General features: G+C 56.6%; 53 protein-coding genes and 1 other annotated feature (1 of these 54 running past the window's edge). Of the genes, 38 read left to right on the forward strand and 15 right to left on the reverse strand.

The window, feature by feature from the left end; translation table 11 throughout:
* Window positions 1-71 precede the first annotated feature (71 nt).
* Window positions 72-1,016, reverse strand: a complete 945-nt coding sequence (locus tag SPL01S_RS07340) for a LysR family transcriptional regulator (protein ID WP_063198605.1) — start codon at window positions 1,014-1,016, stop codon at window positions 72-74.
* A 129-nt stretch (window positions 1,017-1,145) separates the two neighbouring features.
* On the opposite strand from SPL01S_RS07340, the gene SPL01S_RS07345 reads away from it, so the two are divergent.
* Entirely contained in the window at window positions 1,146-2,138 is a 993-nt protein-coding gene (locus SPL01S_RS07345) for an aldo/keto reductase (RefSeq protein WP_062869563.1), read from the forward strand.
* A 57-nt stretch (window positions 2,139-2,195) separates the two neighbouring features.
* Here SPL01S_RS07345 and rsmC read toward each other — a convergent pair whose 3' ends face one another.
* Window positions 2,196-3,239, reverse strand: a complete 1,044-nt coding sequence (gene rsmC, locus SPL01S_RS07350; protein WP_004949908.1) for a 16S rRNA (guanine(1207)-N(2))-methyltransferase RsmC — start codon at window positions 3,237-3,239, stop codon at window positions 2,196-2,198.
* Between the two features lie 156 nt (window positions 3,240-3,395).
* On the opposite strand from rsmC, the gene SPL01S_RS07355 reads away from it, so the two are divergent.
* The 15 genes from SPL01S_RS07355 to deoD all read left to right on the forward strand — a co-directional run bounded on the left by SPL01S_RS07355 (window position 3,396) and on the right by deoD (window position 17,426).
* Window positions 3,396-3,833 carry a DNA polymerase III subunit psi gene (locus tag SPL01S_RS07355; protein WP_063198607.1) on the forward strand — a complete coding sequence of 146 codons (438 nt, stop codon included), beginning with the start codon at window positions 3,396-3,398 and terminating at the stop codon, window positions 3,831-3,833.
* Window positions 3,778-4,221: a ribosomal protein S18-alanine N-acetyltransferase gene (gene rimI / locus SPL01S_RS07360; protein WP_063198610.1), complete on the forward strand. Its 444-nt coding sequence runs from the start codon at window positions 3,778-3,780 to the stop codon at window positions 4,219-4,221. Before SPL01S_RS07355 ends, rimI begins: the two co-directional genes overlap by 56 nt.
* A 162-nt stretch (window positions 4,222-4,383) precedes the next feature.
* Window positions 4,384-4,689 (forward strand): helix-turn-helix domain-containing protein, encoded by a 306-nt coding sequence (locus tag SPL01S_RS07365; RefSeq protein ID WP_062869569.1) that lies wholly within the window; start codon window positions 4,384-4,386, stop codon window positions 4,687-4,689.
* Between the two features lie 3 nt (window positions 4,690-4,692).
* Complete coding sequence (locus SPL01S_RS07370) at window positions 4,693-5,955, forward strand: type II toxin-antitoxin system HipA family toxin (RefSeq protein ID WP_063198613.1); 1,263 nt, start codon at window positions 4,693-4,695, stop codon at window positions 5,953-5,955.
* Between the two features lie 165 nt (window positions 5,956-6,120).
* Window positions 6,121-7,710 carry a peptide chain release factor 3 gene (prfC, locus tag SPL01S_RS07375; RefSeq protein WP_063198615.1) on the forward strand — a complete coding sequence of 530 codons (1,590 nt, stop codon included), beginning with the start codon at window positions 6,121-6,123 and terminating at the stop codon, window positions 7,708-7,710.
* 532 nt (window positions 7,711-8,242) lie between these two features.
* Window positions 8,243-8,857, forward strand: a complete 615-nt coding sequence (gene osmY / locus SPL01S_RS07380; RefSeq protein WP_004949915.1) for a molecular chaperone OsmY — start codon at window positions 8,243-8,245, stop codon at window positions 8,855-8,857.
* 113 nt (window positions 8,858-8,970) lie between these two features.
* Window positions 8,971-9,132, forward strand: coding sequence for a DUF1328 domain-containing protein (locus SPL01S_RS24450; protein WP_004949916.1), 162 nt, complete (start codon window positions 8,971-8,973; stop codon window positions 9,130-9,132).
* 56 nt (window positions 9,133-9,188) lie between these two features.
* Window positions 9,189-9,374, forward strand: coding sequence for a CsbD family protein (locus SPL01S_RS07385; protein WP_020438417.1), 186 nt, complete (start codon window positions 9,189-9,191; stop codon window positions 9,372-9,374).
* 10 nt (window positions 9,375-9,384) lie between these two features.
* Window positions 9,385-10,506 carry a patatin-like phospholipase family protein gene (locus SPL01S_RS07390; protein ID WP_062869575.1) on the forward strand — a complete coding sequence of 374 codons (1,122 nt, stop codon included), beginning with the start codon at window positions 9,385-9,387 and terminating at the stop codon, window positions 10,504-10,506.
* Window positions 10,503-11,279: a TatD family hydrolase gene (locus SPL01S_RS07395; protein ID WP_063198618.1), complete on the forward strand. Its 777-nt coding sequence runs from the start codon at window positions 10,503-10,505 to the stop codon at window positions 11,277-11,279. The genes SPL01S_RS07390 and SPL01S_RS07395 overlap by 4 nt, the downstream gene beginning before the upstream one ends.
* 197 nt (window positions 11,280-11,476) lie before the next feature.
* Window positions 11,477-12,754 (forward strand): NupC/NupG family nucleoside CNT transporter, encoded by a 1,278-nt coding sequence (locus SPL01S_RS07400; RefSeq protein ID WP_063198620.1) that lies wholly within the window; start codon window positions 11,477-11,479, stop codon window positions 12,752-12,754.
* Window positions 12,755-13,127: 373 nt separating this feature from the next.
* Window positions 13,128-13,907 carry a deoxyribose-phosphate aldolase gene (deoC, locus tag SPL01S_RS07405; RefSeq protein ID WP_063198623.1) on the forward strand — a complete coding sequence of 260 codons (780 nt, stop codon included), beginning with the start codon at window positions 13,128-13,130 and terminating at the stop codon, window positions 13,905-13,907.
* Window positions 13,908-13,976: 69 nt separating this feature from the next.
* Window positions 13,977-15,299: a thymidine phosphorylase gene (gene deoA, locus SPL01S_RS07410; protein WP_006323498.1), complete on the forward strand. Its 1,323-nt coding sequence runs from the start codon at window positions 13,977-13,979 to the stop codon at window positions 15,297-15,299.
* A 70-nt stretch (window positions 15,300-15,369) separates the two neighbouring features.
* Window positions 15,370-16,593, forward strand: a complete 1,224-nt coding sequence (gene deoB, locus SPL01S_RS07415; RefSeq protein ID WP_063198626.1) for a phosphopentomutase — start codon at window positions 15,370-15,372, stop codon at window positions 16,591-16,593.
* A gap of 101 nt (window positions 16,594-16,694) precedes the next feature.
* Window positions 16,695-17,426, forward strand: a complete 732-nt coding sequence (deoD, locus tag SPL01S_RS07420; protein ID WP_063198629.1) for a purine-nucleoside phosphorylase — start codon at window positions 16,695-16,697, stop codon at window positions 17,424-17,426.
* 160 nt (window positions 17,427-17,586) lie between these two features.
* Here deoD and SPL01S_RS07425 read toward each other — a convergent pair whose 3' ends face one another.
* Window positions 17,587-18,273 carry a YtjB family periplasmic protein gene (locus SPL01S_RS07425; protein ID WP_062869583.1) on the reverse strand — a complete coding sequence of 229 codons (687 nt, stop codon included), beginning with the start codon at window positions 18,271-18,273 and terminating at the stop codon, window positions 17,587-17,589.
* A 104-nt stretch (window positions 18,274-18,377) separates the two neighbouring features.
* Between SPL01S_RS07425 and serB the strand changes: the two genes are divergently transcribed.
* From serB to nadR, 3 genes are all read left to right on the forward strand, one after another.
* A complete protein-coding gene (gene serB / locus SPL01S_RS07430) occupies window positions 18,378-19,355 on the forward strand; it encodes a phosphoserine phosphatase (protein ID WP_013811426.1) in 978 nt (325 codons plus the stop codon).
* Between the two features lie 145 nt (window positions 19,356-19,500).
* Complete coding sequence (gene radA, locus SPL01S_RS07435; protein WP_004949941.1) at window positions 19,501-20,886, forward strand: DNA repair protein RadA; 1,386 nt, start codon at window positions 19,501-19,503, stop codon at window positions 20,884-20,886.
* 257 nt (window positions 20,887-21,143) lie between these two features.
* A complete protein-coding gene (gene nadR / locus SPL01S_RS07440) occupies window positions 21,144-22,403 on the forward strand; it encodes a multifunctional transcriptional regulator/nicotinamide-nucleotide adenylyltransferase/ribosylnicotinamide kinase NadR (RefSeq protein WP_004949943.1) in 1,260 nt (419 codons plus the stop codon).
* 33 nt (window positions 22,404-22,436) lie between these two features.
* On the opposite strand, the gene SPL01S_RS07445 is transcribed toward nadR, so the two are convergent.
* A complete protein-coding gene (locus SPL01S_RS07445; protein ID WP_063198631.1) occupies window positions 22,437-23,438 on the reverse strand; it encodes a zinc-binding alcohol dehydrogenase family protein in 1,002 nt (333 codons plus the stop codon).
* Between the two features lie 98 nt (window positions 23,439-23,536).
* Between SPL01S_RS07445 and SPL01S_RS07450 the strand changes: the two genes are divergently transcribed.
* A complete protein-coding gene (locus SPL01S_RS07450) occupies window positions 23,537-24,448 on the forward strand; it encodes a LysR family transcriptional regulator (protein ID WP_063198633.1) in 912 nt (303 codons plus the stop codon).
* Between the two features lie 50 nt (window positions 24,449-24,498).
* Here the strand turns inward: SPL01S_RS07450 and ettA are convergent, their stop codons facing one another.
* From ettA to yfiR, 4 genes are all read right to left on the reverse strand, one after another.
* Window positions 24,499-26,166, reverse strand: coding sequence for an energy-dependent translational throttle protein EttA (gene ettA, locus SPL01S_RS07455; protein ID WP_063198636.1), 1,668 nt, complete (start codon window positions 26,164-26,166; stop codon window positions 24,499-24,501).
* A 141-nt stretch (window positions 26,167-26,307) separates the two neighbouring features.
* Window positions 26,308-26,805: an outer membrane lipoprotein YfiB gene (gene yfiB / locus SPL01S_RS07460; RefSeq protein WP_004949970.1), complete on the reverse strand. Its 498-nt coding sequence runs from the start codon at window positions 26,803-26,805 to the stop codon at window positions 26,308-26,310.
* A gap of 36 nt (window positions 26,806-26,841) precedes the next feature.
* A complete protein-coding gene (gene dgcN, locus SPL01S_RS07465; RefSeq protein WP_063198639.1) occupies window positions 26,842-28,089 on the reverse strand; it encodes a diguanylate cyclase DgcN/YfiN in 1,248 nt (415 codons plus the stop codon).
* Window positions 28,086-28,700: a regulatory sequestration protein YfiR gene (gene yfiR, locus SPL01S_RS07470; RefSeq protein ID WP_063198642.1), complete on the reverse strand. Its 615-nt coding sequence runs from the start codon at window positions 28,698-28,700 to the stop codon at window positions 28,086-28,088. Before yfiR ends, dgcN begins: the two co-directional genes overlap by 4 nt.
* Before the next feature lie 571 nt (window positions 28,701-29,271).
* Between yfiR and sltY the strand changes: the two genes are divergently transcribed.
* Complete coding sequence (sltY, locus tag SPL01S_RS07475) at window positions 29,272-31,200, forward strand: murein transglycosylase (protein WP_063198645.1); 1,929 nt, start codon at window positions 29,272-29,274, stop codon at window positions 31,198-31,200.
* Between the two features lie 55 nt (window positions 31,201-31,255).
* The gene (gene trpR, locus SPL01S_RS07480; RefSeq protein ID WP_004949979.1) at window positions 31,256-31,585 is read left to right on the forward strand and encodes a trp operon repressor; all 330 of its coding nucleotides are present in this window, start codon (window positions 31,256-31,258) and stop codon (window positions 31,583-31,585) included.
* Between the two features lie 18 nt (window positions 31,586-31,603).
* On the opposite strand, the gene yjjX is transcribed toward trpR, so the two are convergent.
* A complete protein-coding gene (yjjX, locus tag SPL01S_RS07485; RefSeq protein ID WP_063198647.1) occupies window positions 31,604-32,143 on the reverse strand; it encodes an inosine/xanthosine triphosphatase in 540 nt (179 codons plus the stop codon).
* A gap of 111 nt (window positions 32,144-32,254) precedes the next feature.
* Between yjjX and gpmB the strand changes: the two genes are divergently transcribed.
* Entirely contained in the window at window positions 32,255-32,902 is a 648-nt protein-coding gene (gene gpmB, locus SPL01S_RS07490) for a 2,3-diphosphoglycerate-dependent phosphoglycerate mutase GpmB (RefSeq protein WP_013811434.1), read from the forward strand.
* Here gpmB and robA read toward each other — a convergent pair.
* Window positions 32,899-33,768: an MDR efflux pump AcrAB transcriptional activator RobA gene (gene robA / locus SPL01S_RS07495; protein WP_004949984.1), complete on the reverse strand. Its 870-nt coding sequence runs from the start codon at window positions 33,766-33,768 to the stop codon at window positions 32,899-32,901. The genes gpmB and robA overlap by 4 nt on opposite strands.
* A gap of 343 nt (window positions 33,769-34,111) precedes the next feature.
* Between robA and creA the strand changes: the two genes are divergently transcribed.
* Window positions 34,112-34,591: a protein CreA gene (creA, locus tag SPL01S_RS07500; RefSeq protein WP_004949986.1), complete on the forward strand. Its 480-nt coding sequence runs from the start codon at window positions 34,112-34,114 to the stop codon at window positions 34,589-34,591.
* 46 nt (window positions 34,592-34,637) lie between these two features.
* On the opposite strand, the gene arcA is transcribed toward creA, so the two are convergent.
* Window positions 34,638-35,354: a two-component system response regulator ArcA gene (gene arcA, locus SPL01S_RS07505; RefSeq protein WP_004949989.1), complete on the reverse strand. Its 717-nt coding sequence runs from the start codon at window positions 35,352-35,354 to the stop codon at window positions 34,638-34,640.
* A 631-nt stretch (window positions 35,355-35,985) separates the two neighbouring features.
* Between arcA and SPL01S_RS07510 the strand changes: the two genes are divergently transcribed.
* From SPL01S_RS07510 to thrC, 5 genes are all read left to right on the forward strand, one after another.
* A complete protein-coding gene (locus tag SPL01S_RS07510) occupies window positions 35,986-36,672 on the forward strand; it encodes a tRNA/rRNA methyltransferase (RefSeq protein ID WP_063198650.1) in 687 nt (228 codons plus the stop codon).
* Window positions 36,673-36,884: 212 nt separating this feature from the next.
* The gene (thrL, locus tag SPL01S_RS24455; RefSeq protein ID WP_100220745.1) at window positions 36,885-36,953 is read left to right on the forward strand and encodes a thr operon leader peptide; all 69 of its coding nucleotides are present in this window, start codon (window positions 36,885-36,887) and stop codon (window positions 36,951-36,953) included.
* Window positions 36,892-37,010, forward strand: a sequence feature (Thr leader region). It overlaps the preceding gene by 62 nt.
* A gap of 25 nt (window positions 37,011-37,035) precedes the next feature.
* The gene (gene thrA / locus SPL01S_RS07515; protein WP_006323533.1) at window positions 37,036-39,495 is read left to right on the forward strand and encodes a bifunctional aspartate kinase/homoserine dehydrogenase I; all 2,460 of its coding nucleotides are present in this window, start codon (window positions 37,036-37,038) and stop codon (window positions 39,493-39,495) included.
* Window position 39,496: 1 nt separating this feature from the next.
* Complete coding sequence (gene thrB / locus SPL01S_RS07520; RefSeq protein ID WP_004949998.1) at window positions 39,497-40,426, forward strand: homoserine kinase; 930 nt, start codon at window positions 39,497-39,499, stop codon at window positions 40,424-40,426.
* Window positions 40,427-40,429: 3 nt separating this feature from the next.
* On the forward strand, window positions 40,430-41,719 hold the full coding sequence (gene thrC, locus SPL01S_RS07525; protein WP_004949999.1) for a threonine synthase: 1,290 nt from the start codon (window positions 40,430-40,432) through the stop codon (window positions 41,717-41,719).
* Between the two features lie 58 nt (window positions 41,720-41,777).
* Here thrC and yaaA read toward each other — a convergent pair whose 3' ends face one another.
* Window positions 41,778-42,551: a peroxide stress protein YaaA gene (yaaA, locus tag SPL01S_RS07530; RefSeq protein ID WP_063198652.1), complete on the reverse strand. Its 774-nt coding sequence runs from the start codon at window positions 42,549-42,551 to the stop codon at window positions 41,778-41,780.
* Between the two features lie 93 nt (window positions 42,552-42,644).
* A complete protein-coding gene (locus SPL01S_RS07535; protein WP_063198655.1) occupies window positions 42,645-44,069 on the reverse strand; it encodes an alanine/glycine:cation symporter family protein in 1,425 nt (474 codons plus the stop codon).
* 381 nt (window positions 44,070-44,450) lie between these two features.
* On the opposite strand from SPL01S_RS07535, the gene tal reads away from it, so the two are divergent.
* The 3 genes from tal (at window position 44,451) to SPL01S_RS07550 (ending at window position 47,563) form a co-directional block, all read left to right on the forward strand.
* On the forward strand, window positions 44,451-45,404 hold the full coding sequence (tal, locus tag SPL01S_RS07540) for a transaldolase (protein ID WP_013811442.1): 954 nt from the start codon (window positions 44,451-44,453) through the stop codon (window positions 45,402-45,404).
* Window positions 45,405-45,543: 139 nt separating this feature from the next.
* Complete coding sequence (mog, locus tag SPL01S_RS07545) at window positions 45,544-46,131, forward strand: molybdopterin adenylyltransferase (RefSeq protein ID WP_004950007.1); 588 nt, start codon at window positions 45,544-45,546, stop codon at window positions 46,129-46,131.
* 124 nt (window positions 46,132-46,255) lie between these two features.
* Complete coding sequence (locus SPL01S_RS07550) at window positions 46,256-47,563, forward strand: MFS transporter (RefSeq protein ID WP_004950009.1); 1,308 nt, start codon at window positions 46,256-46,258, stop codon at window positions 47,561-47,563.
* 46 nt (window positions 47,564-47,609) lie between these two features.
* On the opposite strand, the gene satP is transcribed toward SPL01S_RS07550, so the two are convergent.
* On the reverse strand, window positions 47,610-48,209 hold the full coding sequence (gene satP, locus SPL01S_RS07555) for an acetate uptake transporter (RefSeq protein ID WP_063198657.1): 600 nt from the start codon (window positions 48,207-48,209) through the stop codon (window positions 47,610-47,612).
* Between the two features lie 324 nt (window positions 48,210-48,533).
* On the opposite strand from satP, the gene dnaK reads away from it, so the two are divergent.
* The 4 genes from dnaK (at window position 48,534) to nhaR (ending at window position 54,188) form a co-directional block, all read left to right on the forward strand.
* Window positions 48,534-50,447, forward strand: a complete 1,914-nt coding sequence (dnaK, locus tag SPL01S_RS07560; RefSeq protein WP_004950026.1) for a molecular chaperone DnaK — start codon at window positions 48,534-48,536, stop codon at window positions 50,445-50,447.
* A gap of 106 nt (window positions 50,448-50,553) precedes the next feature.
* Window positions 50,554-51,684: a molecular chaperone DnaJ gene (gene dnaJ, locus SPL01S_RS07565; protein ID WP_006323543.1), complete on the forward strand. Its 1,131-nt coding sequence runs from the start codon at window positions 50,554-50,556 to the stop codon at window positions 51,682-51,684.
* Between the two features lie 243 nt (window positions 51,685-51,927).
* Window positions 51,928-53,094, forward strand: a complete 1,167-nt coding sequence (gene nhaA / locus SPL01S_RS07570; RefSeq protein WP_062869594.1) for a Na+/H+ antiporter NhaA — start codon at window positions 51,928-51,930, stop codon at window positions 53,092-53,094.
* A gap of 194 nt (window positions 53,095-53,288) precedes the next feature.
* Window positions 53,289-54,188, forward strand: coding sequence for a transcriptional activator NhaR (nhaR, locus tag SPL01S_RS07575; RefSeq protein WP_004950031.1), 900 nt, complete (start codon window positions 53,289-53,291; stop codon window positions 54,186-54,188).
* Window positions 54,189-54,261: 73 nt separating this feature from the next.
* On the opposite strand, the gene rpsT is transcribed toward nhaR, so the two are convergent.
* The gene (gene rpsT / locus SPL01S_RS07580) at window positions 54,262-54,525 is read right to left on the reverse strand and encodes a 30S ribosomal protein S20 (protein WP_006317535.1); all 264 of its coding nucleotides are present in this window, start codon (window positions 54,523-54,525) and stop codon (window positions 54,262-54,264) included.
* 390 nt (window positions 54,526-54,915) lie between these two features.
* Between rpsT and ribF the strand changes: the two genes are divergently transcribed.
* On the forward strand, window positions 54,916-55,854 hold the full coding sequence (gene ribF, locus SPL01S_RS07585) for a bifunctional riboflavin kinase/FAD synthetase (protein WP_004950032.1): 939 nt from the start codon (window positions 54,916-54,918) through the stop codon (window positions 55,852-55,854).
* Between the two features lie 32 nt (window positions 55,855-55,886).
* Window positions 55,887-57,671 carry the 5' portion of an isoleucine--tRNA ligase gene (gene ileS, locus SPL01S_RS07590; protein WP_063198660.1) on the forward strand. The gene runs 1,032 nt beyond the window's last position, so 1,785 of the gene's 2,817 nt are visible here — the first part of the coding sequence; its start codon is at window positions 55,887-55,889; its stop codon lies off the right edge, out of view.

Below are 57,671 nucleotides of genomic sequence, written 5' to 3' on the forward strand. Positions count from 1 at the left end.
TACCAGAAACATTACCGGAGTAACGTTACCACGGAGGCGAATTCTAGAGATTTTGGCGGGTACGTCAATAGTTATTTCCCCTGTTTGCGGGCGTTTGCTGGAAAAACAGCCATATCGCTGCTTTTAGGGTTTTCAAACAGCCAAATCAGCCAGTCAATCAATACTCTGACCCGTGGCGCGAGAAATCGGCCGGGCGGATACATGATGTAAATCGGCATCGGCGGTGGTGGCGTTTCCGCCAGCACTTCCACCAACTCCCCGTTTTCCAGCCACGGCGCCAACGAATAGTGCGCCGCCTGTATCAACCCCATGCCGGCGCGACAGCCGCTGGTGTAAGCATCGGCGCCGCTGACGCTCAGCCTGGCGGGCAGTTCGCGCCGTTCCACTTTCCCGTTGCGGCAAAATTCCAGCGGGTAATCACGGTTGTTGGCGAGGGAAAAATACCCCACCGCGCGGTGTTGCCGCAGCTCGTCAATGGACTGCGGAACGCCGAACGCCGCCAGGTAACCGGGAGAGGCGCAGGTTAACTGCGGCAGCATGGCGATGCGTCGCGCCACCAGGCTGTCGTCTTCGGTTTCCCAGGCGCGCAGCACGCAGTCCACGCCTTCACGCAGCAGATCCACGTGAGTGTCATTGGCGCCTAACGCCAGCGTAATATCCGGATAGCGCTGATAAAAATCGTCCAGCGCCGGGATAACGATTTCACGCGCCAGCGAATGCGGCATATCGATACGCACCTTGCCGGAAGGTTGCAGCTTATGGCGGCTGAACAGCGTATCCGCTTCTTCCAGCGCGCCCAGCAGCTGTACGCAACGCTGATAATAGAGCGTGCCTTCGCTGGTCACCTGCACCTGACGGGTGGTACGGATCAGCAGCCGTACGCCGAGGCGCTGCTCCAGCCGCTTCAGCACGTTGCTGACCGTGGCGCGCGGCAGTTGCAAGCGCTCGGCCGCCCGGCTGAAACTGCCCAGCTCGACGATACGGGTGAAAATACGCATGGCCTGAACCTGATCCATTTTACCGTCCGTGATTGTTAGCGATTTTTGAACAGTGATGAGTAATCTGCATTATTTATCTTTACAGGGTAAACAACCAGACTTTGTTGCGACACCACTACGGTTAAAAAACAGCAAGAGGGCAGCACAATGCAACAGCGCACATTAGGGTTTAACGGGCCGGTCGTTTCCGCTCTGGGTTTGGGATGCATGGGCATGAGCGACTTTTACTCAACCGATTCCGATGAAAAAGAAGCCATTGCCACTTTGCATCGGGCACTGGAGCTGGGGGTAACCCTGCTGGATACCGCCGATATGTACGGGCCGCATACCAATGAGCAACTGATTGGCAAAGCGATCAAGGGCAAACGGGATCAGGTCTTTCTGGCCACTAAATTCGGCATTTTGCGCGATCCTACCGATCCCGCAGCACGGGGCGTCAGCAGCCGGCCGGAATATATCCGTCGTTCGGTGGAGGGCAGCCTGCAGCGGCTTGGGGTGGATGTGATCGATCTTTACTACCAGCACCGCGTGGATCCCGAAGTGCCGATTGAAGAGGTGGTGGGCACCATGGCGGACCTGATTAGCGAAGGTAAAATTCGTTATATCGGGCTGAGTGAGGCTTCGGTCGCCACGCTGGAGCGTGCGCACAAGGTGCACCCGATTACCGCATTGCAAACCGAATATTCGCTGTGGACGCGCGATGCCGAGCAGGGAACGTTGGCGGCCTGCTCGCGGCTGGGCATCGGCTTTGTGCCTTATAGCCCGCTGGGACGCGGTTTCCTGACCGGGGCGATCCAGCGGCCGGAGGATCTGGACGCCGACGATTTCCGCCGCAGTAATCCGCGCTTCCAGGGCGAGAACTTTGCCCGCAATCTGGCGCTGGTGGAAAAGGTCGCTGAGCTGGCGAAACGCAAAGGTGTCGCACCGTCACAGCTGGCGCTGGCCTGGGTATTGGCGCAGGGCGAACACATTGTGCCGATCCCGGGCACCAAGCGTCGCCGTTATCTGGAGGAGAATATCGCGGCGGCTGAGCTGACGCTGAGCGAGGCTGAGCTGGCGGCGATTGAGGCGGTATTCCCGTTCCAGGCTGCAGCGGGCCCGCGTTATGGCGCCGAGTCGATGACCTATATCAACGGCTAAAAAAAAGCGCAGCGTGAAAACGCTGCGCTCTTGGTCATGATATTCGGCGGGTAACCGTTACTTCTTTTTCTTCGCATCGCGCGGCGCACGGGCGACGGTGGCTTGATACACCTTGAAGCGGCCGTTTTGCGCCAGCACTTCGTGGCTGCCGAAGGTGGCGTCCAGAATGTCCGGGTACGGCAGGAAGGCGTTGGCCACGATGCGCAGACGGCCGCCTATCGGCAGGTGTTTCAACGCACCGCGGATCAGGGTTTCGGCTGCGGTCAGGCTGGTTTGCAGGCCATCGTGGAACGGCGGGTTGGAGATGATCATGTCAAAGCGGCCGGTAATGTCGGAATAGACGTTACTGACGATCACTTCGCCCTCGATACCGTTGGCGGCCAGCGTAGCGCGGCTGGATTCCACCGCGGCGGCGTTGACGTCGCTGAGCGTCAGCTTCACCTTAGGCGACAGCTTAGACAGCACCGAGGCCATGACGCCGGCGCCACAGCCCAGATCCAACACTTTGCCCTTCATGTGTTTTTCCAGGGTCGACAGCAGCAGTGAGCTGCCTACGTCCAACCCATCGCGGCTGAACACGCCCGGCAGGGTTTTCACTTCCAGATCGTGCAGCGGGTAGCTTTCCCACCAGTCGTCCAAATCAAATTCGGTTTGGGTATCCAGGCGACCGTGATACAGGCCACAGCGACGGGCGCTGTCGATTTTTACCAAGGTGGCGTAGTCTTCCATTATCTGTTCCGCACTGCGCACGCCGCTGCGGTTCTCGCCGACCACGAACACTTCTGCGCCTACCGGCAGCAACGCCAGAATGTTGCACAGCTGGAACTGCGCTTCCTGTTTGCTCTTCGGCCAGTAGTAGATCAGCGTATCGCATTCGGCGACAAACTCGGCATCTACGGTCAGACCGAACTGCACGTTGTCACCCATCGCCCGGTTCAGTAACTGCCAGTGATGGTATTGTTGGGTATGGACACGTACATCCGCGGCTTCGAATTGGGCCGGCAGGCTGTCCTGCAGGTCACCGGCGAACAGAACGCGGCGTTCAATAAACTCATCACTGTGGCGCAGCATGACTTCACTGGCGGGGGTTAATGCAGACATCGGTTTTTTGCTCCTGGAAATTAAGCTGGGGATTATAGAGCTTTGTGGCGATATGTTCGACGGGTTTGTTGGCGCAGGCCGCGCGGGTTTGTTAGCATAGCGCGGCGCATGGCAGGCATGGCGCACCACAACGGGTAGCTCCTGACAGGAATCGGCATGGCATCAAAACGCGACTGGCTGTTACAACAACTGGGTATTACGCAGTGGACATTGCGCCGCCCGGGCGTGTTGCAGGGCGAAGTAGCGGTCAGCCTGCCGCCCGATGTGCGTTTGCTGGTGGTGGCGCAGCCACTGCCTGAGCATAACGATCCGCTGTTTTGCGACGTGTTGCGCAGCCTGGGGCTGACCCCGGCGCAAACCTACGGCCTGACGCCGGACCAGGTAGCGATGCTGCCTGAGGATACCGAATGCAACAGTTGGCGGCTGGGCGTCGCGGAGCCGTTCGCGGTGGCCGGCGCACAACTACACAGCCCGGCACTGGCCGAGCTTTCCCTCGACGCGAGTGCCAAGCGCGCACTCTGGCAGCAGATTTGTCATCATGAACACTATTTCTACCCTGACGGCGGCCGATCTGGCCACGGCCTTCAAGATTGAGCAGGCCAGCCACGCCTTTCCCTGGACGCAAGCCACTTTTACCAGCAATCAGGGCGATCGTTACCTTAACCTGAAACTGGATGCCGAAGGGCAGATGGCGGGCTTCGCCATTACCCAGATCGTGCTCGACGAAGCGACGTTGTTCAATATCGCGATTCATCCTGACTGGCAGCGTCGCGGTTTCGGCCGTTTTCTGCTGGAAGCGCTGATTGCGCAGTTGGAAGCCCGTGGCGTCGTCACGCTGTGGCTTGAAGTGCGCGCCTCTAACCGTGCGGCTATTGCGCTGTACGAAGATCTCGGTTTTAACGAAGTGACTCTCCGCCGTAATTACTATCCGAGCGCCAACGGGCGTGAAGATGCGATAGTGATGGCGCTGCCGCTGGCTTGAGCTCGAACAAAAAACAGCTTATTTATTGTTCTGTTGTTTATTTACAACTAATGAGTTGTTTTTAGATGCAGGTACAGCAAATGAGTTGTTTTTGCCTAATTTAACAACTAATGTGTTGTTTATTGCGGTAGGTACAATCAATAAGTTGTTTTGAGGTGAAAGATGCGGAAATCATCAGAGATAGCAAAATTTTTGAAAGAGAAACGCACCGAGCTGGGCTGGAACCAAAAAGACTTTTTGATGAAAATCGGTATGACCCAACAGCAATATCAGCGTATTGAATCCGGCAGTGATATGCGAGTGAGCACCCTGCTACGCATATTGGCGGCGATGGATTTGGAATACCTTATCGTGCCGAAAAACGATGTGCGTGATGTGGAGCGCTTGCTGCAAAAAGAGGTGAACAAGGTTTCTGCAGCCGATGAATTGCAGAGCTTCGAAAAAAAACTGAAAGATCTCGAGGACTAGCTGATGAATGGGCAACGGCAGGTTGAATCGGTACAGGCATTGGCACTGATGCTGCACCAGGTGCGCATTGGTGTGTTGGCGCATTATAGCGGTGGCAAAAATATCCTGACCTTTGATCCGCAATATCTTGCTTTGCCGGAGGCCAGTCGTCCGTTGTTCACCCTAAGACAGCGGGCCCACCCGGGTTATCTTGAACAGGTTTTGATGTCATCACAGCGTCTTCCTCCCGTTTTATCCAATTTACTGCCTGAAGGGGCATTGCGTAGCTGGTTGGCCCAATCTCTGAAAACGCATGTTGATGAAGAGTTTTTTTTGATGGCCTGGGCTGGTGCCAACCTGCCCGGGGCGCTTGAGGCACAAGCGCTTGCTGCAAATGAGATCCCCGCTTGGGCATTAACCTCGCGCGGCGAGCTGGAAGCGGTGCAAATCGACGTCGGGCTGGATACGCAGAAGTTTTCTCTGGCAGGCGTGCAGATGAAGTTTTCCTCTCTGCGTAAAGATGGGCGCTTCAACATCTCTTCTCAGGTGGGAGCTGATAGCTGGATTATCAAAACGCCATCGACGGTTCATCGTAACGTGCCTGCAAATGAATATACGGCGATGCGATTGGCGCAAGCTATCGGTGTGGATATTCCTGATATTGAGCTGGTTGCGTTGGGGCAACTGGATAACTTACCGGATATTCGCTTAGTCGATGAACCTTATGCTTACGCCATTCGTCGTTTTGATCGTAGCGAAAGCGGGCGCGTGCATACGGAAGATTTTGCCCAACTATTTGAACTCTATGCACACGATAAATATCGTGGCAAAAACTATGAGCAAATAGCGGCATACCTTTATGACTGGGGCAGTGACCCTTTGGCCGATGTGCAACAGATGGCCCGCCGCTTATTGGCCAATATTTTGTTGGCGAATGGCGATGCCCATGTAAAAAACTGGTCCATGATCTACCCCAACCAAACCGGTGTTCGGCTTTCTCCCGCTTATGACATTGTTACTACACGGGTTTATATCCCGGGTGAATCAGAAGTGGCGCTGAATATGGCGAGAGAAAAGCGTTGGGCAATGATTTCCATGCAGACTTTTGAGCGTTGGGCGGAGCGCGTCGGCATTCCCTGGCCGGCTATTCGGGTACATTTATTGGATGCCATCGACAAGGCACGCACCTTATGGCCAGGTTTGTTGGAAAACTTACCTATGGTGGCAGAGCACCAATCCGTATTGCGGCAGCACTGGGCTTCGCTCTCATCCGACTTCCGTTTGTAATGACAAACAAAGTTATTCCCCCGCCGGGAAAAGCATTGATTGTCACCGGTTGACAAATCAGCGAAAATGCCCGGCTATTATCTTTTATTTACCGCTTTGCCTGGCGCCGTGCGCGGCGCGTTCTGATGATGTCGCAGGGCGGACTAACCGTAGAATCTGAAAAACATGTCTCCTAGTGAATTTGCCCGCGAAGTCTCGAAAAGAAGAACTTTCGCCATCATCTCGCACCCCGATGCCGGTAAAACCACCATTACCGAAAAGGTATTGCTGTTCGGACAGGCTATCCAGACCGCCGGTACGGTAAAAGGCCGTGGCTCGAACCAGCACGCCAAATCCGACTGGATGGAGATGGAAAAGCAGCGTGGTATCTCGATCACCACCTCGGTGATGCAGTTCCCGTACCGTGAATGTCTGGTTAACCTGCTGGACACCCCGGGGCACGAGGACTTCTCCGAAGATACTTACCGTACCCTGACCGCCGTAGACTGCTGTCTGATGGTGATTGATGCCGCGAAAGGCGTTGAAGATCGTACCCGCAAGCTGATGGAAGTCACCCGTCTGCGTGATACGCCGATTCTGACCTTTATGAACAAATTGGACCGTGATATCCGCGATCCGATGGAAGTGATGGATGAGGTTGAGCGTGAGCTGAAAATCGCTTGCTCGCCAATCACCTGGCCTATCGGCTGCGGCAAGCTGTTTAAAGGGGTTTATCATCTGTACAAGGATGAAACCTACCTTTACCAGAGCGGCAAAGGCCACACCATTCAGGAAGTGCGCATCGTCAAAGGGTTGGACAACCCGGAACTGGACGTCGCGGTAGGCGAAGATCTGGCCGCGCAGTTGCGTGAAGAGCTGGAGCTGGTGAAAGGGGCCTCCCACGAGTTCGATCACGACGCTTTCATGAGCGGTGATTTGACGCCGGTATTCTTCGGTACCGCTTTGGGCAACTTCGGTGTGGACCACATGCTCGACGGCCTGGTGGCCTGGGCACCGGCGCCGATGTCGCGTCAAAGCAGCACCCGTGAAGTGGTGGCGGCGGAAGATAAATTCACCGGCTTCGTGTTCAAGATCCAGGCCAACATGGACCCTAAACACCGTGACCGCGTGGCCTTTATGCGTGTGGTTTCCGGCCGCTACGAGAAAGGCATGAAGCTGCGTCAGGTGCGCACCGGTAAAGACGTGGTGATCTCCGATGCCCTGACCTTTATGGCGGGTGACCGTTCGCACGTGGAAGAAGCCTATCCGGGCGATATCATTGGTTTGCACAACCACGGCACCATTCAGATCGGCGATACCTTCACTCAGGGTGAAGACATGAAGTTCACCGGTATTCCGAACTTCGCGCCGGAGCTGTTCCGCCGCATTCGTCTGCGCGATCCGCTGAAGCAAAAGCAGCTGCTGAAAGGCCTGGTGCAACTGTCCGAAGAAGGGGCGGTGCAGGTGTTCCGACCGATAGCCAACAACGATCTGATCGTTGGCGCGGTCGGTGTGCTGCAGTTCGAGGTGGTCGTTGCGCGCTTGAAAAGCGAATACAACGTGGAAGCCTTGTACGAGTCGGTCAACGTCTCGACTGCCCGTTGGGTTGAATGCAGTGACGTGAAAAAATTCGAAGAGTTCAAGCGCAAGTGTGAGCTTAACCTGGCATTGGACGGCGGCGACAATCTGTCGTACATCGCGCCAACCATGGTTAACCTGAATATCACACAGGAACGCTACCCGGAAGTGGTGTTCCGCAAAACGCGCGAACATTAATAGAATAGCAGGGCGCCTTAGGGCGCCCTGTGTTATGTTGCCCGACCCTACTTCTGCTAATTAATAAATCTCCCTAATAATTTCCCTTTCCCCCGCTGCCGCCAGGATTTCATCGGTATTCCCTACGTTTTTCGCCCTATAGTCTATATTTAACAGGGGAGGGCGTATCCAATAAGCGTAATTCACTGCTTTTTGCTTTTTAGGTAGAGAGTTGTTCGGTGCTGTTGCCAATTGGAGACAGCTCGATCTGTTAAAGATCAGTGAGATAGCTAAAGTGTTGTTTTTACAGGTTGTCATTGTCGCTGATTGGCGACAGATTTTAGGTTAAACAATGAGCTATTTTTTATTTATAATTGATTTTTAACGATATTTTAAGGTTGGCACAGGTGTTGCAATAATCCTTGTGTGACAGCAATCGTTTTAGCGTGAACGTTTGATCGTATAGAAGTCGTGAAGTATTTACTGAGTGGGCCGCATCATGGCGGCTGAAGGATCCGCAATCATTTGGATCCGCAACCAAAGGAAGAGATCGATGAAAAATACCAAATTTGCACAATCACTGATGGCTGTTGTTTTGGGTTCCGTACTGGTTAGTGGCAGCGCGCTGGCTGAAGATACGCTGCTCAATAAAGCGTCAAGTGCCGCCGACAGCGCGGGTGCCAAAATCGATAGCTCCATGAAAAAAGTCGACGGCTACATGGATGACAGCGCAACAACGGCTAAAGTTAAAAGTGCGCTGGTCGACGATAAAACTATCAAAAGCACCGACATCTCCGTGAAAACGGAAAAAGGCACCGTGACCCTGAGCGGTTTTGTCGGCAGCCAGGCGCAGGCCGAGCACGCGGTTGAAGTGGCCGGCAAAGTAGAAGGCGTCAAATCCGTCAGCGACAAGCTGCACGTGAAAGATGAAGCCAAACAGTCGGTGAAGGCTTACGCCGGTGACACCGCAACCACCAGCGAACTGAAAGCCAAACTGCTGGCTGATGACATCGTGCCTTCGCGCAACGTGAAAGTAGAGACCACCGACGGCGTGGTGCAGCTTTCCGGCGAAGTGAAAACCCAGGCGCAGGCTGAACGCGCAGAGAGCATCGCCAAGGCTATCGACGGCGTGAAAAGCGTCAAGAACGACCTGGTCGTGAAGCCTTAATTGAAGCAACGGTAGAACCAAGCTCTACAGGTAGGGGTTCAGCATGCTGAACCCATTGATTCTTTGGGTCATCACGGGCGCAACCTATTGCGCCCCTACGTAAGGAGAGGCTTATGTTTCGTTGGGGCATTATCTTTTTAGTCATTGCATTGATTGCTGCGGCGTTAGGTTTCGGGACGCTGGCGGGTACCGCAGCATGGGCCGCGAAAATCGTTTTCGTCGTGGGGATTATCCTGTTCCTGGTCAGCCTGTTTACCGGCCGCCGGCGTCTTTAGTTTTTCTCAAAGTGTAACAAAGCTTCATTCCTTTTCTTGCAGTAGGGAGGTGCGTCATGAACAGCGACATCATCCTCGGACGCTGGAAACAGCTGAAGGGTCAGGTATGTCAGACCGTGGCGGAATGGTCCGGTAGTGACTGCATTTGGCTGATGGGAAGCAATGACTGCCTCTCTGGCGTACTGCAAGAGGATTACGGAAGAGAGCAAGACGAGGTATCCTCGGAAAAAACGTCTCACTGAGGATACAGGGTTGGGATACAGAATACCCATCACGCTCGGCAATATAGAACCGCTGGCGTATAAACCGTACCGGCCCGGTAAAATGGCGTTGGTATGTGAAGGGGGCGGGCAGCGCGGCATCTTTACCGCCGGCGTGCTGGACGAGTTTCAGCGTGCCCGCTTTAACCCTTTTGAGCTGATGATCGGCACTTCTGCCGGCGCGCAGAATCTCTCGGCCTTTATTTGCGGCCAGATGGGCTATGCACGGCGGGTCATCACCCGCTACACCACCACCGCTGACTTCTTTAATCCGCTGCGCTTTGTGCGCGGCGGGCACCTGATTGACCTCGACTGGCTGATCGACACGACTTCGCAGCAATTACCGCTGGCGATGGACGTGGCGGAAAAGCACCTGGTCGATGGCCGTGAATTCCTGATGTGCGCCTGCCGCAGCGATGACTTCGAACCGACTTACCTGCCGGCGCTGCGCGACAGTTGGCTACCGGCGATCAAAGCCTCCAGCGCCATCCCCGGCTTTTACCGCATGGGCGTAGAGTTGGACGGCGTCAGCTATCAGGACGGTGGCATTAGCGACGCTATCCCGGTCGAAGAGGCCTACCGCCGCGGTGCCGATACCATTGTGGTGATCCGCACCGTGCCTTCTCAGATGTATTACACGCCGCAGTGGATGAAGCGCATGGAGCACTGGCTGAGCGAAAGCAGCCTGCAGCAGATGGTGCGCATCCTGCAACACCATGAGCAAAGCTATCACCGCATCCAGCAGTTTATTGAGAAACCGCCGGGCAAGCTGCGCATCTTTGAGATTTTCCCGCCCAAACCGCTGGCCAGCAATGCGTTGGGCAGTCGCTTGACGTCGCTGAATCAGGATTATCATCTGGGCCGCCGCTGCGGGCGCTACTTCCTGGCGACAGTCGGCCATTGGCTGATGCAACAGGAAGAGCGGGACGGCGTCAAAGTGAAAAAGGCGCTGTCGCGGCGTCTGCTCCAGCCGGAAAATGTCAGAATGCCATCGCCGATCATTACTGATGTCAATCATCCGCATGGCCTTACTGCGCAACCGGAGGCCAACCTGGCCGCACCGAAAATTATCCTGCCGGGCGACGTGCCGCCAGGTGAAGGAGGCGCGCTGTGAGTCACGATTTTACCGACACCCACTGCCATTTCGATTTTCCGCCCTTCAGCGGCCAGGAGAGCGAGAGCCTGGCGCTGGCGGAACAGGCGGGGGTGCAGCGAATTATCGTGCCGACGGTGACTGCCGATCGTTTTGCGCGGGTGTTGAAGCTGGCGCGCGAGCATCAGCCGCTGTATGCCGCGCTGGGGTTGCACCCGCTGTATATTGCCCAGCATCAGGAGCCGCAGCTTGAGCAGTTGGCCGGGTTCCTGGCCAGTCGGCCGCCGAAGCTGGTGGCGGTTGGGGAGATAGGCCTCGATCTGTACATGGAAAATCCGCAGTTTGAGCGGCAGCAGCGGCTGTTGATTGCCCAGTTGAAGCTGGCGAAACAGCATGATCTGCCGGTGATCCTGCATTCCCGCCGCACGCACGATCAGCTGGCCGCCGCGCTGCGCCGAGTGCCGTTGCCGCGCCGTGGCGTGGTCCACGGTTTTGCCGGCAGCCTGTCTCAGGCGCAGGCGTTTATTCGTCTGGGCTATTACATTGGCGTCGGCGGCACCATCAGCTATGAGCGGGCGCAGAAAACCCGCAGCGTGATGGCCCAGTTGCCGCTGACCTCCCTGTTGCTGGAAACCGATGCGCCGGATATGCCGCTTTCCGGTTACCAGGGGCAACCTAACCGCCCTGAACGTGCCGCAGAGGTGTTCCGGATATTGTGCCAACTGCGCCCGGAATCCCCTGATGATATAGCCGCCCACCTGCAACACAACACCCGCGCCCTGTTTCGCTTCTGAACGATAAATGAGTTAAAAAACGTGACTATGATCACATTATAAGATTTTCATTTGCTTCCTGTTGTATGCATTTGTGACATAAATCGGTGCGGGGGTTGCCCCGCTCCGTATAATCGCACCCCGAAATCACTTTCCAGCGGCCCTCTCGTATCGACCGGGTAGGGATGCATTTCTTTTTCGCAACAGGGATACTTTGCATGCAACTCATCATGAGCCTGGTAGGAATGGCGGCACTGATCGCCATAGCCGTGCTGCTCTCCAGCAACCGTCGCGCCATCAAATTGCGCACCGTTGTCTGGGCATTCATCATTCAGGTGGCCATTGGCGCGTTGGTGCTGTACGTGCCGGTGGGCCGCAGCATTCTCGGCGGCATGTCGGCCGGCGTGGCTAACGTGATCGCCTACGGCAACCAAGGGATATCCTTTATCTTCGGCGGGCTGGTGTCCGACAAGATGTTCGAGGTGTTCGGTGGCGGCGGTTTCGTCTTCGCTCTGCGCGTGTTGCCGGTGATCGTGTTCTTCTCCTCGTTGATTGCCGTGCTGTATTACCTTGGCATCATGCAACTGGTGATCCGTGTATTGGGTGGCGGCTTGCACAAACTGCTGGGCACCTCACGCACCGAATCGCTGTCGGCGACCGCCAATATCTTCGTCGGCCAGACCGAAGCCCCGCTGGTGGTGCGTCCGTATATTGCCACCATGACCCAGTCAGAACTTTTCGCCGTCATGTGCGGTGGCCTGGCCTCGGTGGCCGGTTCGGTGCTGGCCGGCTATGCCCAGATGGGCGTACCGCTGGAATACCTGATTGCCGCGTCGTTTATGGCCGCGCCGGGCGGGTTGTTGTTCGCCAAGCTGATGGTGCCGGAAACCGAAAAAACCCACGATAAAGACGATGCGACGAAACTGATCGACGAAAATGACCGCCCGGCCAACGTGATCGATGCGGCGGCGTCCGGCGCGGCATCCGGCATGCAGTTGGCGTTGAACGTCGGCGCCATGTTGCTGGCGTTTATCGCGCTGATCGCCTTGCTGAACGGCATTCTCGGCGGTATCGGTGGTTGGTTCGACTACCCGCAGCTGTCGCTGGAGTTGATGCTCGGTTGGGTCTTCTCGCCGATCGCCTTCCTGATTGGCGTACCCTGGCATGAGGCGATGACCGCCGGTTCGTTTATCGGCCAGAAGATTATCGTCAACGAATTTGTCGCTTACATGAACTTCGGCGCCTATTTGCGTCCGGACGACGTGGTGGCGGCGGAAGGCTTGCAGGTGCTGTCGACGCATACCAAGGCGATCATCTCCTTTGCGCTGTGCGGCTTTGCCAACCTGTCATCGGTGGCGATCCTGCTCGGCGGCCTGGGCAGCATGGCACCGAACCGTCGTCACGATATCGCGCGCTTCGGCCTGAAGGCGGTCGCGGCCGGCACGCTCTCCAACCTGATGAGCGCCACCATCGCCGGGTTCTTTTTGGCGCTGTAAGCCAGGCAAGGTTCCGCAATGGCGCGCCAAGCCCTATTGCGGGACACCGCCTATACTCTAAGACGGGCACGCGATGTCGTGCTCGTCGTCTGCATCCGTTTCTTTAGCGAATTTGTGAACGATATCGCGTTATTTTGTGATGTTCTTCACATATAATTCCGTCCTGTTACAGTGTTATTTCATATAGTGTGACTCTGAGCGCGAATTGCCCCGGGCGATCGTGTTCAAATAGCTATTACTGACCCTGCACGATATGCAGGGCCAAGTGCGGTGAGAAGGATCTCAGTTGCCGCCGTGGGAACCCGTTCCCCAGCGCTATCTTCAAGGAACCAAGTCCGCTCGCCAACACCCAGATTCGCAGTTGGAGAGTTTTATGACCGAATTAACCGCAGCAGCGCAACGTGCGCTGGCCCTGATGGATTTAACCACGCTGAACGATGACGACACCGATGAGAAAGTGATCGCGCTGTGTCGTCAGGCCAACAGCCCGGCTGGCCATACGGCGGCCATCTGCATTTATCCGCGCTTTATTCCGGTGGCGCGCAAGACTCTGCGTGAGCAAGGGACGCCGGACATCCGCATCGCAACCGTCACCAACTTTCCGCATGGCAACGACGATATCGACATCGCGCTGGCGGAAACCCGTGCGGCTATCGCCTATGGCGCCGATGAAGTTGACGTGGTGTTCCCGTACCGCGCGTTGATCGCCGGTAATGAGCAGGTCGGTTTTGAACTGGTGAAGCAGTGCAAACAAGCCTGCCAGGCGGCCAATGTGCTGCTGAAAGTGATCATTGAAACCGGCGAGTTGAAGCAGGCTCATCTGATCCGCAAGGCATCGGAAATTGCCATCGACGCCGGTGCCGATTTTATCAAAACCTCTACCGGTAAAGTGCCGGTCAACGCCACGCTGGAAAGCGCAGAGCTGATGATGTCGGCGATCCGCGATCTGGGCGTCGCCAAAACGGTGGGGTTCAAACCGGCCGGCGGCGTGCGCACGGCAGAAGATGCGCTGCATTATCTGCAACTTGCCGATCGTATTCTGGGTGAAGGCTGGGCCGATGCGCGTCATTTCCGTTTCGGTGCTTCCAGTCTGTTAGCCAGCCTGCTGCTGACGCTGGGCCACAGCACCGCAGCGCCTGGCAGCGGTTACTGATCGATAACGTCGGCAAGGCGCGATGCAGCGCCTGCCTGCACCCTACATTCGCTCAATCAGGGGGATGCTTTGTTCCTGGCACAAGAAATTATTCGTAAAAAACGTGACGGTCAGCCGTTGAACGAGGCGGAAATCCGCTTTTTCATCAATGGGATCCGTGACAATGTGGTTTCCGAAGGTCAGATCGCCGCGCTGGCGATGACCATTTATTTCCACGATATGACCATGCCGGAGCGCGTGGCGCTCACCATGGCGATGCGTGATTCCGGCACCGTGCTGGATTGGAAAAGCCTGTCGTTGAACGGGCCCTTGGTCGACAAGCACTCCACCGGCGGCGTGGGCGATGTCACTTCGCTGATGCTCGGCCCGATGGTGGCCGCCTGCGGCGGCTATGTGCCGATGATTTCCGGCCGCGGTCTGGGCCATACCGGCGGTACGCTGGACAAGCTTGAGGCGATCCCTGGTTTTAACATTTTCCCGGACGATAACGCCTTCCGCAAAATTATTCAGGACGTTGGCGTGGCGATTATCGGCCAGACCAGCTCGTTGGCACCGGCGGACAAGCGTTTCTACGCCACCCGCGACATCACCGCCACCGTGGATTCGATCCCGCTGATTACCGCTTCTATTCTGGCGAAGAAGCTGGCGGAAGGGCTGGATGCGCTGGTGATGGACGTTAAAGTCGGCTCCGGCGCCTTTATGCCGACCTATGCGCTGTCGGCCGATCTGGCGCAGGCGATCGTCGGCGTGGCCAACGGCGCAGGATGCAAAACGACTGCGCTGCTGACCGACATGAATCAGGTGCTGGCCTCCAGTGCCGGCAATGCGGTGGAAGTGCGCGAAGCGGTGCGTTTCCTGACCGGCGAATACCGCAATCCGCGCCTGCTGGAAGTGACGATGGCGCTGTGCGTGGAAATGCTGCTTTCCGGCGGTCTGGCGAAAGATGACGCCGACGCGCGCGCCAAGCTGCAGGCGGTGCTGGACAATGGCAAAGCGGCTGAGGTGTTTGGCCGCATGGTGGCGGCGCAGCAGGGCCCGACCGATTTCGTTGAGCGCTACGACAGCTATCTGCCGGCCGCGACCCTGAGCAAGCCGGTTTACGCCGAAAAACAGGGCATTATCAGCGCGATGGACACCCGTGCGCTGGGCATGGCGGTGGTATCGCTGGGCGGCGGTCGTCGCCGCGCGACCGACAGTATCGATTACAGCGTCGGCCTGACCGGCATGGCGCGCCTGGGCGATAAAGTGGATACCCAGCAGCCGCTGGCGGTGATCCACGCCAACGACGAAGAGAGTTGGCAACAGGCGGCCGAAGCGGTACGCAGCGCTATGGTGCTGAGCGACAAAGCGCCGGAAGAAACGCCAGTGGTGTATAAGCGCATCACGGAATAATTAACGAATCAGGAGCGGCAGCGGCCTTTTCGCTGTCGCCCACAGCGTGAGAACACGCAGGAGAGCACAGATGAAACGCACATTTATTATGGTTCTAGACTCATTCGGCATTGGCGCAAGCGAAGACGCCGAGCGTTTTGGCGACAAGGGTTCCGATACTCTGGGCCACATTGCCGAGGTTTGCGCGCGCGGTGAAGCCAACGTTGGCCGTCAGGGCCCGCTGACTCTGCCTAACCTGAGCCGTCTGGGTCTGGGGAAAGCGGCGGAAGAATCCACCGGTACTTTTCCGCAGGGGCTGGACAGCAATGCGGATATCATCGGTGCCTACGCTTATGCGAGCGAACTGTCTTCCGGTAAAGATACGCCGTCAGGCCACTGGGAAATCGCCGGCGTGCCGGTCTTGTTCGATTGGGGGTATTTCAGCGACGAACACAACAGCTTCCCGCAGGAACTGCTGGACAAGCTGGTCGAGCGCGCCAATCTGCCGGGTTACCTCGGTAACTGTCACTCCTCCGGCACCGTGATCCTCGATCAACTCGGCGAAGAGCACATGAAAACCGGCAAACCGATTTTCTATACCTCCGCCGACTCGGTGTTCCAGATTGCCTGTCACGAAGAGACCTTCGGCCTGGACCGTCTGTATGAGCTGTGTGAAATCGCCCGTGAAGAATTGACCGAAGGCGGTTACAACATCGGCCGCGTGATCGCGCGCCCGTTCCTCGGCAACAAGCCGGGTGAGTTCCAGCGTACCGGCAACCGTCACGATTTGGCGGTAGAGCCGCCGGCACCTACCGTGCTGAAAAAACTGGTGGACGAGAAGGGCGGCGAAGTGGTGTCGATCGGTAAAATCGCCGATATCTACGCTAACGTCGGCATCACCAAAAAGGTGAAAGCCACCGGCATCGACGCACTGTTTGACGCGACCCTGATCGAAATGGAAAAAGCCGGTGACAACACCATCGTGTTCACCAACTTTGTTGATTTTGACTCCTCTTACGGCCACCGCCGCGACGTGGCGGGTTATGCCGCCGCGCTGGAGCTGTTCGACCGCCGCCTGCCGGAGCTGCTGAAATTGGTGAAAGACGAAGACATCATTATCTTCACCGCCGACCACGGCTGCGACCCGACCTGGCCGGGCACCGACCACACCCGTGAGCACATTCCGGTATTGGTTTACGGCCCGAAAGTGAAACCGGGCTCGCTGGGCCACCGTGAAACCTTTGCCGACATCGGCCAGACCGTTGCCAGCTACTTTGGCCTGTCACCGATGGATTACGGTAAGTCCATGTTCTAAGCCTTGTCTTTCGAGCCGCAGCCTTGTTGGCTGCGACTCGACATCCAAAGGCTTATACGTTTAACGTTTCTATTAAATAAGATTTCTAAAGGAAGATAATTATGGCTACGCCGCACATTAATGCTGAAATGGGTGATTTCGCTAACGTAGTACTGATGCCGGGCGATCCGCTGCGTGCAAAATACATCGCGGAAACCTTCCTGGAAAACGCGGTGGAAGTGAACAACGTGCGTGGCATGCTGGGCTTCACCGGGACCTACAAAGGCCGCAAAATCTCCGTAATGGGCCACGGTATGGGTATCCCGTCCTGTTCCATTTACGCGCGTGAACTGATTGCCGAGTTCGGCGTGAAGAAAATCATCCGCGTGGGTTCTTGCGGCGCAGTGCGCGACGATATCAAACTGCGCGACGTAGTGATCGGCATGGGCGCCTGCACCGATTCCAAAGTGAACCGCATGCGTTTTAAAGATCATGACTATGCGGCGATTGCCGACTTTGACATGGTGCGCAACGCGGTAGACGCTGCGGCGGCGCAAGGTATCCCTGCGCGCGTGGGCAACATCTTCTCCGCTGATCTGTTCTATACGCCGGATCCGGACATGTTCCAGGTGATGAAGAAGTACGGCATCCTGGGCGTAGAAATGGAAGCGGCCGGCATCTACGGCGTGGCGGCTGAGCTGTATGAAGAGTTCGGTTGTAAGGCGCTGACCATCTGTACCGTTTCCGACCACATTCTGCGTCACGAAGCCACCACCGCCGCAGAGCGCCAAACCACCTTTAACGAGATGATCGTTATCGCGCTGGAATCCGTGCTGTTGGGCGACAAAGAGTAACAATACTGCGGGCGCAGCATCCTGTTGCGCCCCTGTGCCAATCTATTCATCCTCCGCAAGGATTTTCTTCGAATGCTTTACCGTACAGGTAGTTGGCACCAGTAATCTATTCACCGATCTATTCACACATGAATAATGGCGAGCAAGTTATGCGCCTGGCTTAAGGGCGTTTCGTTTCTTCTTTATCCTGTGGCTTGTCGTCATCGTCGTCTTCCACCGTATTACCTTCTTCCAGCGGCGTATTGGCGGTCAGCAGATACGGCGATTGCTGCCAGCGGCTGCGGCGATGTTGCAGCAGGGTACGCGCCAGAATAATGCCGATGGCCAGCGCCAGCAGGATCATCAGACGCAGCAGGTTGGTGGTGTTATCCACCTGTTTGGATTCGGTCGCCAGCACGTGGGTGTCCAGCGTAATGCGGATAAAGCCTATCGGGCCGTCTTTGCCCTGAATGGATTCCACCAACTGGTGATTGAAATAGCTGCCGGCACGTTTGCCGTCAAGTGACAGGCGATCGCGTATACTGATCTGTTCACCGGCGTGGGAAACCAGCGTGCCGTCCAACTGATAGACGCTGGCGTCCAGAATGCGGCTGTGGTCGGTAAGCTGTTTGAGGATGGCGTCTACGCGCTGGTTGTCGACGTCGCTGTCGTCATCGAGCAAAGGTGCCAGGCTGGAGGCCACCTGTTTGGTCAGCGTTTGCGCCAGTTCTTCCACCTGTTCGGATCGCGCCAACTGGTGACTCAGGCTAAAATAGGACGCGCCCTGCATCAATAACACCAGCAAAGCCAGGCAAATCAGGATAATAGCGGTGCGGTGCAGGCGGAATTTCAGTTTAGCGCGAGCCATTCAGGTTCCTTGGGCATCTTGGACACTTTATGTTGCCAGAACCAATGACGATAGGATAGCTTGATGCGTCGTTTTATCATGCAGCGTTTTTTCAGGAGTTAATGATGTCGAATAGTCTGACCTATTGCGATCTCCCGGCAGAGATCTCTCAATGGCCGGGTCTTCCCCTTTCGCTGAGCGGCGACGAAGTGATGCCGCTGGACTATCGGGCGGGCCATACCGGTTGGCTATTATATGGCAGGGAACTGGATAAAACGCGCATTACCCATTTCCAGCGCAAGCTGGGCGCGGCTATGGTGATCGTCACCGCCTGGTGCGTAGAGGATTATCAGGTCGTGCGTCTGGCGGGCACCCTCACGGCGCGCGCCAAAATACTGGCGGCGGAGAGCGGGCTGGACGTAGCGCCACTCGGCAAGATCCCTCATTTACGCACCCCTGGGCTGCTGGTGATGGACATGGACTCCACCGCGATCGAGATTGAATGCATCGACGAAATCGCCAAGCTGGCGGGTGTGGGTGATGAGGTGGCGGAAGTGACCGAACGCGCAATGCGCGGCGAGCTGGATTTTACCGCCAGCCTGCGTCAGCGCGTTGGCAAGCTGAAAGGCGCCGATGCCAATATCCTCAAACAGGTACGCGATGAACTGCCTCTGATGCCCGGGTTGATCAACCTGGTGCGCAAGCTGCAGGCGATGGACTGGCATGTGGCGATCGCTTCCGGCGGCTTCACATACTATGCCGAGTACCTGCGCGACAAACTGAAGCTGGTGGCGGTGGCGGCCAACGAGCTGGGGATCCGCGATGGCAAGCTGACCGGCGAAGTGCTGGGGCCGGTGGTTGACGCACAGTTCAAGGCCGATACGCTGGTCGCGCTGGCGGAAAAGCTGGGCATCCCGCCGCAGCAGACCGTGGCTATCGGCGACGGTGCCAACGATTTGAAAATGATACAGGTGGCCGGGCTGGGTATTGCCTACCACGCCAAACCGAAAGTGTATGACAAGGCGCAGGTGTCCATTCGCCATGCGGACCTGATGGGCGTGCTGTGCGTACTGACCGGCAGCCTGAAACACGAAGTTCGCTAACCCCGTCATACTTGAAGCTGCCTCTGTGTTAGCTGCGAGCGCTCACCTCAGTCACTTACCTAAGTAAGCTTCTGAGGATTCTCGCTCTGGCTGCCTTGACGCAACTCCAATTATTTAGGGTATAAACAAAAGATTGAGGTAATACGTGGCAAAAGCAGCAAAACGGGCGTTTGTATGTAATGAGTGCGGCGCAGATTATCCGCGCTGGCAGGGACAGTGCAGCGCTTGTCACGCCTGGAACAGCATTACAGAAGTTCGTCTGGCTGCGGTGTCCTCTTCTTCTCGCTCCGAGCGTTTAAGCGGCTATGCCGGCGATGCCGGCATCAGCAAAGTGCAAAAACTGTCGGACATCAGCCTGGACGAGTTGCCGCGTTTTTCTACCGGCTTTCTTGAGTTTGACCGCGTACTGGGCGGCGGCGTGGTGCCGGGCAGCGCGATCCTGATCGGCGGCAACCCCGGCGCCGGTAAAAGTACTCTGCTGTTGCAGGTGTTGTGCAAGCTGTCCGAGCAGATGAAAACCCTGTACGTCACCGGCGAGGAATCGCTGCAACAGGTGGCGATGCGCGCTCACCGCCTCGGGTTGCCGACCGGCAACCTGAACATGCTGTCGGAAACCAGTATCGAGCAGATTTGCCTGATCGCCGAACAAGAGCAGCCGAAGCTGATGGTGATCGATTCGATCCAGGTGATGCACATGGCGGATATCCAGTCTTCGCCGGGCAGCGTGGCGCAGGTGCGGGAAACCGCCGCCTACCTGACGCGCTTCGCCAAAACGCGCGGCGTAGCGATTGTCATGGTCGGTCACGTCACCAAAGACGGTTCGCTGGCCGGGCCGAAGGTGCTGGAACACTGTATCGACTGTTCGGTACTGCTGGACGGCGATGCCGATTCGCGTTTTCGTACGCTGCGCAGCCACAAAAACCGCTTCGGTGCGGTGAACGAGCTGGGCGTGTTCGCCATGACCGAGCAGGGCCTGCGAGAAGTCAGCAACCCGTCCGCCATCTTTCTCAGCCGTGGCGATGAAGTCACCTCCGGCAGTTCGGTGATGGTGGTTTGGGAAGGAACCCGGCCGCTGCTGGTTGAGATCCAGGCGCTGGTTGATCATTCGATGATGTCTAACCCGCGCCGGGTCGCAGTCGGCCTGGAGCAGAACCGGCTGGCGATCCTGTTGGCGGTGCTGCACCGCCACGGCGGGTTGCAGATGTCGGATCAGGATGTGTTTGTGAACGTGGTCGGCGGGGTGAAAGTCAGCGAAACCAGCGCCGATCTGGCGTTGCTGATGTCGCTGGTGTCGAGCCTGCGCGATCGCCCACTGCCGAACGATCTGGTGGTGTTCGGTGAAGTGGGGTTGGCGGGGGAGATCCGTCCGGTGCCGAGTGGGCAGGAGCGCATTTCCGAGGCGGCGAAGCACGGCTTCAAGCGCGCTATCGTTCCGCACGCCAACGTACCGAAAAAACCGCCGGCGAATATGCAGGTGTTCGGCGTGAAGAAACTGGCGGACGCCTTGGACGTGTTGGAACAATTCTATTAATTGCCATGTGATGCGCAGAATATGCTATTTTGTTTAGCATATTAAACCCTATGAATTTCAAGTTGCAGCTAGGCGCCCAGCTCGCTCATTCCCAGACGCTTACTAAAGTCAAGTCACTGGGATGAGCGACAAATCTGTCGGGAACAGATTTGAACGCTGCTTGCAGCGGCCCCGAAGGGGCAAGGCCCACGGATGGGTCTTGTAAAGCAGGTAACAACGCTGTGGCTTGAAATACGACGGGTATAAACGGAGGGATTATGCGGCAATTCGACTACCTGAAGGCGTCTATCAAGCAGAAGAACTGTACCCTGCAGCAGGTGGCGGATGCCAGCGGCATGACCAAAGGCTACCTTAGCCAGCTGTTGAACGACAAAATCAAAAGCCCGAGCGCCCAGAAACTCGAAGCGTTACACCGTTTTCTTGGCCTGGAGTTCCCGCGCCGCGAGAAAAAAGTCGGTGTGGTGTTTGGTAAATTTTACCCACTGCACACCGGCCACATTTACCTGATCCAGCGCGCCTGTAGCCAGGTGGATGAGCTGCACGTGATTTTGTGTCACGACGAACCGCGTGACCGGGAACTGTTCGAGAACAGTTCGATGTCGCAACAGCCTACGGTCAGCGACCGTCTGCGCTGGCTTCTGCAAACCTTCAAATACCAGAAAAACATTCATATTCATTCGTTCGACGAGCAGGGCATCGAACCCTATCCGCACGGCTGGAACGTTTGGAGCGACGGGATGAAAGCCTTCATGGAACAGAAGGGCATCGTGCCGAGTTTTATCTATTCCAGCGAAACGCAAGACGCCCCGCGTTATCGCGAGCACCTGGCGACGGAAACCATTCTGATCGATCCCGAACGTTCATTCATGAACATCAGCGGCCGCCAAATCCGTCAGGATCCTTTCCGCTATTGGGATTACATTCCGACCGAAGTGAAGCCGTTCTTTGTGCGCACCGTGGCGATCCTCGGCGGCGAGTCGAGCGGCAAATCGACGCTGGTGAACAAGCTGGCGAACATTTTTAACACCACCAGCGCCTGGGAATATGGCCGCGACTATGTGTTCTCGCACCTGGGCGGCGATGAGATGGCGTTGCAGTATTCCGACTACGACAAGATTGCGCTGGGGCAGGCGCAGTACGTTGACTTTGCAGTGAAATACGCCAACAAGGTGGCATTTATCGATACCGATTTCGTCACTACCCAGGCGTTCTGCAAAAAGTACGAAGGGCGCGAGCACCCCTTCGTGCAGGCGCTGATCGACGAGTACCGGTTTGATCTGGTGATCCTGCTGGAAAATAACACCCCGTGGGTGGCGGATGGCCTGCGCAGCCTCGGTGCGCCGACCGATCGCAAGGCATTCCAGCACCTGCTGGAAGAGATGCTGCGCGCCAACAATATCGAGTATGCGCACGTGGAGTCCAGCGACTATGAGGAGCGCTTCCTGCGCTGCGTCGAACTGGTAAAACAGTTGTTGGCAGCCGATGCCAGCCGACTGGTGGGCGCCACGACGGAATAAGCCGGAGGCGCAGCGTGCTGCGCCTCTCTTGCCTCAGTAAACAATCACCAGTTTGCCCTGCATATGCCCGTCGAGCAGCTTTTTATGTGCGGCGGTCAGGGTCTCGACCGTCAGCCCCTGCAGCGTTTCGCTCAGTGTGGTGCTCAACTTTCCTTCGTCCAGCAACTGCGCCACCTGCCTGAGGATTTCACCCTGCTGAGCGATGTCCGGCGTGGTGAACATGCTGCGGGTAAACATCAATTCCCAATGCAGTGCGGCGCTTTTCAGCTTCAACGCGTTTTGATCGAGCGGCTGTTGGTTTTCCACGATGGTGCAGATGTGGCCCAGCGGCGCAATCAGATCCGAGATCGCCTTCCAGTGGCCATCGGTATCGTTCAGGCAAAGAATATAATCCACGTTTTCAATGCCCTGCTGCGCCAGATTCCCTTTAAGATCGCGGTAATCCACCACCAGATCGGCGCCGCGCTCCCGACACCAGGCTGCCGACTCGGGGCGCGAAGCGGTGGCAATCACCTTCACCTTGCTCAACTGGGCGGCGAACGGGATCGCCAGCGAACCCACGCCACCGGCACCGCCGATAATCAGCAGGGTTTTCCCTTCCGCCGCGTCCTGGATTTTCAGGTGCTCGAACAGCGCTTCCCAGGCCGTCAGCGCGGTCAACGGCATGGCGGCGGATTCCGCCCAGTTCAGGCTGCGTGGTTTATGTGACACGATGCGCGAATCAATCAACTGCTGAGTGCTGTTGCTGCCCGGCCGAGTGATATCACCGGCGTACCAGACTTCATCACCGGCTTTGAAACCTTTGACGCCGCTGCCCACCTCAAGCACCACGCCGCTGGCGTCCCAGCCGAGGATGCGCGGCTGTTGCAGGCCGCTTTTTTGCAGACCGGCGTGGACTTTGGTATCCACCGGATTGACCGACGCCGCTTTGACCTCCACCAGCAGATCGTATTGGCCTGGGGCCGGTTTTTCCGGGCTGATTTCAATGAAACCGGCGGGGTTTTTCGGGTCTACGGCAATGGCTTTAATTGGCATGATTGTGCTCCTTTAGAATGAATACCCTCAGTGTAGACCTCTCAGAGGAGAGTGATAAGATGGACAATAGCTAACTAAGTGTTCGTTTGAGGTGAACAATGATGTTTAAACAGCTGCAGGATATGGCGTTGTTCGCGCTGGTGGCCGAGTGCGGCAGCTTTACCGCCGCCGCCAACCGCGCCGGTTTGCCTAAATCCAGCGTCAGCCAGCGCATCAGCCAACTGGAACAAACGCTGGGTTTGCGGCTGCTTAACCGCACCACCCGTCAGCTCAATCTGACCTTCGCCGGCGAACGCTATCTGGTGCACTGTCAGGAAATGTTGTCCGCCGCCGAACGGGCCGATCTGGCGCTGCAGCGGCTGCGTGACAACCCCAGCGGCCGGTTGCGCATCTCGACGCCCGCCGGGCTGGGGGCGACGCTGGTGGCGCGGCTGGCGGCGGATTTTCAGCGCCAGTACCCGGACGTTACGCTGGAGGTTTCGGTGTCTGATGCGATGGTGGATCTGGTACAAGAGGGCTATGACGCCGCGTTCCGCACCGGTAAACCGCAGGACTCCTCGCTGATTGGCCGCCGCCTGGGGCATGCCCCGCGTTATCTGCTGGCGGCGCCGGCCTATCTGGCGCAATTCCCGCCGCTCCTGCATCCCCAGCAGTTGCAGCAGCACCGCTGCATTACGCACCGCGCCTGGACGGCCTGGAGCCTGCGCCGCGGTGACGAGTATTACCGCTGGCAACTGCCGATGCTGCATATCACTGACAATCTGTTGTACGCGCGTGAATGCGCGATTTCCGGTGCCGGTATCACTCTGCTGCCGGCCTTTCTCAGCCGCGAGGTGGTGGCGCAGAAACAGCTGGTGGAGGTCCTGCCGGAATGGCGGGCGGAAGGGAATGAACTGTATTTGGTTTACCCCAGCCGCAAGCTTAACTCACCGGCGCTGGCCTGTTTTATCGATGTGGTGTTGCAGCATCCGGTATTTGTGGACTATGCACAGGCACTGGATTGGGGATAATAAAAAGCCCGCAAGATGCGGGCTTGATAGCATAGATAGCCAACCTGATGTTACTTGGTGACTTTCTTGTACTTGATACGACGAGGTTCCAGTGCATCGGCACCCAGAGTACGCTTTTTGTACTCTTCGTATTCGGTAAAGTTACCTTCGAAGAACTCCACCTTGCCTTCATCCTGATAGTCCAGAATGTGGGTGGCAATACGGTCAAGGAACCAGCGGTCATGCGAGATCACCATGGCGCAGCCAGGGAATTCCAGCAGGGCGTTTTCCAGCGCGCGCAGGGTTTCGATATCCAGGTCGTTGGTCGGTTCATCGAGCAGCAGCACGTTGCCGCCAACCTGCAGCAGCTTGGCCAGATGCAGACGGCCACGCTCACCACCGGACAATTCGCCCACGCGTTTGCCCTGATCGACGCCCTTGAAGTTGAAGCGGCCGACATAGGCGCGGCTTGGCATTTCGGTGTTGCCCACGCGCATGATGTCCTGACCGCCGGACACTTCTTCCCACACGGTTTTGGCGTTGTCCATGCTGTCGCGGAACTGATCGACAGAAGCCAGTTTGACGGTATCGCCCAGCGCGATGTTGCCGGAGTCAGGTTGTTCCTGGCCGGACATCATGCGGAACAGCGTGGATTTACCCGCGCCGTTCGGGCCGATAATGCCGACAATCGCGCCCTTAGGTACGGCGAATGACAGATCGTCAATCAGCAGGCGGTCGCCGTAGGATTTACGCAGGTTGCTGACTTCAACCACTTTGTCGCCCAGGCGTGCGCCAGGTGGAATAAACAGTTCGTTGGTTTCGTTACGTTTCTGGTATTCGGTGCTGTTGAGTTCTTCAAAGCGGGCCAGACGGGCCTTGCCTTTAGACTGACGGCCCTTGGCACCCTGGCGTACCCACTCCAGCTCTTTCTCGATCGACTTGCGGCGAGCGGCTTCGGTTGAGGCTTCCTGCGCCAGACGCGCGTCTTTCTGTTCCAACCAGGAAGAGTAGTTGCCTTCCCACGGAATGCCTTCGCCACGGTCCAGCTCGAGGATCCAGCCGGCCACGTTATCAAGGAAGTAACGGTCGTGGGTGATCGCCACCACGGTGCCTTCGAAGTCGTGCAGGAAGCGTTCCAGCCAGGCCACGGACTCGGCGTCCAGGTGGTTGGTCGGTTCGTCCAGCAACAGCATGTCCGGTTTTTCCAGCAGCAGGCGGCACAGCGCTACGCGGCGGCGCTCACCACCGGAAAGGTTGGCGATTTTGGCGTCCCATTCCGGCAGGCGCAGCGCATCGGCGGCGCGCTCCAATTGGGTGTTGAGGTTGTGACCATCGTGGGCCTGAATGATCTCTTCCAGGCGGCCCTGTTCAGCGGCCAGCTTGTCGAAGTCGGCGCCTTCTTCAGCGTACAGCGCGTACACTTCGTCAAGGCGTTTCAGAGCACCGACGACTTCGGCCATCGCTTCTTCAACCGATTCGCGAACGGTGTGTTCCAGGTTGAGTTGCGGTTCCTGCGGCAGGTAGCCGATTTTAATCCCCGGTTGCGGGCGCGCTTCGCCTTCGATATCGGTATCGATACCGGCCATAATGCGCAGCAGGGTGGATTTACCGGAACCGTTCAGGCCCAGCACGCCAATTTTGGCGCCAGGGAAGAAGCTCAGGGAGATATTTTTCAGGATGTGACGCTTCGGCGGAACCACTTTGCCGACGCGATGCATGGTATAGACGTATTGAGCCACGTTGCTCTAAGCCTCTCTATATCAGTTTTTATAGGATGTCTGGCTGCGGAGTGTAGCCCGTTTCGAACACGGATCCCAGACATCATCAGCGATCGCTAAGTATAACCCTTTATGCGCCTTTAACAGGCGCATCTCGACAGATTAAGGTGTGACGACGATTGCGACGCGGCGGTTTTCCGCACGGCCGCTGGAGGTGCGATTATCGGCGACCGGATCGCGCTTGCCCATGCCGCGAGTTTCGATATTGGCGCGCGGGATGCCTACGCTGGCCAGCAAATCGGCCACTGCGTTGGCGCGGCGCAGCGAAAGCTGGTCGTTATAGCTGTCTTCACCGTAGTTATCCGTATGACCATCCAAGCGGAACTTGGTGATGCCTACGCTCATCAGCGCACGGCCCATTTTCTGGACCGTTTCGGTGCTTTCCGGATTCAGTTTGCCGATGTTGTTGCCAAACAACACCTTGTCGGAGAGGCCGAATTCCCAGCCGTTATCCGTCAGTTTGAACCCTTGAGACTGTAACAACGCGACCTGCTCGGGCGTCAGGCCCTGCGGTTTGCTCTGGCACCCGGCAAGGGCGAGCAGGGCGACAAACATCATCGCCAGCAGTGAGAAACGGTTTTTCAGTGTTTGCTGTATCATAATCAAATCCCTGGTTTTAATTTTATAGCTGGGGCTTTATTTCTGTATTGCCAGCCGCCAGCCTCCGTTATAACGATGCTTTGCCTGATACATCGCATCGTCAGCTTCGTGCAAAAGACCCTGAGGCGTTACTGCATGTTCAGGGTAAAGTGCAATACCGATACTCAGAGAGGTCGTCACCGCCTCGTCGTTCGGCAAAATTATCGGTTGGGTCATGCAGTCGATAATGTTGTCGGCAATTTGCAGCACATCTTCCGTACTGTGAACCGGCGCCAACAGCACGGCGAACTCATCGCCGCCTAAACGTGCGACCAGGTCACTTTCACGCAGTTGCGCGCGAATCCGCCCGGCAATGGTGGTCAGCACCGCATCACCGGCCGCGTGACCGTAACTGTCATTCACCTCCTTGAAGCGATCGCCGTCGATAAACAACACCGCAAGTTTTTCCGTCGGCTGAATATCGCCCAGAGCGCGGCTCAGCCGGCCTTCAAAAAAGGCGCGGTTCGGTAATCCGGTCAGGCTGTCATGGGTCGCCCGGTGGGTCAGTGAATCATTTTCCTGCTTCAGGTGTGCCTGCCAGGCTTCCAGCTCATCGAGCAGGCCGTTGAAGTCGTTGCTCAGTTCGTGCAGTTCGGCAATGGGTGCCGACGGTACTCGCAGCCCAAAGGTGCGATCGCGTCGCACCACATGGGCCACCTTGGCGATGTCGTCCAGCGAACTGACAATGCCCAGCAGCATACGGCGGGAAAGCACCAGTGCGCACAGGGTACTGAGCACCAGGCAGGCGATCATGCCCAGAATACCCCGCAGCAGGAAACGCAGCAGGCTGCCGCCGTTGCCGCTTAGCCAGACCTTGCCGACCTGTTTGCCTTCGTGGGAGATCGGCAAGACCACCGGTTCCGGCAGTGCCCAGTGAGCGACAATCTGCTCCAGACCGTGCAGCGGACCGTCTTTGGGACGATGCCAACTGACCAGCACGTTGCCGCCGTTGTCCAGAATTTTGGCTTCCGACACCTCTTCTTTGGAGGCGATCAGCACCATCGCCTCTCGAATGTAGGGGCGATCCCCAAACACCACGGCGGCCTCGACGGTATAGCTGATGGAGCGCGCAATCAGATGCAGGTTGTGGTTGGCGTAGGCGCGCAGCGCGAACAGCGCTACCAACGTCAGAAAAATCCCGGCGGTGCCGACGGCAATCAGCGCCAGCCCAAGATTTGCCCGTTGCAGCACCCTGCCCAGCGTGGGCCGCGAATGCCCGGAACGGTTCTTGCGCAGCCATATCATAGCGGCGGCGCCTGTTTGCGCGCCAACTGCAGCACGTTAGGATGAACGCGTACGCCGCTGCGTGCCAGAGCGTCCAGATTTACTTTGAAACTGGCCTGGTCACCGTCAATCTGCAGGCAAAACGCGCTGCCGGCAGAGCATTCGCCGTCGTTCTCGCTGATACTGAGAATGGAATGACCCTGGATGCGCTGTATAAAGTTTTGTTTCTGGCCGGCGTTGATATTACCCAAATAAATCACGTCACATCCGGTGTTCAGCAGAGGGCTGTCAAAGGGCACTCGCTCGGTTTTTATCGGCCGGGGAGCGCTCAGCAAAATAGGGTCGAACAGGCCTTCGGCATATTGGGTCGGCGCCGTTACGCACAGGCGGATGGGTTTGGGCTCGCTGGGCCAGCGGGCATAGCTGATAATGCCGACCACGACGGTGGTGACGGCATGTGTGCGGTTCTGATAGGGACTGCGCGTCTCGGGACGAGCCAGCCCGGGAAGCGCCAACAGCAGGACCAGAATGAAGGGTAGCAGGCGGCCGTCGTCAAGACGTGCGCAAATGAAGCTCGTGAGTGAGCTTTTTGCGCTGGCTGCTAACATCACGGCATTTTTTGCCATCTTCATCTGCCATTCCTGCCAACGTCCGCAGTACGGTAGCGGTGATCTAACAATGAAAAACCTGACCCGACGGAGGGGATAATCGTAATGCTAAGAACTGTTAATCGCACTGTCTGATGAACACTATCTAACCCATAATTGGCGCGGATTGTATTATAAGATATCTCTGTTGCGCGCTTTATGTGCCGTTTTCTCGGATTTATCCTATCTTTTTTTAACAGTATAAAACGCCTCGGGGAGTTGGCCAGGCGTTTTCGGCAAAGAAAACGGCATTGGGTCGGCAGTACGGCGATTTGCGACATGCCTGTAGTTAATTTGTCAGCCAGGGTAAACGTTTTTTACCTGACGCCCCCCATGACGATAAACTTCTTCTTCTACAGTAGTGAATGGATAGGCGATTGCGCTGTCTATGATAGATGCCTGAGCTTATCGCTCTGCACACCTTTTTGCTCTGGCGTGTATTCCACTTCAGGGCGCGAAATACTCGAAGAACCGGTTTCTCCGGGCCTTGACCGTTGGCGTAGCGCGGCAAGGGGGAGGGGGTTCTGGCAACACAACCAGCGAGGAAAGAGTAAGTATGGTCAAGGTAGACAAATGGCGGCTGTTGGCGGTGGGGTTGTGCCTGACGGCATTCTCGGGCGCTGCACTGGCGGACTCTCTCGACGCACAGCGTCAGCGTTACCTGCAAATCAAGCAGGCGTGGGACAGCAATCAGATGGATGTCGTGGCGCAACTGATGCCGACGCTGCGTGATTACCCGCTTTACCCTTATCTGGAATACCGCGAACTGACGCAGGATCTCAGCCAGGCCGGCTTCTCCGAGGTGAATGACTTTATCAAGCAGCACCCGACGCTGCCGCCCGCCAAGTCGCTGGCGCCTCGTTTTGTCAATGAATTGGCGCGCCGTGAGGACTGGCGCACTTTGCTGGCTTTCAGCCCGCAGGCCCCCAAACCGATAGCCGCACGCTGTAATTATTACTATGCCAAATGGGCCACCGGCGATCAGCAGGCGGCCTGGAGCGGCGCGGACGATCTCTGGATGAGCGGTAAAACGCTGCCGGGCACCTGCGACAAACTGTTCAACGTCTGGCAGGGGGCCGGCAAGCAAACGCCGCTGAATACCCTGGCGCGCATGAAGCTGGCGTTAAAAGAGGGCAACAGCGGCCTGGTTAACAGCCTTTACCGCCAGTTGCCGTCCGAATATCAGACCATGGGTGACGCGCTGGTGCGCCTGCAGAACGATCCCGCCACCGTAGAGGCTTTCGCCCGCAGCGTTGGCCCGACTGACTTTACCCGGGCGGCGACCGGCATCGCTTTCGAGCGGCTGGCTCGTCAGGATGCGGAAAACGCCCGTGCGATGATCCCGAGTATCGCCCGCCTGCAGAAAATGAGCGACAGCGAGCGGTTGGGGCTGGAAGAAGCGGTGGCGTGGCGCCTGATGGGCAGCGATGCGACCTTCGAGCAGACCCAGTGGCGCGATAAGGTGATCCTGCGTAGCCAGTCTCCAACGCTGCTGGAACGCCGTGTGCGCATGGCGCTGGGCAGCGGCGATCGTCAGGGCGTGGCGACCTGGCTTGCGCGCCTGCCGGCAGAATCGCGCAATAAAGACGAATGGCGTTACTGGCGTGCGAGCATCTTGCTGGACGAAGGCAAACGCGGTGAGGGTGAAGAGATCCTGCGCAGCCTGATGAACGAACGTGGCTTCTACCCGATGGTGGCGGCGCAGAAACTGAATACGCCTTATCCGGTTATGGTGGCGGTGGCGGCCAAACCCCGCGCTTCGCTGGTGGACGGGCCGGAAATCGCCCGCGTACGTGAACTGATGTACTGGAACATGGATAACCTGGCGCGCAGCGAGTGGAGTTCGTTCGTTGCCAGCCGCAGCCGGCCTGAACAGGAAGCGCTGGCGCGTTTCGCATTCGAGCAGAATTGGGCCGATCTCAGCGTGCAGGCAACCATCGTCGGCAAGCTGTGGGATCACCTCGAGGAGCGCTTCCCGGTGGCCTGGTCGCAAGAGTTCCGCAGCGCTACCGATGACAAGGGGATCACGCCGAGCTACGCCATGGCGATTGCCCGTCAGGAAAGCGCCTGGAACCCGAAAGCGCAGTCACCGGTGGGGGCCAGCGGCCTGATGCAGGTGATGCCGCGGACCGCGCAACATACCGTGCAAATGTACAATATTCCCGGCTACTCAAGCCCGAGCCAGCTGCTTGATCCGAAAACCAATATTACTATCGGTACCAGCTACCTGGAGTATGTTTACCAGCAGTTTGGCCGTAACCGCATCCTGTCGTCGGCGGCTTATAACGCCGGCCCATCGCGGGTGAATACCTGGTTGGGGAACAGCGAAGGGCGCGTCGATGCGGTGGCGTTTGTTGAAAGCATCCCGTTCTCGGAGACCCGTTCTTACGTGAAGAACGTGTTGGCTTACGACGCGTTTTACCGCTATTTGATGCACCGCCCGGCCAAAGTGTTGACCGATGCCGAATGGCAGAGACGTTATTGATTTTGACGGCGCTATGGTATGCTGCTGTACTAGTTAAATAGTATGGTGGCTTGCCATGACGCAATTATCGCTTAACGATCCGGCTCTTTCAGAACAAGGCAATGAGGATTGGCTGCGCTTTGTCGCGCTGCTGCAAAATTCGTTCGCTCAGGAGCTGCATCAGCCCTTGATGCAACTGTTGCTGACGCCGGATGAGCGTACGGCCTTAGGCACGCGGGTACGGATTATTCAGGAACTGATGCGCGGTGAGATGAGCCAACGGGAACTGAAGAACGAACTGGGGGCGGGAATTGCCACCATCACTCGCGGTTCGAACAGCCTGAAAGCGGCGACGCCGGCGTTGAAACAGTGGCTGGAGCAGCAGTTGCTGGGCGATGCGCAGTAGCGCCGCGCCCGGTATGGGTTATTTATTCGGCGTGCCGTTGTGGCTTTGGTAGACAGGATTGTGAAATGGCACCAGCGCCAGCAGCAGAGCCTGATGATAAACGCTGGTGCGGCTCAATCGCCCATCGGTAAAGATGCCGATAGCGCCACCCTGGCGCTTCACGTCGACATTGCCGGTGATGGCCGCCATCTCCGTGCCCAATTCGCGGCCGGCGCGAATTCCCTGTAAAATTATCTCCGGCAGCATCAGGCTGGCTGAGCGCGATTCGCCGCGAGTCTGTGGGCTTTCCACCGTCATCCAGGCGAAGGTCATATTCTCTTCGATGCCTGCTTCCACGCCGACCCAGAAGTCGGCCTCCGGGCGAACCTGACGGGCTTCCATTACGCGCTGGCGTGCGCCGGTGCGGGTCTCGTGATTGCCTATCGGTTGCAGTGAGACGCCGCTGGCGACGTCGACAGATTCAATGCGACATTGGTCCGCGCCAAAGGTGTCATCAAAGGCCAACTGAATAGCCTTGATCTTTGCCGGGTTGGTAGTTGCAGCGACAACATGATACATAACGGGTTTGGCATCCTTAAGCTAAGAGCCTATTCACTGCGTCAGAGGCTTGCGTAAGCCGCTTCTGACGAAGATAAACTCAGGTTTCACGCAGTATAACGGAAAAGCAAAATGTTACAGGTATACCTCGTTCGCCACGGCGAAACGGAATGGAATGCGGCTCGCCGTATCCAGGGCCAGTCCGACAGCCCGTTAACCGCCAAGGGTGAACATCAGGCGCATCTGGTTGCCCGGCGTGTCAGCAAAGAGGGCATCACGCACGTTATCACCAGCGATCTGGGGCGTACCCGTCGCACTGCGCAAATCATCGCGGAAGCTTGCGGCTGCGAGGTGATTAACGATCCACGTTTGCGTGAACTGCATATGGGGGTGCTGGAAGAACGCCTGATCGACAGCCTGACGCCGCAGGAAGAGCAGTGGCGTAAACAGATGGTCGATGGCACTGCTGACGGCCGCATCCCTCAAGGTGAATCCATGAACGAGCTGGGCGAACGGATGCGTGCCTCGCTGGAAAGTTGCCTGATGTTGCCTGAAGGCAGTAAACCGCTGATTGTCAGCCACGGTATTGCCCTGGGCTGCCTGATCAGCACCGTGCTCGGGTTGCCGGCCTATGCCGAGCGCCGCCTGCGTTTGCGTAACTGTTCGTTGTCGCGTGTTGATCATCAACAGAGCCCATGGTTGGCTTCCGGCTGGATCGTGGAAACGGCGGGCGATGTCACGCATCTGGACATGCCCGCGCTGGACGAACTGCAGCGTTAACGGCGGATCGGGATCAGGTAGTCGCAGTTGATCTCGGTCGGCGGTTGGGGTGGCCGACGGTCACCCTTGGGATAAAAGCGCTCGATGTCGTGCCCTTTACGGCGCGTCAGTTTGAGCGCCGGCAGGCAGGTGCCATACAGCGTCAGGATAAAGTCCTGCAAACCGGAAGCCGGCCCTTCATAGCTGAACATCGCATATTCACCGCCCTGCAACACCAGCGGCTGGCCTTCCTGAACTTTATCCGGCACGTGGTGCGGCTCCAGCGCCGTGGTGTACAACACTTCCTGTTCGTCGTCTTTTTCCTGGCTCGGGCGCGAATGGTGCAACCCGTAGAGTACCGGTGGCAGCGTCTCGGCTTCGCCCAGATATTGGCGCCAGAACTGTGAACGCAACTCGGTACGGAAGTTGGAGATTTGCTCCAGCGTGCAAGAATAGCTTTGCGTCAGGCCAATCAGGTGCTGTTCCGGCAACGTGACGAATTCAGGCTGAGGCAGGGTGAAGGCACCCAGGCGGATTGGCGGACAGATGCCGAACGCGTTCCAGTCTTCGGCACGGCGATACAACGCCGGCGTTTGCGCAAACTGTTTTTTAAACGCGCGAGTGAAGGTCTGCTGCGAGTCGAAGCGATACTGCAAGGCGATATCCAAAATCGGCCGGCTGGTTAAACGCAGCGCCACCGCAGCTTTAGACAGTCTCCTTGCCCGGATATATGCGCCGATGGCGTTACCGGTAATATCTTTGAACATCCGTTGCAGATGCCATTTAGAGTAGCCCGCTTTTGCCGCCACGTTGTCCAGCGACAAGGGTTGGTCCAAATGGCTTTCCAGCCAGCTAAGCAGATCACGAATGATACCGGCTTGATCCATAGATCTTCCTCGTAGAGCTTTAGGGTAGGAACCCGAACTGTTTATTCATTACGCAGGTGCTTGCGCTATCAGACCAATCCATGAGCCATTTTGCGTAGCACTCTTTGCTTCTTGCAGCACGTTGCGCAAGAGTTGGACAGGGGCACACCTTAAACGGGCGCAAAGAAATAACGACGCCGCATAATAGCAATTTTTTTCCTCCGAGACTCTCAAAGATTTTTTTCACGCTCTGTGCTAGAAAGAGGAGTGCGGACCAGAAAAATCCCGATTCTGTGACCTAAGACATAAACAATATTGATCGCTGAGCCTGTTTTTCCAGGCGGTAGCTCTTGGAGTTAAGTGAATGAAAAAAGGATGGATATTTTTGTTTGGTTTAGTTTGCGCAACGGTAAACAGCGCGCAGGCTGAACAAGTAGGGTCGGTCGATACGGTATTTAAACTCTTTGGTCCGGACCACAAAATTGTGGTGGAAGCGTTCGACGATCCGGATGTTAAAAATGTAACTTGTTATATCAGTCGGGCAAAAACCGGTGGCATCAAAGGTGGCCTGGGATTAGCGGAAGATACGGCGGATGCGGCTATTTCCTGTCAACAGGTGGGGCCGATTACCCTGAACGATAAAATCAAAAACGGCAAGGCGGAAGGGACGGTGGTGTTCCAGAAAAGGACGTCGCTGGTATTCAAAAAGCTGCAGGTGGTGCGTTTCTACGACGCTACCCGCAATGCGCTGATTTATCTGAGCTATTCAGACCGTGTGGTGGATGGTTCACCGAAAAATGCGCTGAGCGCGGTGCCTATCATCCCTTGGGGTGAGACGAAATAAAATCAGGGGTTCAAATGAACCCCTGATGTTTTTAACGCGGGAGAGATTACTCTTCCAGATCGCCGCAGAAACGGTAGCCTTCACCGTGAATGGTGGCGATGATTTCAGGCGTATCCGGCGTTGATTCGAAGTGCTTGCGAATGCGGCGAATGGTTACGTCTACGGTACGGTCGTGCGGTTTCAGCTCACGGCCGGTCATTTTCTTCAGCAGCTCGCCACGGGATTGGATCTTGCCCGGGTTTTCGCAAAAGTGCAGCATGGCGCGGAATTCGCTGCGCGGCAGCTTGTACTGTTCACCTGCCGGGCTGATCAGTGAGCGGCTATTGATGTCCAGCTCCCAACCGTTGAATTTATAGCTTTCTACCAGTCGACGTTCTTCGCCGACGCTGCCCAGGTTCATGGTGCGAGACAGCAGATTGCGTGCGCGAATGGTCAATTCACGCGGATTAAACGGCTTGGTGATGTAGTCATCAGCGCCGATTTCCAATCCGAGGATTTTATCCACTTCGTTATCGCGGCCGGTCAGGAACATCAGCGCGACGCTGGCCTGTTCGCGCAGTTCACGCGCCAGCAGCAGGCCGTTTTTGCCTGGCAGATTGATGTCCATGATAACCAGATTGATATCATTTTCAGACAGGATGTTGTGCATCTCTGCACCATCATTGGCTTCATGAACAACGTAGCCTTCCGCCTCGAAAATGCTCTTCAGGGTGTTACGAGTGACTAACTCGTCTTCGACAATCAGAATGTGCGGGGTCTGCATATTTGCTACCTAAAATTGCCAACAAAATAGAAAATAGGAAGTACAGAAGTCTTTGCTTTCTTAGACGAGGGCAGAGATAGCGCTCACGTTCCCTCTTACCAAATGACTAAAGTACGTAAACTCGTTCTTGATGCACTTTCCATCTAATGTCAACAAGATCGCTAGCTTGGTGGGGCGGTTATTCCTTACACCCCAAAGGTGCCAAAACGGCGGATATCCTAACCCTATTAACAGCAATATAACAGTGCGTGCCGAATTCATCACCCAACAAAACTACGCTTTGTTGACATATATCAAATTCAATTGTAGCACGTTAACAGTTTTGTGAAAAACACTTACAGAACTGCCAGCTTAAGTCACAGAACCACAAATTCTGTGTACGATTCAGCATTGTTGCGCTTAATAGGTTACAATTATGGGCTTATTGATAAGAGTGCTATTTTAACGTATTGATTAATAAGAACAGTAAAACATAAGTGGCAATAATATCTATTCCACTCTATTTATCCGTTAAAAAACCTATTTATACATCTCTGTAGCAATTTTTGGGATTTTTGTTGCGCAGTTGTAAATATAATCAGACTATCCCGAACAGTCAAAAACTCGCGATTCCTCTTTCTGTGGAGTATTGATGCAGCTTCATATTGTTTTAGTGGCTCCGGCACGGCCGGAAAACGTCGGCGCCGCAGCGCGGGCAATGAAAACCATGGGATTCACCTCGTTGCGCATCGTCGACAGCGAAGCGCACCTGCAGCCGGCAGCGCGCTGGGTCGCTCATGGGGCGGGGGAGATCCTCGACGGCGTGCAGACTTTCGCCACCTTGGCTCAGGCGTTAGCGGACGTGGACTTCACCGTAGCCACCACGGCCCGCAGCCGTGCGCGTTTCCATTATTACTGTACGCCGCAGCAACTGTTGGGGCAATTGGGCGAGCGCAGCCAGTGGGTGAATCAGGCTGCCCTGGTATTTGGCCGCGAAGATTCCGGCCTGACCAATGAAGAGCTGGAACTGGCCGATCTATTGACCGGCGTACCTATGCAGGCGGACTACCCTTCGCTGAATCTCGGCCAGGCGGTCATGGTGTATTGCTATCAACTGTCGGAACTGATGAACGTCAGTGCGCGGCAGGAGACGATGGCCAATGAAGGGCAGTTGCGGGCATTGCGTCAGCGCGCCGAAGGATTATTGGGCGCGTTGGGGGTCAGCGATGACCAAAAATTGCGCGATTGGCTGCATCAGCGGCTGGGCGTTCTGCCACAACGGGATACGGCGATGTTGCACAGGTTGCTGCATGACATCGAAAAAAAGCTCACAAAGTGATACCTGCAAGCTCTGGTCATTATGCAGTGTGATCCACTGCAAAACTGCCTTCAGGTTGTTTTTTTGTTCTGCCATTTGGCTTTTCTGCTATCGCATTGCCCACTCGCCAAGCGGGGTGGAAAAGGGGCAAAAACAAGAAATAATTTGACTTGGGAAAGCGATTGCTTTAACCAATAGAGGGGACAGAGTATTTAATGAGACAGACAGAAAAAATGCGAAACATCAGCCTGAATATCACAATTATTACCACCACCGAAACCACAGGTAACGGGGCGGGCTGACGCGTACAGGAAACAAAAGAAAAAAGCCCGCACCTAAACAGTGCGGGCTTTTTTTTCGGCTTAAATTCGGGAGAGATCAGAAATGCGAGTGCTGAAATTTGGCGGAACTTCGGTAGCGAATGCAGAACGTTTTCTGCGCGTTGCCGACATCATGGAAAGTAACGCACGTCAGGGACAGGTAGCCACGGTATTGTCCGCGCCTGCAAAGATCACCAACCACTTGGTGGCGATGATTGAAAAAACGGTGGCCGGGCAAGACATTCTGCCAAATATGAGCGATGCGGAGCGCATCTTCGCCGACCTGCTGAGCGGCCTGGCGCAGGCTCTGCCAGGTTTCGAATACGATCGCCTGAAGACCCTGGTCGATCAGGAGTTCGCCCAACTGAAGCAGGTGCTGCACGGCGTAGCGCTGCTGGGGCAATGCCCGGACAGCGTGAACGCGGCGATTATCTGCCGTGGCGAGAAGCTCTCCATCGCCATCATGGAAGGCGTATTCCGCGCCAAGGGTTTCCCGGTGACGGTGATCAACCCGGTAGAGAAATTGCTGGCGCAGGGGCATTATCTGGAGTCGACCGTAGATATCGCCGAATCCACGTTGCGCATCGCCGCAGCGGCTATCCCGGCGGATCACATCGTGCTGATGGCCGGTTTTACCGCCGGTAATGACAAGGGCGAACTGGTGGTGTTGGGCCGTAACGGTTCCGATTACTCTGCTGCCGTACTGGCCGCTTGTCTGCGCGCCGACTGTTGTGAGATCTGGACCGACGTAGACGGCGTTTATACCTGCGACCCGCGCACCGTGCCGGACGCCAGGCTGCTGAAGTCGATGTCGTACCAGGAGGCGATGGAGCTTTCTTATTTCGGCGCCAGCGTGCTTCACCCCCGTACCATCACACCGATTGCCCAGTTCCAAATCCCTTGCCTGATCAAAAACACCTCCAATCCGCAGGCCCCCGGCACGCTGATCGGCGGTGAAAACGTGGATAGCGATACCCCGGTGAAGGGCATCACCAACCTGAACAACATGGCAATGATCAACGTCTCCGGCCCGGGGATGAAGGGCATGGTCGGCATGGCCGCGCGGGTGTTCGCCGTGATGTCGCGCACCGGTATTTCGGTCGTGCTGATTACCCAATCCTCTTCCGAATACAGCATCAGCTTCTGCGTGCCGCAGAGCGAGCTGCAGCGTGCGCGCCGTGCGCTGGAAGACGAATTCTATCTTGAGCTGAAAGACGGCTTGCTCGAGCCGCTGGACGTGATGGAGAAGCTGGCGATTATCTCTGTCGTGGGCGACGGCATGCGCACCTTGCGCGGCATCTCGGCCCGCTTCTTCTCCGCGCTGGCGCGCGCCAATATCAACATTGTCGCCATCGCCCAGGGCTCGTCGGAGCGTTCCATCTCGGTGGTGGTCAGCAACGATTCCGCCACCACCGGCGTTCGCGTCTGCCACCAGATGCTGTTCAATACCGATCAGGTGATTGAAGTGTTTGTCATCGGCGTCGGCGGCGTCGGCGGTGCCTTGATCGAGCAGATTTATCGCCAGCAGCCGTGGCTGAAGCAAAAGCATATCGATCTGCGCATCTGCGGTATCGCCAATTCCCGAGCCATGCTGACCAATGTGCACGGTATTGCTCTGGAGAGTTGGAAAGAGGAACTGGCCGCGGCTAAAGAACCGTTCAATCTGGGCCGCCTCATCCGTCTGGTGAAGGAGTATCACCTGCTGAACCCGGTGATTGTCGACTGTACCTCCAGCCAGGCGGTTGCCGACCAATACGCGGATTTCCTGGCCGATGGTTTCCACGTGGTGACGCCGAACAAGAAGGCCAACACCTCGTCGATGAACTACTATCAACAGCTGCGCACCGCCGCTGCCGGCTCACGCCGCAAGTTCCTGTACGACACCAACGTCGGCGCGGGTTTGCCGGTTATCGAGAACCTGCAAAATCTGCTGAATGCAGGCGACGAACTGACGCGTTTCTCCGGTATCCTGTCCGGTTCGCTGTCGTTTATTTTCGGCAAGCTGGACGAAGGCATGTCGCTGTCGGCGGCGACCCTGGAGGCCAAGGCCAAAGGGTTCACCGAGCCGGATCCGCGTGACGATCTTTCCGGCATGGACGTGGCCCGCAAGCTGCTGATCCTGGCCCGCGAGGCGGGTTACAAACTGGAACTGGGGGACATTGAGGTTGAGTCGGCGCTGCCGCCGTCCTTTGACGCTTCCGGTGATGTGGAAACCTTCCTGGCGCGCTTGCCGGAGTTGGATAAGGAATACGCGCGCAACGTGGCTAACGCCGCCGAGCAGGGTAAGGTGTTGCGCTACGTCGGCGTGATCGAAGATGGCCGCTGTCAGGTGCGCATTGATGCGGTAGACGGCAACGATCCGTTGTATAAAGTGAAGAACGGTGAGAACGCCCTGGCCTTCTACAGCCGTTACTATCAGCCATTACCTTTGGTGTTGCGCGGCTACGGCGCCGGTAATGATGTGACTGCGGCGGGGGTATTTGCCGACCTGTTGCGCACACTGTCATGGAAGTTGGGAGTTTAATATGGTTAAGGTGTATGCACCGGCCTCAATTGGCAACGTCAGCGTCGGCTTCGACGTTCTGGGTGCAGCGGTGTCTCCGATCGACGGCACTCTGTTGGGCGATTGCGTCAGCGTGGAAGCCGCCGAAACGTTCAGCCTGCAAAACGCCGGCCGCTTCGTCAGCAAACTGCCTGACGATCCGAAAGAAAATATCGTCTACCAGTGCTGGGAGCGTTTCTGCCAGGAGATAGGCCGGCAGATCCCGGTGGCGATGCGGCTGGAGAAAAACATGCCGATCGGTTCCGGGCTAGGCTCCAGCGCCTGTTCGGTGGTCGCCGGATTGATGGCGATGAATGAATTCTGCAATCGTCCGCTGGACAAAATGACGCTGCTTGGCCTGATGGGCGAGCTGGAAGGCCGCATCTCCGGCAGCGTGCATTACGACAACGTGGCGCCATGCTACCTGGGCGGCCTGCAGCTGATGTTGGAAGAAGAGGGGTTCATCAGCCAGGAAGTGCCCTGCTTTAAAGATTGGTTGTGGGTGATGGCCTACCCGGGCATCAAGGTGTCCACCGCCGAAGCGCGCGCTATCCTGCCCGCGCAGTACCGCCGTCAGGACTGCATCAGCCATGGCCGCTATCTGGCGGGCTTTATCCATGCCTGCCATACCCAGCAGCCGCGTCTGGCAGCCAAATTGATGCAGGACGTGATTGCTGAGCCGTACCGTACCCGCCTGCTGCCGGGCTTTGCCGACGCGCGCAAGGCCGCGCAGGACATCGGCGCTCTGGCTTGCGGCATCTCCGGCTCCGGCCCGACGCTGTTCGCCGTCTGTGACGACGGCGCCACCGCACAACGCATGGCCGACTGGCTGACCAATCACTATCTGCAAAACGACGAAGGTTTTGTTCATATTTGCCGTCTGGATACCGCAGGCGCACGACTACTGGGATAACGCATGAAACTGTACAACCTTAAGGATCACAACGAGCAGGTCAGCTTCGCACAGGCGATCAAACAGGGCCTGGGCAAACAGCAAGGGCTGTTTTTCCCGCTGGATCTGCCGGAGTTCGAACTGACCGAAATCGATCACCTGCTGGAGCAGGACTTTGTCACCCGCAGCACCCGCATCCTGTCGGCGTTTATCGGCGATGAAGTGTCGGAAGAGGCGCTGCATAAGCGCGTGGCGGCGGCGTTTGAATTCCCGGCGCCGGTTGCGCCAGTAGAAGACGACATTGCCTGCCTGGAGCTGTTCCACGGCCCGACGCTGGCATTCAAAGACTTCGGTGGCCGCTTTATGGCGCAGATGCTGGCGGAAGTGGCGGGCGATCAGCCGGTGACTATCCTGACGGCGACCTCCGGCGATACCGGCGCCGCCGTGGCGCACGCTTTCTACGGCCTGAAGAACGTACGCGTGGTCATCTTGTATCCGCAGGGCAAAATCAGCCCGCTGCAGGAAAAACTGTTCTGCACCCTGGGCGGCAATATCCACACCGTGGCGATCGACGGTGACTTCGATGCTTGCCAGGCGCTGGTGAAACAGGCCTTTGACGATCAGGAGCTGAAAGAGGCGCTGCACCTGAACTCGGCAAACTCCATCAATATCAGCCGCCTGCTGGCGCAGATTTGCTATTACTTCGAAGCGGTGGCGCAATTGCCGCAGGAAGCGCGCAATCAACTGGTGATCTCGGTGCCAAGCGGCAACTTCGGCGATCTGACCGCCGGTCTGCTGGCCAAGTCGCTGGGCCTGCCGGTGAAGCGTTTTATCGCCGCCACCAATGCCAACGACACCGTGCCGCGCTTCCTGACCAACGGTCAGTGGCAGCCGCACGCTACGGTCGCGACGCTGTCGAATGCGATGGACGTTAGCCAGCCGAACAACTGGCCGCGGGTGGAAGAGCTGTTCCGCCGTAAAATCTGGCAGTTGAAAGATCTGGGCCACGCTACGGTGAGCGATGAAACCACCAGGGACACCATGCGGGAACTGGCGCAATTGGGGTATCTCTCAGAACCGCATGCCGCGATCGCTTACCGCGCTCTGCGCGATCAACTGCGGGAAGGGGAGTTTGGTTTGTTCCTCGGCACCGCGCATCCGGCCAAGTTCAAAGAGAGCGTAGAAGAGATCCTCGGCCAGGAGTTGCCGCTGCCGAAGGCGCTGGCGCTGCGTGCCGACTTGCCGCTGCTGTCCCACAGCCTGCCGGCCGGTTTCGCCGAGTTGCGTAAATTCCTGATGGCTCTGCCGGCCTGAAACCGCCCAGCCTAAAAACGAAAGCCGTCATTGCGACGGCTTTTTTTTGCGTTCTTTTTTACTGTTCGGGGCGTTTGAACACCAGTTCATTGCCCTGGGAACCGGCTTCGTCAAAGACATAGCCTTCCAGGTTGAAATCCACCAATTGCTCGCGCTGCGTCAGGCGGTTTTTGATGATAAAGCGGCTCATCAACCCACGCGCTTTTTTGGCGTAGAAACTGATCACCTTATATTTGCCGTTCTTCTCGTCGAGAAATACCGGCTTGATCAGCGTGCCGTGCAGTTTGGCCGGTTTCACCGACTTGAAGTACTCGTCGGAAGCCAGATTGACCACTACGTCGTCACCCTGTTGTTCCAGCGCCTCGTTCAACTTTTTGGTGATCTGCTCGCCCCAGAAACTGTACAAGTCCTTGCCCTTGGGATTCTCCAGCCTGATGCCCATCTCCAGCCGGTAAGGCATCATCAGATCGAGCGGGCGCAGCACGCCATATAAGCCGGACAGCATCCGCAGGTGCTGCTGGGCGAAATCAAAGTCCTCTTCGCTGAAGTCCTGCGCCTGCAGGCCGGTATACACATCGCCTTTAAACGCCAATAACGCCTGGCGGGCGGTGTCCGGGGTGAATTTAGGCTGCCAGTCGCTGAAGCGAGCGGCATTCAGGCCGGCCAGTTTATCGCTGATGCCCATCAGGCTGGAGATTTGCGCCGGCGTCAGCTCGCGGCAGATTTTGATCAGTTGCTTCGACTTGTCCAGCAATTCGGGCTGCGTGAAGCGTTCTGTCGCCAGCGGGCTTGCGTAATCAAGGGTTTTTGCAGGTGAAATAATAACGAGCATGGCCAGATCCTGTTTATCCAAGAGCGGATACTGTAGCAAAAAGCGCGAGAAAAAGGGGCAATGGGTCTGATAGGCGAGACGCGCCCGTAAAAGTTAACCTTTATCCCACACGCCCGGTTCAAGCTGGGATTTCAGCTCGGGGAAACGCTTCGCGTCGAAAGTGGGCAATTGCCCCAGCTTGCGCTGGCGGTGGTAGTCGTTGGCCAGCCTCAGCGCCACGCGCGACAGCAGAAGGATCGCCGTCAGGTTGGTGATCGCCATCAGCGCCATCGAGGTGTCGGCCATTTTCCATACCACCGGCAGCTCGGCCAGCGCGCCAAACATCACCATGCCCAGTGCCGCGCAGCGGAAAATCGTCAACCCGGCCGGGTGGTTATGCTCAAGGAACACCAGATTGCTCTCGGCGTAGGCATAGTTGGCAATGATCGAGGTGAAAGCGAAAAAGAAAATGGCGATGGCGACAAACGGGGCTCCCCAACTGCCGACGGCGGCGGACAGCGCCCGTTGGGTCATATCTATGCCGCTGACGCTGGCTACCGGCTGATCCAGCACCCCGGACGAGAGAATTATCGCGGCGGTGGCGCTGCAGATAACGACAGTATCGATGAAGACCCCGAACATCTGCACATAGCCTTGCGAGGCGGGGTGCGGCGGGTAAGGTGACGCGGAGGCCGCTGCATTGGGCGCGGAGCCCATGCCGGCCTCATTGGAGAACAGACCGCGCTGAACGCCTTGGGCCATCGCCTGCGAAATGCCATAGCCGACGGCACCGGCCGCCGCTTCCTGCAGCCCGAAGGCACTCTTGAGCACCAGCGTTAGGATCGTCGACATCTGCTCAATATTGTGGCCAATCACCCAGAAAGCCAGCAGCAGATAAGCGCCGGCCATCAGCGGCACCACCCGTTCGGCCACGCGCGCGACGGAACGGATGCCGCCGAAGATCACGATGCCGCTCAGCAACACCAGGCCGATCCCCACGTGCAGCGGCTTCACGTTGAAAGCGACAGCGGAAGCCCGGGCGATGGAGTTGGCCTGGACGGCATTAAACACCAAGCCGAAGGCGATGATCAGGAAAAGGGAGAACAGCACGCCCATCCAGCGCATGCCAAGGCCCTTTTCCATATAGTAGGCCGGGCCGCCGCGGTAGTTGCCCTGATCGTCTTTGGTTTTGTAGAGCTGGGCGAGACTGCTTTCAACGAACGAGGTGGACATGCCGATAAACGCCACCACCCACATCCAGAAGATCGCCCCCGGGCCGCCGGCAGTGAGGGCTATCGCCACGCCGGTCAGGTTACCGGTCCCGACACGTGCCGCCAGGGTGGTACACAGCGCCTGAAAAGAGGAGATGCCTGCGCTGTCGCTTTTGTTGCTGTGCTTCAGCACCGAGAACATGTGGCTGAAATGGCGGACCTGAATAAAGCGGGTGCGCAGGGTGAAATAAATGCCCGTACCCAGCAGCAAATAAATCAGTACCGAATCCCACAAAACAGTGTTTATAAAATCTATCAGGTCCGTCACGGATCCCTCCTTGATGAAATTTACCGCACACCGCGCAGCATCCACCGCGGGTGAAAATACATTGAGTCAGTTTTTACAATAGCTTAGCTGAAATCAGCTGGGTTCAGATGAATTGAGATTTGTCTCAAGGCTCAGGATCTCTCGCCTCATTGGGCGCGAATTTAACATAATTCATTTCATCGATAGCACGTTATTGCCTTTTCATTAGCTCGGGAATGACGAAAGATATCTGCGTAAACGGTTGCTCGCCCAAGGAAAAAATCAACGCCGTCTGGCCGCGATTTTCCAGCCTTGCACCGGGCCTTGCGCATGTTATTATCAGGGCAGGGCATGGTTGAACGATGCCAAAAGTTCATGCACAAACGATGAGATAATGCCAACATGACCGATAAATTAACTTCCCTGCGCCAGCTCACTACTGTGGTTGCGGACACGGGCGATATCGCGGCAATGAAGCTGTATCAACCGCAAGACGCCACAACCAATCCTTCGCTGATCCTCAATGCAGCTCAAATTCCTGAATACCGTAAACTGATTGACGAAGCCATTGCCTGGGCGCGCGAGCAGAGCAGCGATCGCGAACAGCAGATCGCCGATGCCGCCGACAAGCTGGCCGTCAACATTGGTCTGGAAATCCTTAAACTGGTTCCGGGCCGCATCTCCACGGAAGTGGACGCACGCCTGTCCTACGACACCGTCGCCAGCGTTGCCAAGGCCAAGCGCCTGATCAAACTTTACAACGATGCCGGCATCAGCAACGATCGCATCCTGATCAAACTGGCTTCTACCTGGCAGGGCATCCGCGCAGCGGAGCAACTGGAAAAAGAAGGCATCAACTGTAACCTGACGCTGCTGTTCTCCTTCGCTCAGGCGCGTGCCTGCGCTGAAGCCGGCGTGTTCCTGATTTCTCCGTTCGTTGGCCGTATCCTCGACTGGTATAAAGCCAATGGCGACAAGAAAGAGTTCGCGCCAAACGAAGATCCGGGCGTGGTTTCCGTTACCGAGATCTACCAGTATTACAAAGAGCACGGTTACAAAACCGTGGTGATGGGCGCCAGCTTCCGTAACGTGGGTGAAATCATCGAACTGGCCGGCTGTGACCGTCTGACTATCGCCCCTGCGCTGCTGAAAGAACTGGCAGAGAGCGAAGGCGCACTGGAGCGTAAACTGGCTTATACCGGCGAAGTAAAAGCGCGCCCTGCTGCGCTGACCGAGCCTGAGTTCTACTGGCAGCACAACCAGGATCCAATGGCGGTTGAGAAACTGACCGACGGTATCCGCAAGTTTGCCGTAGACCAGGGCAAGCTGGAAAAAATGATCGCCGATCTGCTGTAATTACCGCAATCAGCGCGAAAAAGGTGGCTTAGGCCGCCTTTTTTTATGCTCGCCGCGCCCGGCGGTGGGCCAGACACTTTATACTCTCAGGATTAATAACAGGATGGGAAGTGAACCCATCAGGCTGTAGAGGTTACGCATGGACATATTACGTATTGGTTTGGTTTCTGTTTCCGACCGCGCTTCCGGCGGTGTTTACCAGGATAAAGGCATTCCGGCATTGGAAGAGTGGCTGACCGCCGCACTCGTCTCGCCCTTTAAACTGGAAACCCGTCTGATCCCCGATGAGCAGACGCTTATCGAACAGACTCTGTGCGAGCTGGTGGATGAAATGGGCTGCCACCTGGTGCTGACCACCGGCGGTACCGGCCCGGCACGGCGCGATGTGACGCCTGACGCCACCCTGGCGATAGCCGATCGCGTGATGCCCGGCTTCGGCGAGCAAATGCGCCAAATCAGCCTACACTATGTGCCAACGGCAATTCTTTCACGCCAGGTCGGGGCGATCCGCAAACAGGCGTTGATCATCAACCTGCCGGGGCAGCCGAAGTCGATCAAGGAAACGCTGGAAGGGGTGAAGGATGAGCAGGGCAAGACGGTGGTGCACGGCATTTTTGCCAGCGTGCCTTATTGCATCCAATTGCTCGAAGGGCCTTATGTGGAAACGCAGGCGGCGGTGGTAGCAGCATTTCGCCCGAAGAACGCACGCCGCGAGATAAACCTCTAAATTTCAGCGATCTGTGAGATTAGCTTCAGTCCGTCTGGTGTGAAAATAATTTGCCGCTATAGTAAGAATTCGTTTACAGAAAGCCTGCGGCTTTTATTTCTACAGCCTTTTCCGACGGTACCCTATGCCTCACGACAATAATCGCCGGTTAAACCGGCAAGACTACAAAACTCTGACGTTGGCGGCCCTCGGCGGTGCGTTGGAGTTTTATGACTTCATCATTTTCGTCTTCTTTGCCGCGGTGATGGGCGAGCTGTTTTTCCCGGCGGACATGCCGGAATGGCTGCGACAGGTGCAGACCTTCGGTATCTTCGCCGCCGGTTATCTGGCCCGGCCGCTGGGCGGCATCGTGATGGCGCATTTCGGCGATCGGGTTGGTCGCAAAAAAATGTTCAGCCTGAGCATTCTGTTGATGGCGTTACCGACGCTGGCGATGGGCCTGTTGCCCACTTACGCCAATATCGGCATTGCCGCACCGTTGTTACTGTTGTTGATGCGTGTGTTGCAAGGGGCGGCGATTGGCGGTGAAGTGCCGGGCGCCTGGGTATTTGTCGCCGAGCATGTGCCGCGCCGCCGTATCGGCTTCGCTTGTGGCACATTGACCGCCGGCCTGACCGTCGGCATCCTGCTGGGGTCGCTGGTCGCGACGGTGATCAACACCACCCTGAGCCAACAGACCATTCTCGACGGTGGCTGGCGTATCCCGTTCCTGCTCGGTGGTATCTTCGGGCTGGTGGCGATGTATTTGCGCCGCTGGCTGCAGGAAACGCCCATTTTCATCGAGATGCAGGCGCGCAAAGCGCTGGCCAAGGAGCTGCCGCTAAAATCCGTGGTGCTTAATCATCGCAAGGAAGTGGCGGTGTCTATGCTGCTCACCTGGTTGCTGTCCGCCGGTATCGTGGTGGTCATTCTGATGACGCCAACCTACCTGCAAAAACAGTTTGGCATCGCCCCGGCGCTGTCGCTACAGGCCAACAGCATCGCCACCATTATGCTGATTGCCGGCTGCATTGCCGCCGGGCTGTCGGCGGATCGCTTTGGCGCCAGCAAAACCTTTATCGTCGGCAGTCTATTGCTGGCCGGTTGCAGCTGGCTGTTCTATCAGACGGTGGGCGTGCACCCGGAAATGCTGTTTGCTTGCTATGCCCTGGTAGGCTTCAGCGTGGGGGTAGTGGGTGCGGTGCCTTATGTGATGGTGCGAGCCTTCCCGGCAGAAGTGCGGTTTACCGGGATTTCGTTCTCATACAATGTCGCATACGCTATTTTTGGCGGTTTAACCCCAATATTTGTCACGCTGATCATGAAGTTAACCCCGTTAGCCCCCGCTTACTACGTGCTGGCGTTGTCCGGTATCGGGCTGCTGCTGGGCATCTACCTGCACCGCGATTTAAACAGCGAAACCAAGGTGCAACGCGCCGGTTCCTACAGCTAAAAAAAAACCCTGCGACGCAGGGTTTTTTGTTTCAGGCCAAAGGCAATTACGCCGTCGCCGGAACAGGCTCCGCACCTTTGGCAGTCACTGCGCCAATCGGCAGCACCGTACGGCCAAACTGCTCGTTGAGCACTTCCGCCATGGCCAGGTAAATGGCGCTGGCGCCGCAGATCACCCCTTCATAACCGGCAAAGGTCAGCAGCGCAGGGTTGCCGGTGATGTTGCCAATCGCCAACAGGGCGAACAGCAGCGTCAGGCTGGCAAAGATGAATTGCAACGCACGATTGGCGCACAGCGTGCCGAAGAACATGAACAGGGTGAAAACGCCCCACAGCGCCAGGTAAATGCCCAGCACGGTAGCGTCGGTCGGTTCGGCCAGGCCCAGGCGTGGCAGCAGCAGAATGCCGACCAGGCTCAGCCAGAAGCTGCCGTAAGAGATAAAGGCGGTCATGCCGAAGGTGTTGCCCTTCTTGTATTCCAGCAGGCCGGCCATAATCTGGGCCAGGCCACCGAAGAAAATCCCCATGCTGATGATGACGGAAGTCAGTGGGAAAAAGCCCGCGTTGTGCAGGTTCAGCAAGACGGTGGTCATCCCGAAGCCCATCAGGCCGAGAGGGCCGGGATTTGCCAACTTGTTGGTGTGCATATGTCCTCTGCGATAACAGAAAATTAACGGAAATAGCTAAGTAAATTCATAAATGGTCTGAATGGCCGAAAAAACCGTAACTTCCATCAGAGCGCGCGGCATCATAATGATCCCCTGAGCAGGAAACAATGATCTGAGTGACGATAAAAAAGAAATTTTTTTCACCTTGCCCCTTGATGCTGAGTGGGATGGCCCCATCTTATTTGCAACCGCAGTTGCTGACCGCGGGAAAGACTGAGATAGCGGGCAGTTGAAAAGCAAAAAATCGCCCGCATATAGGTTAGCAACCTGACCGATTATGAATTTATTAGTGGAGACGTTTAGATGGGCAAAATTATTGGTATCGACCTGGGGACTACCAACTCCTGCGTAGCAATTATGGATGGTGGTAAGGCGCGCGTGCTGGAAAACGCCGAGGGCGACCGCACAACTCCTTCTATTATCGCCTACACCCAAGACGGTGAGATTCTGGTTGGTCAGCCGGCTAAGCGTCAGGCTGTGACTAACCCACAAAATACCCTGTTTGCGATCAAGCGCCTGATTGGCCGTCGTTTCCAGGACGAAGAAGCACAGCGTGATAAAGACATCATGCCGTACCAAATCGTGGCCGCGGATAACGGCGACGCTTGGATCGAAGTGAAAGGCCAGAAAATCGCGCCTCCGCAGATTTCTGCTGAAGTGCTGAAGAAAATGAAGAAAACGGCGGAAGATTACCTGGGTGAACCGGTAACTGAAGCGGTTATCACCGTACCTGCCTACTTCAACGACGCACAGCGTCAGGCGACCAAAGACGCCGGCCGTATCGCAGGTCTGGAAGTAAAACGCATCATCAACGAACCGACTGCTGCAGCCCTGGCTTACGGCCTGGACAAAGAAGTCGGCAACCGCACCATCGCGGTTTATGACCTGGGCGGCGGTACTTTCGATATTTCCATTATCGAAATCGACGACGTTGACGGCGAAAAAACCTTCGAAGTTCTGGCAACCAACGGTGATACCCACCTGGGTGGCGAAGACTTCGACAGCCGTCTGATCAACTATCTGGTTGAAGAGTTCAAGAAAGAACAGGGCATGGATCTGCGTAAAGATCCGCTGGCAATGCAGCGTCTGAAAGAAGCCGCAGAGAAAGCGAAGATTGAGCTGTCTTCCGCTCAGCAGACCGACGTCAACCTGCCGTACATCACGGCAGACGCGAGCGGCCCGAAACACATGAACATCAAAGTGACCCGCGCCAAACTCGAGTCGCTGGTTGAAGATCTGGTTGCTCGTTCCATCGAGCCACTGAAAGTTGCGCTGAAAGACGCAGGCCTGTCGGTTTCCGACATTCAGGACGTGATCCTGGTGGGCGGCCAGACCCGTATGCCAATGGTTCAGAAGAAAGTCGCTGATTTCTTCGGTAAAGAACCGCGTAAAGACGTTAACCCGGACGAAGCCGTTGCGGTAGGTGCTGCGGTACAGGGCGGCGTGTTGGCCGGTGATGTGAAGGACGTTCTGCTGCTGGACGTTACCCCGCTGTCGCTGGGTATCGAAACCATGGGCAGCGTGATGACTCCGCTGATCACCAAAAACACCACCATCCCGACCAAGCACAGCCAGGTGTTCTCTACCGCTGAAGACAACCAGTCTGCGGTAACCATCCATGTGCTGCAGGGTGAGCGTAAACGCGCTAACGATAACAAGTCGCTGGGCCAGTTCAACCTGGACGGCATCCAGGCTGCTCCACGCGGTATGGCGCAGATCGAAGTGACCTTCGACATCGACGCCGACGGTATTTTGCACGTGTCTGCCAAAGACAAGAATACCGGCCGTGAGCAGAAAATCACCATCAAGGCTTCTTCTGGTCTGAACGAAGAAGAAATCCAGAAAATGGTGCGTGATGCCGAACTGAACGCCGAAGCTGACCGTAAGTTCGAAGAGCTGGTGCAGACCCGTAACCAGGCCGATCACCTGATCCACGGCACCCGTAAGCAGTTGGAAGAAGCAGGCGACAAACTGCCGGCGGAAGACAAAACGGCTATCGAAGCGGCGCTGAAAGATCTGGAAGTGGCGGTTAAAGGCGAAGACAAAGCCGAGATCGAAGCCAAGACCCAGGCGCTGGTGCAGGTTTCCGGCAAGCTGCTGGAAATGGCTCAGGCGCAGCAGGCTCAGCAAGGTGCTGATGCCGGTGCTGACAACGCGGCGCAGAAAGACGACGACGTGGTTGACGCTGAGTTCGAAGAAGTTAAAGACAAGAAATAATCGCCCTTAAGCGGGCACGTAACGGCCGTCAGGCCGTTACTGGAAACCAGCACGGGCGTCGAGGCAACTCTACGCCCGTGCACGCATGTTAAGGGTAAGAGAAATAATGGCGAAGAAAGACTATTACGAGATTCTCGGCGTCTCCAAGACGGCGGAAGAGCGTGAGATAAAAAAGGCGTATAAGCGCCTGGCGATGAAATACCATCCTGACCGCAACCAGGAGAAAGACGCCGAAGCCCAATTTAAAGAGGTTAAGGAAGCCTACGAGGTCCTGACCGACGCTCAAAAACGCGCGGCTTACGATCAGTACGGCCATGCCGCCTTTGAACAGGGCGGTATGGGTGGTGGTGGCGGGTTTGGCGGCGGCGGCGCCGACTTCAGCGATATCTTTGGCGACGTATTCGGCGACATCTTTGGTGGTGGCCGCCGTCAGCGCGCCAGCCGCGGTTCCGATCTGCGCTACAACATGGAGCTCTCCCTCGAGGAAGCGGTTCGTGGCGTTACCAAAGAGATCCGCATCCCGACGCTGGAAGAGTGTGGCGTATGTCACGGCAGCGGCGCGAAGCCCGGCAGTTCGCCGGTGACCTGTCCGACCTGTCATGGTCAGGGCCAGGTGCAAATGCGCCAGGGCTTCTTTACCGTGCAGCAGGCCTGTCCGCACTGTCATGGTCGCGGTCAGATCATTAAAGATCCTTGCAACAGCTGCCACGGCCACGGCCGGGTAGAGAAAGCCAAAACGCTGTCGGTGAAAATCCCGGCCGGCGTAGATACCGGCGACCGCATCCGCCTGGCGGGTGAGGGTGAAGCGGGTGAGCATGGTGCACCGGCGGGGGATTTGTACGTTCAGGTTCAGGTGAAAGCGCACCCGATCTTCGAGCGTGAAGGCAATAACCTGTACTGTGAAGTGCCGATTAACTTCGCGATGGCAGCATTGGGCGGCGAGATTGAAGTGCCGACGCTGGATGGCCGCGTGAAGCTGAAAGTGCCTGCGGAAACCCAGACCGGCAAACTGTTCCGCATGCGCGGCAAGGGCGTCAAATCTGTGCGTGGTGGCAGCCAGGGCGACCTGCTGTGCCGCGTGGTGGTGGAGACCCCGGTTAACCTGAACGACAAGCAGAAGCAGTTGTTGAAAGAGCTGGAAGAGAGCCTTGGTGGCCCATCCGGCGACAAAAACAGCCCGCGTTCGAAGACCTTCTTCGACGGCGTGAAAAAGTTCTTTGACGACCTGACGCGTTAATCTGCTGTTTACGTTAGCGTAATACATAAAACCCCGGCGTCGAATCCGGGGTTTTTTATTGATTTTCGGATCTCAACGTCCCCTCATTAGAATGTGACTTACATCGTTAATTGATCGGTTTTTACGATGTTAATAGCATTTATAAACGTGTTTTATCGAGTTAAAACGGCGTCTATACTCATTCCATTACTTTGTCTGAGGGGCGGTTTCTATAAGCCCCGCAATGCTGTGGAGAGACGTATTGTGACCAACATTATTCGTCAGTTTTTACGTCAGGAAGCCGCGGGCGGCATTATCCTGATTGTGGCCGCGATTATCGCGTTGATCATGGCCAACACCCCGGCTCAGGGGATTTATCACGCTTTTCTCGATTTACCTGTCATGGTGAAAATCTCCTCGCTGGAGGTTGGCAAACCCTTGTTGCTGTGGATTAACGATGGCCTGATGGCGATATTTTTCCTGGTGGTTGGGCTGGAAGTTAAGCGTGAGTTGATGGAAGGCTCATTGGCCGGGCGTGACAAGGCGGTATTTCCGGCGATCGCCGCGTTGGGCGGTATGCTGGCGCCGGCGCTGATTTATTTGATGTTCAACGGCGCGGATGAGGTCACCCGTCAGGGCTGGGCGATCCCGGCGGCAACCGACATTGCGTTCGCCCTTGGGGTTATGGCGCTGTTGGGGAACCGCGTTCCCACCAGCCTGAAGGTGTTCCTGTTGGCGCTGGCGATTATCGACGACCTGGGCGTGATCGTGATTATCGCGCTGTTCTATACCCATGAAGTGTCGATGACGGCGCTGGGCGTGGCTGCGGCTTCCATTGCCGTGCTGGCGTTGATGAACTGGCGCGGCGTGGGGAAAACCTCGCTCTATATGTTTGTCGGCCTGGTGTTGTGGGTGGCGATCCTCAAGTCCGGGGTGCATGCGACGCTGGCTGGGGTGATCGTCGGCTTTATGATACCGCTGCATGTGAAAAAGGGGCCGTCGCCGTCAGAGACGCTGGAGCATGGGCTGCACCCCTGGGTGGCGTTCCTGATACTGCCGCTGTTTGCCTTTGCCAACGCCGGTGTTTCATTGCAGGGCGTGTCGCTGAGCGGGCTGACTTCGCTGTTGCCAATGGGGATTACAGCGGGGCTGTTTATCGGTAAGCCCTTGGGTATCTTCACTTTTAGCCTGCTCGCCGTGAAGCTGGGCATTGCCCGTCTGCCTGAAGGAATTGGTTTCAAACAGGTGTTTGCTGTTTCTGTGCTCTGTGGTATTGGTTTCACCATGTCGATCTTCATCGCTTCGCTGGCTTTTGGCGATGCGGATGTTGCATTAAGCACCTACTCGCGGCTGGGTATCCTGATGGGTTCCACCACCGCGGCGGTAGTGGGATACGGTCTGTTGCGTCTGTCGTTACCTCGAGTCAGATAACTCTTTTAGGGGATCCCCTGTTGATGGGGACACACTACAATAGCTGGTCGGAGTTGTTCAGTATAAAATATGTTCAACTTCGACCATTCTGTTTAGGACGAATGCAGCAACAGGTTGTCTGAAACATTACAAGGACATTAATCGCTCATCACGGCAGGCCTTTTGCCGATGCGAAACGTTAAGGAGAGCACCTCGTGAGGATGTCGCATATCAACTTTAATCACCTTTACTACTTCTGGCAGGTCTGCAAAGAAGGTTCGGTGGTCGGTGCCGCCGAAGCGTTGTTTCTGACGCCGCAGACCATTACCGGCCAGATCAAGGCGCTGGAAGAACGTTTGGACGGCAAGCTGTTCAAGCGTCAGGGGCGTGGGCTGGTGCCTTCAGAGCTGGGGCAGCTGGTTTTCCGTTATGCTGACAAGATGTTTATGCTCAGCCAGGAAATGCTGGATATCGTCAACTATCGCAAAGAATCGAATCTGCTGTTCGACGTGGGGGTGGCGGATGCGCTGTCAAAACGTCTGGTGAGTCAGGTTCTGGAAACGGCGGTGGTGGTGGACAACGAGCAAATCCACCTGCGTTGCTTTGAATCAACGCATGAGATGTTGTTGGAACAGCTCAGCCAGCACAAACTGGATATGATCCTGTCAGACTGCCCGGTGGATTCCAGCCAGCAGGAAGGGTTGTTTTCGCTCAAGCTGGGCGAGTGCGGCATTAGCTTCTTCTGCCGCCAGCCGGCGCCGGACCTGCCGTTCCCTGCTTGTCTGGAGCAGCGCAAGCTGTTGATCCCCGGCCGCCGTTCGATGCTGGGGCGTAAACTGCTCAACTGGTTTAACACCCAGGGTATCCAGGTGGAAATTCTGGGCGAGTTTGATGATGCTGCACTGATGAAGACATTTGGCATGTACCACAACGCGATCTTCGTTGCGCCGACTTTGTATGCGCAGGACACTTATAACGATGATGACGTGGTGGAGATTGGGCGTATAGATAGCGTACAGGAAGAGTACTACATCATCTTTGCCGAGCGCATGATCCAGCATCCGGCGGTACAAAGGGTGTGTAACAAGGATTTCTCGGCGCTGTTTGCTTACTAGATAGAACGGGTATTGCAGACGTAAAAAAACCGGCCTGAGCCGGTTTTTTTTATCAAGCAGACAACACTAATGCTTATTGCATTGCGTTGATGCGCGCCGACAAGTTTGACTTATGACGTGCTGCTTTATTTTTGTGGATCAGACCTTTAGCAGCCTTGCGGTCCACGATTGGTTGCATTACGTTGAATGCGTTTTGTGCTACTTCTTTGTCGCCAGCTACGATTGCCGCTTCTACTTTCTTGATGTAGGTACGCATCATTGAACGACCACTAGCGTTGTGCTTGCGGCGTTTCTCAGACTGTACGGCGCGTTTCTTAGCTGATTTGATATTAGCCAAGGTCCAACTCCCAAATATATTCTATTGAGGACAATTCGAAGGCCGAGGAATATGCCCTTTTGGCCTGCGTTTGTCAATGAATTTGTGCAAATAAGCGCCGTTTGTACGGGCGGCACTTGCTACGTTGTGATGGCGCAGGATTTTACCAGCTTCGGTCATGGGAATACAGTCTTTCGCGAGAAAATTCGCCAATGATTTGTCGCCTTGGTCGCAAGCCATTGGCTGTAGTCGGTAATCGCGTTTATAGCACCGGATAAACTGCGGTCTGGGCGTTTCACCTGCAGATTATCTCCGGTATGGTATGTCTATTACATAAAGGCACCAATCGCGGGTTAACCTTAACCGCTGTACAAGGTATAATCCGGCGATTTCCACTGTTTTGAGCCAGCTATGCAGCTAATTCGCGGCGTTCACAATATCCGGGCACGTCACCATGGTTGCGTGCTCACCATCGGCAACTTTGACGGCGTACACCGCGGTCACCAGGCGTTGCTGGAGCAGCTGAAGCAAGAAGGGCAGCGTCTGGGGTTGCCCGTGATGGTCATGATCTTTGAGCCACAGCCGCTGGAAATGTTTGCAGCGGACAAGGCGCCGGCCCGGCTCACGCGTTTGCGTGACAAGGCCAAATACCTGGCACAGGCGGGGGTAGATTACCTGCTGTGCGTCAAGTTTGATCCGCGTTTCGCCGCCAATACCGCCCAGGCGTTCGTCGCCGAACTGCTGGTGGAAAAGCTTGGCGTGAAATTCCTGATGGTCGGGGATGATTTTCGCTTTGGCGCAGCCCGCCAGGGCGATTTTCCGTTATTGCAAAAAGCCGGAGAAGAATACGGCTTTGAGGTGATCAGTACGCCGACCTTCCGCGAAGGCGATCAGCGTATCAGCAGCACGGCCATTCGCAATGCGCTGCGCGATGATGACCTGGCGCAGGCGGAAACGCTGCTGGGCCATCCGTACAGCATTTCTGGCCGGGTGGTGCACGGCGATGAACTGGGCCGCACCATTGGCTTCCCAACCGCCAACCTGCCGCTGAAGCGCCTGGTTGCGCCGGTGAAAGGGGTTTATGCGGTGGATGTTTATGGTCTGGGCCCTGAACCGCTCCCTGGCGTGGCCAATATCGGCACGCGCCCGACCGTTGCCGGCGTGCGACAGCAACTGGAAGTCCATCTGCTGGATGTCACAATGGATCTTTACGGGCGCCATATTGACGTGGTGCTCCGCGCGAAATTGCGCAATGAACAGCGTTTTGCTTCGCTCGATGCGCTGAAGCAGCAAATCGCCAATGATGTGGTGACGGCCCGGAAGTTCTTCGGGCTACAGACACCGGTTTAATCTCTATAGCCGAAAACGGAACCGAGAATCTAATGAGTGACTACAAGAATACCCTGAACTTGCCGGAAACAGGGTTCCCGATGCGCGGCGATCTCGCCAAGCGTGAACCTGGCATGCTGCAACGTTGGTATGAACAGGATCTGTACGGGATGATTCGTACTGCCAAAAAGGGCAAAAAATCCTTCATTTTGCATGACGGCCCTCCGTATGCGAACGGCAGCATTCACATTGGTCACTCGGTTAACAAGATTCTCAAAGACATCATTATCAAGTCTAAAGGGATGTCCGGTTTCGACTCGCCTTATATTCCGGGTTGGGACTGCCATGGTCTGCCGATCGAACTGAAAGTAGAGCAGCTGTACGGTAAGCCGGGCGAGAAACTTACGCCGGCGGAATTCCGTCAGAAATGCCGCGAGTACGCCGCTGAGCAGGTTGAAGGCCAGAAGAAAGACTTCATCCGTCTGGGCGTACTGGGCGACTGGGATCACCCGTACCTGACCATGGACTTCAAAACCGAAGCCAACATCATCCGCGCGCTGGGCAAAATCATCAGCAACGGTCACCTGCTGAAAGGCGCCAAGCCGGTGCACTGGTGTACCGACTGCGGTTCTTCGCTGGCGGAAGCGGAAGTTGAGTATTACGACAAAACTTCGCCGTCAATCGATGTGGCTTTCCACGCGGTTGACGCGGCTGCCGTGGCGGCCAAATTTGGCGTGACCCACTTTAACGGCCCGGTTTCTCTGGTGATCTGGACCACGACGCCGTGGACATTGCCGGCTAACCGCGCTATCTCCCTGCACCCAGAGTTTGCTTATCAGTTGGTACAGGTAGAAGGCCAGTGCCTGATCCTGGCGGCCGAACTGGTCGAGAGCGTGATGAAACGCGCCGGCATCAGCGCGTGGACCGTGCTGGGCAGCTGTAAGGGCGCCGATCTGGAGCTGTTGCGCTTCGAACACCCGTTCATGGGCTTCGACGTGCCGGCAATCCTCGGCGATCACGTCACGCTGGACGCCGGTACCGGTGCGGTGCATACCGCGCCTGGCCACGGCCCGGACGACTTCGTGATCGGCCAGAAATACGGTCTGGAAGTGGCCAACCCGGTAGGGCCGAACGGCTGCTACCTGACCGGCACCTACCCGCTGCTGGACGGCAAGTTCGTGTTCAAGGCCAACGATCTGATCGTTGAGCTGTTGCGTGAGAAAGGCGCACTGCTGCACGTGGAAAAACTGCTTCACAGCTATCCTTGCTGCTGGCGCCACAAAACGCCGATCATCTTCCGCGCTACCCCGCAATGGTTCATCAGCATGGATCAGAAAGGCCTGCGTCAGCAGTCGCTGGAAGAGATCAAAGGCGTGCAATGGATCCCTGAATGGGGCCAGGCACGTATCGAAACCATGGTCGCCAACCGCCCGGACTGGTGCATTTCGCGTCAGCGTACCTGGGGCGTGCCGATGTCGCTGTTTGTGCACAAAGACACTGAGCAGTTGCACCCGCGCAGCGTAGAGCTGATAGAAGAAGTGGCGAAACGCGTTGAGCAGGACGGCATTCAGGCCTGGTGGGATTTGGATGCGGCCGATATCCTCGGCGCTGACGCTGCCGACTACATGAAAGTGCCCGATACCCTGGACGTGTGGTTCGACTCAGGTTCGACCCACTCTTCGGTAGTGGACGTGCGCCCTGAGTTCAACGGCCACGGCGCCGACATGTATCTGGAAGGTTCCGATCAGCATCGCGGCTGGTTCATGTCATCACTGATGATCTCTACCGCCATGAAGGGCAAAGCGCCTTATAAAGAAGTGCTGACCCACGGTTTCACC

The organism is Serratia plymuthica NBRC 102599, from assembly GCF_001590925.1.
GTDB lineage: Bacteria > Pseudomonadota > Gammaproteobacteria > Enterobacterales > Enterobacteriaceae > Serratia > Serratia plymuthica.

Excerpts from the sequence above, each read along its gene's own strand:
- SPL01S_RS07425 (WP_062869583.1), bottom strand. The coding sequence starts at position 18,273 with ATGGCTCGCGCTAAACTGAAATTCCGCCTGCACCGCACCGCTATTATC.
- tal (WP_013811442.1), top strand. The coding sequence starts at position 44,451 with ATGACCGATAAATTAACTTCCCTGCGCCAGCTCACTACTGTGGTTGCG.
- thrA (WP_006323533.1), top strand. The coding sequence starts at position 37,036 with ATGCGAGTGCTGAAATTTGGCGGAACTTCGGTAGCGAATGCAGAACGT.
- yfiR (WP_063198642.1), bottom strand. The coding sequence starts at position 28,700 with ATGAAGATGGCAAAAAATGCCGTGATGTTAGCAGCCAGCGCAAAAAGC.
- deoD (WP_063198629.1), top strand. The coding sequence starts at position 16,695 with ATGGCTACGCCGCACATTAATGCTGAAATGGGTGATTTCGCTAACGTA.
- serB (WP_013811426.1), top strand. The coding sequence starts at position 18,378 with ATGTCGAATAGTCTGACCTATTGCGATCTCCCGGCAGAGATCTCTCAA.
- nadR (WP_004949943.1), top strand. The coding sequence starts at position 21,144 with ATGCGGCAATTCGACTACCTGAAGGCGTCTATCAAGCAGAAGAACTGT.
- yfiB (WP_004949970.1), bottom strand. The coding sequence starts at position 26,805 with ATGATACAGCAAACACTGAAAAACCGTTTCTCACTGCTGGCGATGATG.
- robA (WP_004949984.1), bottom strand. The coding sequence starts at position 33,768 with ATGGATCAAGCCGGTATCATTCGTGATCTGCTTAGCTGGCTGGAAAGC.
- thrB (WP_004949998.1), top strand. The coding sequence starts at position 39,497 with ATGGTTAAGGTGTATGCACCGGCCTCAATTGGCAACGTCAGCGTCGGC.
- SPL01S_RS07355 (WP_063198607.1), top strand. The coding sequence starts at position 3,396 with ATGGCATCAAAACGCGACTGGCTGTTACAACAACTGGGTATTACGCAG.
- SPL01S_RS07510 (WP_063198650.1), top strand. The coding sequence starts at position 35,986 with ATGCAGCTTCATATTGTTTTAGTGGCTCCGGCACGGCCGGAAAACGTC.
- yjjX (WP_063198647.1), bottom strand. The coding sequence starts at position 32,143 with ATGTATCATGTTGTCGCTGCAACTACCAACCCGGCAAAGATCAAGGCT.
- dgcN (WP_063198639.1), bottom strand. The coding sequence starts at position 28,089 with ATGATATGGCTGCGCAAGAACCGTTCCGGGCATTCGCGGCCCACGCTG.
- SPL01S_RS07450 (WP_063198633.1), top strand. The coding sequence starts at position 23,537 with ATGATGTTTAAACAGCTGCAGGATATGGCGTTGTTCGCGCTGGTGGCC.
- SPL01S_RS24450 (WP_004949916.1), top strand. The coding sequence starts at position 8,971 with ATGTTTCGTTGGGGCATTATCTTTTTAGTCATTGCATTGATTGCTGCG.
- thrC (WP_004949999.1), top strand. The coding sequence starts at position 40,430 with ATGAAACTGTACAACCTTAAGGATCACAACGAGCAGGTCAGCTTCGCA.
- SPL01S_RS07365 (WP_062869569.1), top strand. The coding sequence starts at position 4,384 with ATGCGGAAATCATCAGAGATAGCAAAATTTTTGAAAGAGAAACGCACC.
- deoC (WP_063198623.1), top strand. The coding sequence starts at position 13,128 with ATGACCGAATTAACCGCAGCAGCGCAACGTGCGCTGGCCCTGATGGAT.
- SPL01S_RS07345 (WP_062869563.1), top strand. The coding sequence starts at position 1,146 with ATGCAACAGCGCACATTAGGGTTTAACGGGCCGGTCGTTTCCGCTCTG.
- SPL01S_RS07370 (WP_063198613.1), top strand. The coding sequence starts at position 4,693 with ATGAATGGGCAACGGCAGGTTGAATCGGTACAGGCATTGGCACTGATG.
- arcA (WP_004949989.1), bottom strand. The coding sequence starts at position 35,354 with ATGCAGACCCCGCACATTCTGATTGTCGAAGACGAGTTAGTCACTCGT.
- SPL01S_RS07400 (WP_063198620.1), top strand. The coding sequence starts at position 11,477 with ATGCAACTCATCATGAGCCTGGTAGGAATGGCGGCACTGATCGCCATA.
- SPL01S_RS07340 (WP_063198605.1), bottom strand. The coding sequence starts at position 1,016 with ATGGATCAGGTTCAGGCCATGCGTATTTTCACCCGTATCGTCGAGCTG.
- rimI (WP_063198610.1), top strand. The coding sequence starts at position 3,778 with ATGAACACTATTTCTACCCTGACGGCGGCCGATCTGGCCACGGCCTTC.
- gpmB (WP_013811434.1), top strand. The coding sequence starts at position 32,255 with ATGTTACAGGTATACCTCGTTCGCCACGGCGAAACGGAATGGAATGCG.
- yaaA (WP_063198652.1), bottom strand. The coding sequence starts at position 42,551 with ATGCTCGTTATTATTTCACCTGCAAAAACCCTTGATTACGCAAGCCCG.
- osmY (WP_004949915.1), top strand. The coding sequence starts at position 8,243 with ATGAAAAATACCAAATTTGCACAATCACTGATGGCTGTTGTTTTGGGT.
- mog (WP_004950007.1), top strand. The coding sequence starts at position 45,544 with ATGGACATATTACGTATTGGTTTGGTTTCTGTTTCCGACCGCGCTTCC.
- dnaJ (WP_006323543.1), top strand. The coding sequence starts at position 50,554 with ATGGCGAAGAAAGACTATTACGAGATTCTCGGCGTCTCCAAGACGGCG.
- dnaK (WP_004950026.1), top strand. The coding sequence starts at position 48,534 with ATGGGCAAAATTATTGGTATCGACCTGGGGACTACCAACTCCTGCGTA.
- sltY (WP_063198645.1), top strand. The coding sequence starts at position 29,272 with ATGGTCAAGGTAGACAAATGGCGGCTGTTGGCGGTGGGGTTGTGCCTG.
- deoB (WP_063198626.1), top strand. The coding sequence starts at position 15,370 with ATGAAACGCACATTTATTATGGTTCTAGACTCATTCGGCATTGGCGCA.
- ribF (WP_004950032.1), top strand. The coding sequence starts at position 54,916 with ATGCAGCTAATTCGCGGCGTTCACAATATCCGGGCACGTCACCATGGT.
- creA (WP_004949986.1), top strand. The coding sequence starts at position 34,112 with ATGAAAAAAGGATGGATATTTTTGTTTGGTTTAGTTTGCGCAACGGTA.
- trpR (WP_004949979.1), top strand. The coding sequence starts at position 31,256 with ATGACGCAATTATCGCTTAACGATCCGGCTCTTTCAGAACAAGGCAAT.
- SPL01S_RS07445 (WP_063198631.1), bottom strand. The coding sequence starts at position 23,438 with ATGCCAATTAAAGCCATTGCCGTAGACCCGAAAAACCCCGCCGGTTTC.
- prfC (WP_063198615.1), top strand. The coding sequence starts at position 6,121 with ATGTCTCCTAGTGAATTTGCCCGCGAAGTCTCGAAAAGAAGAACTTTC.
- SPL01S_RS07385 (WP_020438417.1), top strand. The coding sequence starts at position 9,189 with ATGAACAGCGACATCATCCTCGGACGCTGGAAACAGCTGAAGGGTCAG.
- SPL01S_RS07550 (WP_004950009.1), top strand. The coding sequence starts at position 46,256 with ATGCCTCACGACAATAATCGCCGGTTAAACCGGCAAGACTACAAAACT.
- satP (WP_063198657.1), bottom strand. The coding sequence starts at position 48,209 with ATGCACACCAACAAGTTGGCAAATCCCGGCCCTCTCGGCCTGATGGGC.
- rsmC (WP_004949908.1), bottom strand. The coding sequence starts at position 3,239 with ATGTCTGCATTAACCCCCGCCAGTGAAGTCATGCTGCGCCACAGTGAT.